The following is a 57,671-nucleotide window of genomic DNA, read 5'->3' as shown; positions in this document are numbered from 1 at the left end:
ATGTAGCGGTAGATCTCCGCACCATTGGCGTTGATCACGCCGATGTCCGCCATGTACTCCTCCTTGGTCGGGATGCGGCCCAGGCGCGAGCAGATCGCCGCCAGTTCCGCCGAACCCAGGTACACGTTGGTGTTGCGGCCCAGGCGGTTCGGGAAGTTGCGGGTCGAGGTCGACATCGCGGTGGAGCCTTCGCGGATCTGCGCCTGGTTGCCCATGCACAGCGAGCAGCCCGGCATTTCCATGCGTGCACCGGTGGCGCCGAAGGTGCCGTACACGCCTTCCTTGGTCAGCTCGGAGGCATCCATCTTGGTCGGCGGGGCCACCCACAGGCGGGTCGGCAGGTCACGCTTGCCTTCCAGCAGCTTGGCAGCGGCACGGAAGTGACCGATGTTGGTCATGCACGAACCGATGAACACTTCGTCGATCTTGGCGCCGGCGACTTCGGACAGGGTCTTCACGTCGTCCGGGTCGTTCGGGCAGGCCACGATCGGCTCGTGGATGTCGGCCAGGTCGATCTCGATGACGGCAGCGTATTCGGCGTCGGCATCCGGCTCCAGCAGCTCCGGGTTGGCCAGCCATGCTTCCATCTTCTCGATACGGCGCTGCAGCGAACGCGGATCCTGGTAACCCTCGGCGATCATCCACTTCAGCAGCGTGATGTTGCTGTTGAGGTACTCGATGATCGGCTCCTTGTTCAGGCGCACCGAGCAACCGGCCGCCGAACGCTCGGCCGACGCATCGGACAGTTCGAAGGCCTGTTCGACCTTCAGTTCCGGCAGGCCTTCGATTTCCAGGATGCGACCGGAGAAGATGTTCTTCTTGCCGGCCTTGGCCACGGTCAGCAGGCCCGACTTGATCGCGTACAGCGGGATCGCGTTGACCAGGTCACGCAGGGTCACGCCCGGCTGCATCTGGCCCTTGAAGCGCACCAGCACCGACTCCGGCATGTCCAGCGGCATCACGCCGGTGGCGGCAGCGAAGGCGACCAGGCCCGAACCGGCCGGGAACGAAATGCCGACCGGGAAACGGGTGTGCGAGTCACCACCGGTACCGACGGTGTCCGGCAGCAGCATGCGGTTGAGCCAGCTGTGGATCACGCCGTCGCCCGGACGCAGCGAGATGCCGCCGCGGGTGGAGATGAACTCCGGCAGGGTGTGGTGGGTCTTGACGTCCACCGGCTTCGGGTACGCGGCGGTGTGGCAGAACGACTGCATCACCAGGTCGGCCGAGAAGCCCAGGCAGGCCAGGTCCTTCAGCTCGTCGCGGGTCATCGGGCCGGTGGTGTCCTGCGAGCCGACCGAGGTCATCTTCGGTTCGCAGTAGGTGCCCGGGCGCATGCCCTGGCCTTCCGGCAGACCGCAGGCGCGGCCGACCATCTTCTGCGCCAGCGAGAAGCCCTTGCCGGTGTCGGCCGGCTGCACCGGCAGGCGGAACAGGGTGGTCGGGGCCAGGCCCAGCGCTTCACGCGCCTTGCCGGTCAGGCCGCGGCCGATGATCAGCGGAATGCGGCCACCAGCGCGCACTTCGTCGAACAGCACTTCCGACTTGACCTGGAATTCGGCGATCACTTCACCGTTCTTCAGCGCCTTGCCGTCGTACGGACGCAGTTCCACCACATCGCCGTGCTCCATCTTCGACACGTCCAGCTCGATCGGCAGTGCACCGGCATCTTCCATGGTGTTGTAGAAGATCGGGGCGATCTTCGAACCCAGGCAGACGCCACCGGCACGCTTGTTCGGGATGAACGGAATGTCATCGCCGGTCCACCACAGCACGCTGTTGGTGGCCGACTTGCGCGAGGAACCGGTGCCGACCACGTCGCCCACGTAGGCGACCAGGTGGCCCTTGTCCTTCAGGTCGAGAATCTGCTGGATCGGGCCGCGCTTGCCGTCTTCTTCCGGGGTGAACGGCGCGTCGTCGCGCTTGTTCTTCAGCATCGCCAGGGCGTGCATCGGGATGTCCGGGCGGGTGGTCGCGTCCGGTGCCGGCGACAGGTCGTCGGTGTTGGTCTCGCCCGGCACCTTGAACACGGTGACGGTCAGGCTCTGCGGCACTTCCGGGTTGCTGGTGAACCACTCGGCGTCGGCCCAGCTCTGCAGCACGGCCTGGGCGTTGGCGTTGCCCGCCTTGGCCTTTTCCTGCACGTCATGGAAGGCATCGAACACCAGCAGGGTCTTCTTCAGCCCGTTGGCGGCGATGGTGCCGACGCTGGCATCGTCCAGCAGCTGCACCAGCGGGGCGACGTTGTAACCGCCGAGCATGGTGCCCAGCAGTTCGGTGGCGCGTTCGCGGCTGATCAGCGGGTTCTGCTCGCTGCCCAGAGCGATCGCCGCCAGGTACGAGGCCTTGACCTTGGCCGCGTCATCGACGCCGGCCGGCACGCGGTGGGTCAGCAGGTCGAGCAGGAACTCGGCCTCGCCCTGCGGCGGATTCTTCAGCAGTTCGATGACATCGGCCGTCTGCTGCGCGCTCAGCGGCAGCGGCGGGATGCCAAGCGCAGCGCGCTCGGCGACGTGGTGGCGGTAGGCTTCCAACATGACAACTCCCGGGTAATGCGTAGGTTGAAAAAAGTGGGCTCAGGCTTGCGGCACGATCAGCTTCAGGCCCTTGAAGTAGTCGCGGTAAAACGTATCGTTCCAGGTGATCAGGCCATCGCACTGCAACAGTGCGTGGGCGCCGACCATGAATTCATCCAGGCTGCGGCGGCTGCCGCTGCGCTGGCGGTGACGGCGGTGCATCTCGCCGGCGCGCAGCGCCGACTTGGCTTCCATCGGGTTGAAGTGCACGCCCATTTCTTCCAGCGCTTCGAGCACCTCGGCGCCGCCGCGCAGCGATGCGCAGACCTCGGCCAGGGTCGCGCCACACACCACCACTCGGCCACCGACCAGGCTCTGCCTGAGGATGGCTTCCACGGCATCGGCCTGCGGACCATTGCTGAGCAGCTCAACCAGCACCGGAGAGTCGACGGCGATCATCACGGCTTATTCCTCGTCACGCACCGCACGTACCGCTGCGTCGGACGATTCGAAGCCGTCCAGCGCGAACTTGCCGCGCGCCCGTGAAATGGCATCGTCAACACTCTTGCGCAGGATGATGCGGCTGCCGTCCAGCTCGACCTTCAACAAGGTGCCCTTGGTCAGCCCCAAGGCATCACGTACCGCCTTGGGCAGGGTGATCTGTCCGCGTTCTGCAACAGTGGCTTCCATCGGTAGACCCTCCAGAGTATGCACAAATTATACATACTTCCCCGGGCATACTTCCACCCTGAACAGGACCGGCACCCCGCCAGCCCTTGCCTCGCAAAGGATCGGCCGCAAACGTGACATACGCCATACACCTTCCCCTGTAGTCTGGAACCGATGCCGCAGGCCGGAACCCGGCCCGGATGAATCCATTCAGCCTGGGGTTCATACTGGGACCACCGGGGCCACCAGGCCCGCGGCGACCGCAAGCAGGCCCGCCCATGCGCGGGCCACTGCAAGCCATCCGCAAGAAGGAGTCATCCCGCATGAGCGATTCGTTCTCCACCCGCAGCCAGCTGAATGTCGGCGGCAAGACCTACGACTACTTCAGCCTGCCCACGCTGGGCCAGCGCTTCGACATCTCCCACCTGCCCTATTCGATGAAGATCCTGCTGGAGAACCTGCTCCGGCATGAGGACGACGGTGTTACCGTCGGCAAGGACCACATCGAAGCCGTGGCCCGCTGGAACCCGTCCGCCGAGCCGGATACCGAAATCGCCTTCATGCCGGCGCGCGTGGTCCTGCAGGACTTCACCGGCGTGCCCTGCGTGGTCGACCTGGCCGCGATGCGCGATGCGGTGGTCAAGCTCGGCGGTTCGCCGGAACAGATCAATCCGCAGATCCCGTCCGAGCTGGTGATCGACCACTCGGTGCAGGTGGACGTGTTCGGCAAGCCCGATGCACTCGACCTCAACGGCAAGATCGAGTTCCAGCGCAACCAGGAACGCTACGGCTTCCTGCGCTGGGGCCAGAAGGCCTTCGACAATTTCAAGGTGGTGCCGCCCAACACCGGCATCGTCCATCAGGTGAACCTGGAGAACCTGGCCCGCGTGGTGATGACGGCGGACAAGGACGGCAAGGCGGTGGCCTACCCCGATACCGTGTTCGGTACCGACAGCCATACCACCATGATCAATGGCATCGGTGTGCTCGGCTGGGGCGTGGGCGGCATTGAAGCCGAGGCGGCCATGCTCGGCCAGCCCTCGTCGATGCTGATTCCGCAGGTGGTCGGCTTCAAGCTGACCGGCCGGCTGCCCGAAGGCGCCACCGCCACCGACCTGGTGCTGACCGTCACCCAGATGCTGCGCAAGGCCGGCGTGGTCGGCAAGTTCGTCGAGTTCTACGGCGACGGCCTGCAGCACCTGCCGCTGGCCGACCGCGCCACCATCGGCAACATGGCGCCCGAGTACGGCGCCACCTGCGGCATCTTCCCCATCGATGCCGAATCGCTGAACTACCTGCGCCTGTCCGGCCGCAGCGAAGAGCAGATCGACCTGGTCGAGGCCTATGCCAAGGCACAGGGCCTGTGGCACGACGCCAACAGCCCGCATGCGCAGTACAGCAGCACGCTGGAACTGGACATGGGCACGGTGAAGCCGTCGCTGGCCGGCCCCAAGCGTCCGCAGGACCGCGTGCTGCTGGAAGACGTGCAGAAGAACTACCGCGAAGCCCTGGTCGGCATGACCGCCAACCGTGACAAGCGCAGCGCCGATGTCTCTACCTTCGTCAACGAAGGCGGCGGTGCCGCGGTGGGCAACGAGCAGCTGGCCCGGGGCTATGCGGATATCGAGATCGCAGGCAGCAAGGTCCGCCTGAAGGATGGCGCGGTCGTCATCGCCGCCATCACCTCATGCACCAACACCTCCAACCCGGCGGTGATGATCGGCGCCGGCCTGCTCGCCCGCAATGCAGCGGCGCGTGGCCTGGACCGCAAGCCGTGGGTGAAGACCTCGCTTGGCCCGGGCTCGCGCGTGGTCACCGATTACCTGGAAAAGGCCGGCGTGCTGAAGGAGCTGGAGAAGATCGGCTTCTACGTGGTCGGCTATGGCTGCACCACCTGCATCGGCAACTCCGGCCCGCTTCCCACCGAAGTCAGCGCCGGCATCGCGAGCGGCGACCTGGTGGTGACCTCGGTCCTTTCCGGCAACCGCAACTTCGAGGGCCGCGTGCACCCCGAAGTGAAGATGAACTATCTGGCCAGCCCGCCACTGGTGGTGGCCTACGCCATCGCCGGCACCACCGACATCGACCTGACCACCGAACCGCTCGGGACCGGCAGCGACGGCCAACCGGTGTACCTGCGCGACATCTGGCCGAGCAACAAGGAAATCGGCGACGTCATCGCCGCCACCATCGGCCCGGAGATGTTCAAGCAGAACTACGCCGATGTGTTCAAGGGTGACACCCGCTGGAACACCATCGCCTCGCCGGATGGCAACCTGTATGAGTGGAGCGACGCCTCCACCTACATCAAGAACCCGCCGTACTTCGATGGCATGACGATGCAGACCGGCAGCATCGACGATGTGCACGGCGCACGCGTGATGGGCCTGTTTGGTGATTCGATCACCACCGACCACATCTCCCCGGCCGGCAACATCAAGAAGGATTCGCCGGCGGGCCGTTTCCTGCAGGAACGCGGCGTGCAGCCGGCCGACTTCAACAGCTACGGCAGCCGCCGCGGCAACGATGACGTCATGGTCCGCGGCACCTTCGCCAACATCCGCATCAAGAACCTGATGTTCGGGGGCGAGGAAGGCGGCAACACCCTGTACTACCCGGCCGGCGGTGGCCAGCCGGAGAAGCTGGCGATCTACGATGCGGCGATGAAGTACAAGGCCGACAAGGTGCCGCTGGTGGTGCTGGCCGGCAAGGAGTACGGCACCGGCTCGTCGCGTGACTGGGCGGCCAAGGGCACCCTGCTGCTGGGGGTGAAGGCGGTCATTGCCGAGAGCTTCGAGCGCATCCACCGCTCCAACCTGGTCGGCATGGGCGTGCTGCCGCTGCAGTTCCGCAACGGCGAGAACGCGCAGTCGCTCGGCCTGGACGGCTCGGAAGTGATCGACATCACCGGCCTGAAGGACGGCGCCAGCAAGCGCGCCACGGTCACCGCGACCAAGGCCGACGGGACCAAGAAGACCTTCGAGGTCTCGGTGATGCTGCTGACCCCGAAGGAAGTCGAATACTTCCGTCACGGTGGCCTGCTGCAGTACGTGCTGCGCCAGCTGGCGGCTTGCTGAACCGTCGCGTGACACCCACGGGCGGACGCCCGGCCCCCGCGCCAGCGCGGGGGTGCCACCGGCGCGTGCGGACCTGCCGCGCCTGAACCCGCAACGCCGGGCCTGCAGGCCCGGCCGCTTCACCTGCAGCTCCCTTGCGGCTCCCTGCGGCGAAATTTTCATATTTTTGCCGATTCATGCAATTTTCCCGGTACAGGCGTAAGGTAGCCAAAAGGTTCCCGGAGCCCGCCGATGCTGCACGCCCCCGTCCGATTCGATCCGATCAACGAGCTGACCCGTACCACTGCGTCCTCGGTGAAGGAACACTGGCGCAAGGTCATGCAGGAAGTCCGCGACCAGCGCATGGTGGTGGTCACCAACCACAATGAACCGCAGGCGGTGATCGTCTCCATCGAGCAGTACCGGGCCCTGCAGGCCAAGGTCGAGACGCTGGAGAAATCACTGCAGGAACTGCGTGGCCAGGCCACCGGCCTGGATGCGCTGCGCAGCGGCTTCGACCAGCGCCTGGCCGTGCTGCAGCAGGCCGGCGCCGGCGATGCCGCGCGCGCCCTGCTGCGCCAGCCAGCGCGATTGCAGGGCCAGGTCAAGGCCGGCAGCGGGCACTGATGCCCCGCCCCTTCCTGTACGTGCTTGCCGGCGTCAACGGCGCTGGCAAGAGTTCGATCGGTGGCCACGTGCTGCGCCAGGCCGGGCTGGACTGGTTCAATCCCGATACCTTCGCCCGCGGCCTGCGCGAGCACGCCGGCCTCCCCCAGGCCGAGGCCAACGCACTGGCCTGGCACGAAGGCGTCGGCCGCCTGCGCAGCGCGCTGGAACACGGCCACAACCACGCCTTCGAGACCACCCTGGGCGGGCAATCGATCACCGCACTGCTGCACCACGCCCGACACAGCCATGACGTGCTGATGTGGTTCTGCGGCCTGTCCAGCCCGGAGCAGCACATTGCCCGGGTGCAGTCGCGGGTCCGCGCCGGCGGGCACCCCATCAACGAGGCCGACATCCGCCGCCGCTGGCCGCTTGCGCAGCAGAACCTGATCGGCCTGATGCCGGTGCTGGCGCAGCTGCAGGTCTATGACAACAGCGTGGATGCGGCCCCCGGCGAGCCGATACCGGACCCGCAGCTGCTGCTGCAGATGGAAGGCGGCCGCCTGCACTGGCCGGCCGCCGATGACCTGGCGCAGCTGCAGCGCACGCCGCGCTGGGCGGCCGCCCTGATGGAAGCGGCCCTGCGCAGCGGCTAGCCGTCGCCGCTACGGCACACGCACCCCGTAGATGCGCCACGGCGAGAACACCGTGCCTGCGTCGTACACCAGACCCGCCAGGCCGTGCTCTATCACCGTTTCGCCATCGAGCGCGCCGGTATTGACCACCGTGACCACCATCTCGAACGCTGCATGCGGCGCCTGGCCGATGCGCGAGCACACCACGCCGCGATCTTCGTAATGCACCCGCGGGGTGAAGCCCTCGGCGCATTCGACGGCGATGAAGCGGTAGCCGCGGTCGATATCGCTGCCCGGCGCCAGCGCATGCGCCGCATACGAGACCCGGCCCTGCCCGCCTGGATAGGCAGGCACCCGCACACGGAACTGGCCGACGTCACCCACCGCCAGCACGGGATGATCCACCTGCTGCAGAGGCGGCGGCAGCGGCGACGCGGCAGCGACCACCGCTGCACTCACCAGCATCAGGCAACACGCAATGCGTACCATCGGAAGACTCCTCATGAGACGCATCGAAGAGTGGGACACAACGCCGCCCGGCGTCTTTAGGAATGCGATGAAACCAGGGCGGCACCCGCTGCGGCGGATCGTCGCAGCGGGCGCGCGTGCCACCGGCTACCGGTGCGGCGCGTCCGGGTCGGTGCGCAATGCCTTCAGCAGGCCCCACATGTAGAACGCCAGCGTGAACGAGAACGGCAGGCCGCACAGCACCACGGCGGTCTGCATCGCACTGAAGTTGCCCGCCAGCAGCAGGCCGACACTGGCCACGGTGATGCCCGCCGCCCAGAACACGCGCAGCCAGATCGGCGCGTCATGCCCATCCTCCACGCCGTCGTCGACGCGCCGCGTGCACAGGTTGGCGATCATCAGCGTGCCCGAGTCGACCGGGGTAAGGAACAGCACGAAACCGATCACCACCGCCGCGCCGGCCACATAGGGCGCGGCGGGCAGGTACTCGAGCAGCTTGAACAGCGTCATCGCCGCATCGTGCCGGGCCACCTCGCCCAACACCGCCTGGCCATGGTTCAGCACCAGGTCGATGGCCGTGTTGCCGAAGATCGACAGCCACGCCAGGGTGAAGCCAAGCGGGATCAGCAGCACGCCCATGATGACTTCACGGATGGTGCGGCCGCGGGAGATGCGCGCCACGAACAGGCCCACGAACGGCGCCCAGGCGATCCACCAGGCCCAGTAGAACAGCGTCCACGAGCCGATCCAGGTGCGGCCCTCGGGATCGTTGAGGTACATGTCGAAGCTCTTGCGCACGAACGCGCCGAGGTAGTCGCCGGTGTTCTGCACCAGGCCATCGAGCAGGTGCAGGGTCGGCCCGGTCACCAGCACGAACAGCAGCAGCAGGCACAGCAGCCGCACGTTGAGGTTGGACAGCCAGGCGATGCCCTTCTCCACACCGGCGACCACACCGACCGTGGCCACCGCCATCATCACCAGCACGATCACCACCAGCACCTGCGGCGTGTCGGGCACATGGAACAGATAGACCAGGCCGGACTGCACCACCAGCGCACCGATGCCGAGGTTGGTGACCATCGAGATCAGCGTAGCGAGGATGCCGAAACCATCCACCATGTCGCCGATGCGGCCGTGGATGCGCTCGCCGAAGATCGGATGCAGCGCCGAGCGCAGCGCCAGCGGCAGGTTGCGCCGGTAGGCGAAGTAGCCCAGCGCCACGCCGACCAGCGCGTACAGCGCCCAGCCATGCAGGCCCCAGTGCAGGAAGGTCAGCACCATTGCCTCGCGCCCGGCCGCGACCGTGCCGCCCGGCTGTCCGGGTGGGTTGAGGAAGTGGTCCAGCGGTTCGTAGGCGCCGTAGTACAGCAGCGCGATGCCGATACCGGCCGAGAACAGCATCGACACCCAGGCCACGTAGCCGAAGGCCGGCGATTCCTCGTTGTGACCCAGCCGGATGCGGCCATATGGCGAGAAGGCCAGCCACAGCACGAAGCCCAGGCACAGCACGATCAGCAGCATGTACCACCAGCCGAACGCGGCGGAAACCTCGGCCTGCGCCCATTGCAGCCAGTGCTCGCTGGCATCGGGGTAGAACACGGTCAGGGCGCCGAGGATGCCGATCGAGATCGACGCGCTGAAGAACACGAAACGGTTCAAGCGCAGGGGCGAGCGCTTGGGATGAGCCAGGGCAGACATGGGGTCGTCTCATCAGTCCAGGGGGGCACATGGGCGGGGCCGGACCGGGAACCGGGCCCATGGCGTGGGGGCGCGACGGGCATCGTAGGGTTTATTGATTGAACGTTCAATCAATAAAAAGTATGATGGGGTCCTGCCCGGTCATTCCGGGCTGCATTCATTGGAGGGACGATGCCGAAGAAAGGCGTGGAACCGGTCCGCCGCGAGCAGCTGATCCGGGCCACTTTCCAGACCATCGACGAGATCGGCATGGCCGATGCCACCGTGGCGACCATCGCCCGCAAGGCCGGCCTGTCCAGCGGCATCGTCGCCCACTATTTCGGTGACAAGGACGGCCTGCTCAATGCCGCGATGCGGCAGATCCTGCGTGAGCTCAAGGTCGCCGTGGCCCGCTATCGCGACGCTGCCGGCGACGATCCGCGCGGCCAGCTGCGTGCCATCGTCGATGGCAACTTCGACGACAGCCAGACCAACGGCACCGCCATGCGCGTCTGGCTGACGTTCTGGGCGGCGAGCATGCACCAGCCGGAGCTGGCGCGGTTGCAGCGCGCCAACGACCAGCGCCTGTTCTCCAATCTGTGCCACCAGTTCAACCGCCTGCTGCCCCACCCGCAGGCCCGCCTGGCCGCACGCGGCCTGGCCGCGATGATCGACGGCCTGTGGCTGCGCGGCAGCCTGGTCGGTGGTGACTTCAACGCCGACAAGGCCCGCCGCATCGCCTACGGCTACATCGACTTCCAGTTGCAGGCCGACGCGCTATAAGCGCTTCAGCACCCCGCCCCCTTCCCAGGAGTACGCCCATGACCGCCCTGCCCGTCCAACAGCTCTACATCCACGGCCGCCGCGTCGATGCCACCAGCGGCAAGACCTTCCAGACCGTCAACCCGGCCACCGGCCAGGTGCTGGCACAGGTGCAGATCGCCAGCCAGGCCGACGTCGAGCGCGCGGTGGAAAGTGCCGCCGAAGGCCAGAGGGTGTGGGCGGCGATGACCGCGATGGAGCGCTCGCGCATCCTGCGCCGTGCGGTCGAGATCCTGCGCGGGCGCAACGATGAACTGGCCCATCTGGAAACCCTGGACACCGGCAAGGCGCTGGCCGAAACCACCACCGTGGACATCGTCACCGGCGCCGACGTGCTGGAGTACTACGCCGGCCTGGCCACCGCCATCGAAGGCATCCAGCTGCCGCTGCGCGAGTCCAGCTTCTTCTATACCCGGCGCGAACCGCTGGGCGTGGTGGCCGGCATCGGTGCCTGGAACTACCCGATCCAGATCGCCATGTGGAAGTCGGCGCCGGCGCTGGCCGCCGGCAACGCGATGGTGTTCAAGCCGTCGGAAGTGACGCCGCTGACCGCGATCAAGCTCGCCGAGATCTACACCGAAGCCGGTGTGCCCGACGGCGTGTTCAACGTGGTGCAGGGCCCCGGCCGCGAGATCGGCAACTGGCTCACCGAGCACCCGGTGATCGAGAAGATCTCCTTCACCGGCGGTGTGGCCACCGGCAAGAAGGTCATGGCCAGCGCGGCGTCTTCGTCGCTGAAGGAAGTGACCATGGAACTGGGCGGCAAGTCGCCGCTGGTGATCTGTGACGATGCCGACCTGGACCGCGCCGCCGACATCGCGGTGATGGCCAACTTCTTCAGTTCCGGCCAGGTCTGCACCAACGGCACCCGCGTGTTCGTCCCGCGCAGCATGCTGGCCGCGTTCGAGGCTGCCGTGGTCGAGCGGGTCAAGCGCATCCGCATCGGCGACCCGATGGCCGCCGACACCAACTTCGGCCCGCTCACCAGCTTCCCGCACATGGAGAACGTGTTGCGCTACATCGAGAGCGGCAAGGCCGAAGGCGCCCGCCTGCTGACCGGCGGCGGCCGCGCCACCGAGGGCGCGCTGGCCAACGGTGCCTACGTGCTGCCGACCGTGTTCTCCGACTGCCGCGACGACATGACCATCGTCCGGGAAGAGATCTTCGGGCCGGTGATGAGCATCCTCGCCTACGACGACGAAGACGAAGTGGTGCGCCGTGCCAACGACACCACCTTCGGCCTGGCCGCCGGCGTGGTCAGCCGTGACATCAGCCGCGCCCATCGCATCATCCACCGCCTGGAGGCCGGCATCTGCTGGATCAACACCTGGGGTGAATCGCCGGCCGAGATGCCGGTGGGTGGCTACAAGCAGTCCGGCGTCGGCCGCGAGAACGGCATTTCCACCCTTGGCCACTACACCCGCATCAAGTCGGTGCAGGTCGAGCTGGGCGACTACGCCAGCGTGTTCTGACCGGCGCGCCCCGAGCACGCCCCATCGTCCGGCCACCGCGCCGATCCGACATTCCGCCGGGACGCCTGCATGCAGTGCGCCCCGGCCTGCAGGAGACACCCATGAGCACCCATAACGAGTACGACTACATCATCATCGGCGCCGGTTCGGCCGGCAACGTGCTGGCCACCCGCCTCACCGAAGATGCCGATGTCAGCGTGCTGCTGCTGGAAGCCGGTGGTCCGGACTACCGGCTCGACTTCCGCACCCAGATGCCGGCCGCACTGGCCTTCCCGCTGCAGGGCAAGCGCTACAACTGGGCGTACAAGACCGATCCCGAGCCCTTCATGAACAACCGCCGGATGGACTGCGGGCGCGGCAAGGGCCTGGGCGGTTCGTCGCTGATCAACGGCATGTGCTACATCCGCGGCAACGCGATGGACTACGACCACTGGGCCAGCATGCCGGGCCTGGAAGACTGGACCTACCTGGACTGCCTGCCGTACTTCCGCAAGGCCGAAACCCGTGACATCGGCCCCAACGACTACCACGGTGGCGACGGCCCGCTGCGGGTGACCACGCCGAAGGCCGGCAACAATGAGCTGTTCGCGGCGATGGTCGAAGCCGGCGTGCAGGCCGGCTACCCGCGTACCGACGACCTCAACGGCTACCAGCAGGAAGGCTTCGGCCCGATGGACCGCACGGTGACCCCGAACGGCCGTCGCTCCAGCACCGCCCGCGGCTACCTGGACCTGGCCAAGCCGCGCCCGAACCTGACCATCGTCACCCACGCGCTGACCGACCGCATCCTGTTCTCGGGCAAGCGCGCGGTGGGCGTGCAGTGGCTGCACAACGAGCAGCCGCAGCGCGCCAGCGCCCGCCGCGAAGTGCTGCTGTGTGGCGGCGCCATCGCCTCGCCGCAGATCCTGCAGCGCTCCGGCGTCGGCCCGGCCGACCTGCTGCGCGGCCTGGACATCGACCTGGTGCACCACCTGCCCGGCGTCGGCGCCAACCTGCAGGACCATCTCGAAATGTACCTGCAGTACGAGTGCAAGAAGCCGGTCTCGCTGGCGCCGGCACTCAAGCTGTACAACCAGCCGGCGATCGGCGCGGAGTGGCTGTTCCTGGGCACCGGCATCGGCGCCAGCAACCAGTTCGAGGCCGGCGGCTTCATCCGCAGCGATGCCGAGTTCGACTGGCCGAACCTGCAGTACCACTTCCTGCCGGTGGCGATCAACTACAACGGCTCCAACCCGATCAAGGCGCACAGCTTCCAGATGCATGTGGGTTCGATGCGCTCGCCGAGCCGCGGCCGCATCCACGTGCGCTCCAAGGACCCGCGCGAACATCCCAGCATCCTGTTCAATTACATGTCGCACGATCAGGACTGGCGCGAATTCCGTTCGGCGATCCGGATCACCCGCGAGATCTTCGCGCAGCCGGCGCTGGCGCCGTACAGCGGCCGCGAGATCTCGCCCGGCAGCGCCCTGCAGACCGATGCGCAGATCGACGCGTTCGTGCGCGAGCATGCCGAGACCGCCTACCACCCGTCCTGCTCGAACAAGATGGGCCATGCCGATGATCCGATGGCGGTGGTCGATGGCCAGGGTCGCGTGCACGGGCTGGAAGGCCTGCGCATCGTCGATGCCTCGATCATGCCGCAGGTGGTGACCGGCAACCTCAACGCGCCGACCATCATGATGGCCGAGAAGCTGGCCGACGTGATCCGCGGCCGCACCCCGCTGGCCCGCAGCACCGCGCCGTACTACAAGGCCAACGGTGCGCCGGTGCGCAACAAGGCATAACCCCTTCCACTGCCTGCAACACCCGCCGGGCATGGCCCGGCGCTGCCCCGGGCGCCCTGCCTTCGGTAGCGCCGGGCCATGCCCGGCGGCTTTTGGCGCATATGCCCTACCCGCTGGGTGAACCCCTCTTCGCGTTTTCCCTACGGGACGGTATGCTGCGGTGAGCGGTTCTGGCGGATACTGTCCGCGCCGCACCCATCATTACGATTCCTGGAGGGGGAATATGAGTCTGGATCGTCCCTGGCTGCAGAGCTATCCGAAAGGCGTTCCCGCTGAAATCGACGTCAACGAATTCCATTCGGTGGTCTCGGTCTTCGACGCGTCCGTCGCGAAATTCCGCGACCGTCCCGCCTACTCCAGCTTCGGCAAGGTGCTGACCTACGGCGAAACCGACGCCCTGGTCGAGCAGTTCGCGGCCTACCTGCTGGGCGAGCTGAAGCTCAAGAAGGGCGACCGCGTCGCCCTGATGATGCCCAACTGCCTGCAGTACCCGGTGGCCACCTTCGGCGTGCTGCGTGCCGGCCTGACCGTGGTCAACGTCAACCCGCTGTACACCGCGCGCGAACTCAAGCACCAGCTGATCGACGCCGGCGTCACCGCCCTGGTGGTGGTGGACAACTTCGGTGACACCGTCGAGCAGGTCATCGCCGATACCCCGGTCAGGCAGGTCATCACCACCGGGCTGGGCGACCTGCTCGGCGCCAAGGGCGCGATCGTCAACTTCGTGCTGAAGTACATCAAGAAGATGGTGCCCAACTACCATCTGAAGGGCGCGATCCGCTTCAAGCAGGCGCTGAAGCTGGGCAGCCGCCACACCCTGCCCGCGGTCGAGATCGACCACGACGACGTGGCATTCCTGCAGTACACCGGCGGCACCACCGGCGTGGCCAAGGGCGCGATGCTGACCAACCGCAACCTGATCGCCAACATGCAGCAGGCCTCGGCCTGGATCAGCGCGTCGGGCATCGAGATGGGCAAGGAATGGATCATCACCGCCCTGCCGCTGTACCACATCTTCGCATTGACCGCGAACGGCCTGGTCTTCATGAAGTTCGGTGGCTGCAACCACCTGATCACCAACCCGCGCGACATGAAGGGCTTCGTCAAGGAGCTCAAGTCGGTGCGTTTCACCGCCATGACCGGCGTCAACACGCTGTTCAACGGCCTGCTCAACACGCCCGGCTTCGACACCGTCGACTTCTCGTCGCTGAAGGTCACCCTGGGCGGCGGCATGGCCGTGCAGCGCGCGGTGGCCGAGCGCTGGAAGAAGGTCACCGGCGTCACCCTGGTCGAGGCCTACGGCCTGACCGAAACCTCGCCGGCAGCCTGCATCAACCCGCTCACCCTGGCCGAGTACAACGGCTCGATCGGTCTGCCGATTCCGTCCACCGATGCCTGCATCAAGGACGACAACGGCAACATCCTGCCTCTCGGCGAGGTGGGCGAACTGTGCATCCGCGGGCCGCAGGTCATGAAGGGCTACTGGCAGCGCCCCGAGGAAACCGCCAAGGCGGTGGACGCCGACAACTGGCTGCACACCGGTGACATGGCGAAGATGGACGAGCACGGCTTCTTCTACATCGTCGACCGCAAGAAGGACATGATCCTGGTGTCCGGCTTCAACGTGTACCCGAACGAAGTCGAGGACGTGATCGCGATGATGCCGGGCGTGCTGGAAGTGGCCGCGGTCGGCGTCCCCGACGAGAAGTCCGGTGAAGTGGTGAAGGTGGTCATCGTCAAGAAGGACCCCAACCTGACCGCGGAGATGGTCAAGGAACACGCCCGGGCCAACCTGACCGGCTACAAGCACCCGCGAATCGTAGAATTCCGAAAAGAGCTGCCGAAGACCAACGTCGGCAAGATCCTCCGTCGCGAGCTCCGTGATACGCCCGCCACGTAAGGGTTTCGGCCAGTTTGAACGCAGTCAGGCCCGGGGTGGGAACACCCCGGGCCTTTTCGCATGCGCGGGCCCGGACCCGGTGTAGCATCGCCGCGTGTGTGGACCGTTCGGCCCGCCGGCCACCACCCTACTCTGCGGGCCGCATCGCCGAGGACCCTTCCATGAGTACCATCGAAAAGCTGCCCAGCAGCGGTTCGCCCTATGCCACCATCCGCACCGAGGACAGCGCCGAAGGCGCCGCCCATTGGCTGTTCATGCACGCCGACGCCGCCACCGGGGTACGCCCCTGCTGCCGCAAGGACATGCTGGACGAGATGTGGAGCTACATGAGTGCCATCACCCGCGGCCCGGCCCAGCGCCACAGCGGGCAGCTGCGCCATTTCGTGCTGGCCTCCGACGCCGCCGCCTACAACCTGGGCGGTGACCTGGACCTGTTCACCCGGCTGATCCGCGAGGGCAACCGCGATCTTCTGCTCAACTACGCCCAGCGCTGCGTGGAGGGCGTGCACCACCTGCACACCGGCTTCGGTGGCGACGTCCGCTCGATCGCGCTGATCCAGGGCGACGCACTGGGCGGTGGCCTGGAAATGGCCCTGGCCTGCCATACCATCGTGGCCGAGGAAGGCTGCGGCATGGGCCTGCCGGAAGTGCTGTTCGGCCTGTTCCCGGGCATGGGTGCCTACTCGTTCCTGTGCCGGCGGGTGTCACCGCAGCTGGCCGAGAAGATCATCCTGGACGGCCGCATCTACAGTGCCGAGGAGATGCACGCGATGGGCGTGGTCGACGTGCTGGTGCGCAAAGGCGAAGGCCGCGCGGCGGTCGACGAGATGATCCGCCAGCAGCAGCGCCTGCCGCAGTCGTATCTGGCCATGAACGCCGCGCGCAACCTGGCCCAGGCGGTCAGCTATGACGAACTGCTGGAGATCACCAAGGTCTGGGTCGATTCCGCCCTGGCCCTGGGTGACCGTTCCCTGCGCACCATGGATCGGCTGATCAAGGCCCAGACCCGTCGTGCAAACCTCGACGTGGCCTGACATTCCCCTCCCCCCAGGGTTCAAGCCCGGCTGGCCACCGGGCTTTTTTTATGGGCCGGACCCGGTGGATCCACCCGGGCAACGGCTCAGCGCATCTCGCCGTCGTCGGCGGTACCCCGGGCCTTGCGCTCGGCGCGCGCGTCCAGCGCCTGCCGGCCTTCCTTGATCGCGCCCTGCAGCACTGCCAGGCGCTGCCGCCACTCGGCCTTGAGCTGCCAGTCGGCCATCCGCATCAGCTCGCCGGCCCGGTTGGAGGCGCGTACCAGACCCAGATTGCTGGCCACGCCCTTGATCGCATGCGACTGCTCGCGGAACGCGCCCCAGCGTGCGGCCTCGCCATCGGCTTCGGCCCTGCGCAGGCAGGATTCGGCATCGTCCAGGCACTGGCGGATGAACTCACGTTCAAAGCCCTCGCCCATGCCCAGCGAGGCCAGCTCGTCCAGCACGCTGGTATCGAGCACCCCATCGAGCTGCGTGCTGGTGCGCACGATCGGCGGCGCACTGACCTTGAGCTGGGCGTTGTTGGCGATCTCGGCCAGGGTATCGAGCAGGCGCACGGCGACCACCGGCTTGGCCAGGAACGCATGGGCGCCGGCCTGGGTGCAGCGCTGGATCGCTTCGGGGGTGACATCGGCGCTGAGCACCAGCACCGGCGTGCGCGGACCGCCACCGGCCTGCATCACCCGCAGTTCCTTCAGCATGTCCAGGCCACTCATGCCCGGCATGTGCAGGTCGACGATGGCGTCATCGAACTCGCTCTCGGCCAGGGCATCGAGCACCGCTTCGCCACCATCGACGCACAGCACCTTGTGGCCGGCCTTCTGCAGCAGGCGCTGCAGCACCATGCGGTTGGCCTCGTGGTCGTCGGCCACCAGGATCTGCATGCTGCGCACCCGCGCGCGATGGCGCAGGAACGGATCGGCGAAGGCGATGACGTTGCCGCCGGCGCTGGCCTCCTCGCCCGCGGCCAGGGTCGGCACCGCTCCAGGCACCACCGGCTGCGGCGGCGCGAATGGCAACTCCACCCAGAAGTGGCTGCCCTGCGGCGGGTTGTCCAGGTAACCGATCTCGCCGTCCATCGCCTCGACCAGGCCCTTGGCGATGGTGGTGCCCAGGCCGGTACCTTCATGGCGGCGGGCCATGCTCACGTCGGCCTGCTCGAAGGCCTCGAACAGGCGCGGGCGCATCGCCGCCGGAACGCCGATGCCGGTATCGAGAATGTCAAAGCGCAGGCGCACGCCCCCCTGGGTATCGGCGTGGACCACACCGACGCGGATCTCGACGCGGCCGTGGTCGGTGAACTTGACCGCATTGCCGGCCAGGTTCAGCAGGATCTGGCGCAGGTGGCCCACGTCGCCACGCAGCGTGTGCGGCACGGTCTCGGCCACCTTCACCCGGTAATCCAACCGCTTGGCCTTGGCCTGCGGCAACAGGATCAGGCCGATCGCCTGGATCACCTCGGACACCACGAAATCCTCGGCGACCACGCGCAGCTTGCCGGCTTCGATCGCCGAGATGTCCAGCACCTCCTCGACCAGCGCCAGCAGGCTGCGCGAGGACGCCTGGATGGTATTCACGCACTCGCGCTGCTCGTCATCGAGCCGCGTGGTGGCCAGAACTTCTGTCATGCCATTCAATCCATTGAGTGGGGTGCGGAATTCATGGCTCATGTTGGCCAGGAATCGGCTCTTGGCTTCACTGGCGCGCCGCGCCTCGGCCATTGCTTCGGTCAACTGCCGCAGCAGTGTGGAAAAATACAGGGGTACGGCCGCCAGGCCAAGCCACAGGCCGATCGCCAACCGCGCGTTCTGCTGCCAGTACGGCGTCAGCAGTGCGGTAGTGCCGAAGCTGACCATCGCCATCGCCACCGCGACATACAGGTAGTGGTTGCCGAAGCGCATGCCGTTGCCGACGGTCACCCACATGACCACGATATAGACCCACGACAGCGGCTCGCCCATCTGGATCATGCCGGCCGCGATCAGGCCGTAGTCGGCCAGCATGCCCAGCACGCGCCGGGGATCGGAGCGGCCGGGCCGCCACAGCAGCCAGCCGAACAGCAGCAGCGACAGGCTCAGTCCGGTCAGCACGATCGCCAGCACGCCCACGTACTGCGTGTGCGGCAGATCGTGGCGTGCCGACGGCAGCAGCACGTAGCCCAGGATCAGGCTGATCAGGACGATGCGGACGATCTGCTGGCCATGCTCGCTGTCCTGGCGCTGGGACAGGCGCAGTCGCAGGCGCGACAACAGGCGTTTCACGCGCCCAGCCCCGGCCGCGCCGATGCAGTGGAGTGCTCGGCGCAGATCTGTTCCAGCGACTCGCGTCCACGCAGCAGTGCGTCCACGCAGCGCGGATCGAACAGGCGCCCGCGCTGTGCATACAGATAGGCCAGGGTGGCTTCCATCGTCCACGCTTCCTTGTACGGCCGTGGCGAGATCAACGCATCGAAGACGTCGGCGACCGCCACGATCCGGGCTTCCAGCGGAATGGCGTCGCCCACCAGGCCATCGGGATAGCCACTGCCGTCATAGCGCTCATGGTGACGCAGGGCGATCAGCGCACCGACCTGGATGAACCGGTTCTGGCTGCCACTGAGCAGCTCATGGCCGATCCGCGGATGGCGGCGCATGATCGCCAGCTCTTCGTCGTTGAGCTTGCCCTGCTTGAGCAGCACGGCGTCGGGAATGGCGATCTTGCCCATGTCATGCAGGGGCGCGGCCATCTCGATCAGCTTGACGTCCTCTTCCGGCAGTCCCAGCTGCTCGGCGATCAGCCCGGCCACCCGCGCCATGCGTTCCAGGTAGGCGCTGGTGCCGGCATCACGGAACTCGATTGCCCGGGCCAGCCGCGAAAGCGTTTCGCGTTCGCGCTCTTCCACTTCGTGCATGCTGGCCAGCAGCCGCTGCTCCAGCGACAGCGCACGCTGCTTCACGTTCTCGGTCTGCTGGCGCAGCTGCAGCAGGTTGTAGCAGCGCGCACGCAGTTCGCGCGGACGGATCGGCTTGACCAGGAAATCGATCACGCCCGCTTCCAGCGCGGCCTGGCGGATCGGTTCATCCCCGACCACGGTGATCAGGATCACCGGAATGTCGCGATGCTTGGGCAGCCGGCGGAAGCGGCGGGCGAATTCCAGCCCGTCCATCTCCGGCATGCGGTAATCGAGCAGCAGCAGATCGACCGGATAGGACTCGCACCATGCCAGTGCGGTCAACGGGTCACCGAAGTCACGCACGCTCAGTTCCGGCGCGATGTCTTCAATGACGTGGCGCAGCATCGTTCGTGCGGATGTCTGGTCATCGACGATGACGATGTTCAAGGCGCTCTCTGCCTGGTTTCTCGACCACGCTGGACTCTCAGCCGGCGAGGATACCCCGCCGCTGTGCACGCTGGCACCCTGCATAGGCTCGACTCCCGTCACTCGCTCCCCGGTTCATGATCGTCGTCACAATGTGAAGCGGGTTCTCCACATCGCCGCCCTCCCCTGAACCGATGAAGCCATAGCCGGTGTCAAGACAGTGCAATCACGATACGCCGAGTGCTGGAGGCGTCAATCACGCCGTCTCAATCCGAGACGGCGCGCACATTACGGGGCGAAAGCGCCCGGTTACTGCTCCGGGCGCATGTACGGGAACAGCAGCACATCGCGGATCGAGCTGCTGCCGGTCAGCAGCATCACCAGGCGGTCCACGCCGATGCCGAGGCCGCCGGTCGGTGCCATGCCGTACTCCAGCGCACGGATATAGTCGGCGTCGTAGTGCATGGCCTCGTCGTCGCCGCCTTCCTTCGCCGCCACCTGGGCCTGGAAGCGCTGCGCCTGGTCTTCCGGGTCGTTCAACTCGGAGAAGCCATTGGCCAGTTCCTTGCCGTTGATGAACAGCTCGAAGCGGTCGGTGTAACCCGGATCGTTGTCGTTGGCGCGGGCCAGTGGCGAGACCTCCACCGGATGGTCGGTGATGAAGGTCGGCTGGATCAGGGTGTGCTCGACGGTGGCTTCGAAGATCTCCAGCAGCAGCTTGCCCCAGCCGTAGGACGGCTTGACGCGGATCTTCAGGCGCTCGCAATGGCGCAGCAGCGCCTCGCGGTCGGTGCAGTCGGCCGCGGAGATCTCCGGGTTGTGGTGGCGCACGGCCTCGTCCATGCGCCAGCGGCGGAACGCCGGGCCCAGGTCGATCTTCGCGCCGTCCCACTCCACTTCGGTGCCGCCGTTGACGGTCTGCGCGACATCGCGGATCACGCCTTCGGTCAGGTCCATGATCTCGTTGTACGTGGCATAGGCCTCGTACAGCTCCATCATGGTGAACTCCGGATTGTGGCGGGTGCTGACGCCTTCGTTGCGGAAGTTGCGGTTGATCTCGTAGACGCGCTCCAGGCCACCCACGGTCAGGCGCTTGAGGTACAGCTCCGGCGCCACGCGCAGGTACAGGTCCAGATCCAGCGCATTGTGGTGGGTGGTGAACGGCTTGGCCGCCGCACCGCCGGGGATGTAATGCATCATCGGCGTTTCGACTTCGAGGAAGTCGCGGTTGTCCAGCCACGCACGCATCGCACGGATGATCTTGGAGCGCTTGATGAAGACCGCGCGCGATTCCGGGGTCACGATCAGGTCGACGTAACGCTGGCGGTACCGCTGCTCGACATCGGCCAGGCCATGCCACTTGTCCGGCAGCGGGCGCAGCGACTTGGTCAGCAGGCGGATCGACTCGGCCTTGACCGACAGTTCGCCGGTCTTGGTACGGGTCAGGCCGCCTTCCACGGCGATGATGTCGCCCACGTCCCAGCCCTTGAAGGCGGCGTAGGCATCACCCAGCGCGGTGCCCTGCAGGAACAGCTGGATGCGGCCCGATTCGTCCTGGATCTGGGCGAAGCTGGCCTTGCCCATGATGCGCTTGGCCATCAGCCGGCCGGCCATCTTCACCCGGCGTCCGTTGCCTTCCAGGGCCTCGGCGGTCCAGGTTTCAGCGTCGGCGAATTCTTCCTGCAGGCGGCCGGCGAAGTCCTCGCGACGGAAGTCGTTCGGATACGCGATCCCCTGCCCGCGCAGCGCTTTGAGTTTTTCGCGGCGCTCGGCGATCAACTTGTTCTCGTCGACGGGGGGGGTATCGGTAGCTTCGCTCATGGATCTGCGGGAATCGTGTAGTGAGGGGGAGTCGTGCGCCCGGCGCAGCCGGTTGCCCAGCATACCAAAACCACCCTGCCCCGGCCCCGGCAGCACCGGTAGCGCCGGGCCACGCCCGGCGGTCGGTCTATCCATTCCCGGTGTCCACACGCACCACCGGTAGCGCCGGGCCATGCCCGGCGAAGGTCTATCCGTTCCCGATGGCCACACGCCCCACCGGTAGCGCCGGGCCATGCCCGGCGGTCGGTCGCTATCCGTTCCCGGGGAATGCCTGGCGCAGTTCGTCCACCAGCACCCGCTGGTTCTCCGAATAGTCGATCGGCACCGACACCAGATGCACCCCGCCCTCGCTGAAGGCCGCGTCCAGGGTCGGGATGAACTGCTCGATGGCGGTCACTTCATGGCCCCTGCAGCCATAGGCCTCGGCATACTTCACGAAATCCGGATTGCTGAAGGTCATGCCGTAGTCGGCGAAGCCATCCACCGCCTGCTTCCAGCGGATCATGCCGTAGGCGCCGTCATTGAGGATCAGCACCACCAGGTTCAGGCCCAGGCGCCGCGCGGTCTCCAGCTCCTGGCTGTTCATCATGAAGCCACCATCGCCGCACACTGCCAGCACCCGCCGCTGCGGGTACAGGATCGAGGCCATGATCGCCGATGGCAGGCCCGCGCCCATCGTCGCCAGCGCGTTGTCCAGCAGCAGGGTGTTGGCCACCTGGGTGCGGTAGTTGCGCGCGAACCAGATCTTGTACATGCCGTTGTCCAGCGCCACGATGCCGTCCGGGGGCATCACCTGGCGCACGTCGTGCACCAGCCGCTGCGGCGTGAATGCCGCCTCTTCGGCGCGTGCGCCGATGTGGTCGAGGATGGTCGCGCGCAGCGGCAGCAGCGCATCGGCATGGGCCACCCTGCCCTCGATGCGATCGCCGAGCAGGGTCAGTGACCGGCCGATATCGCCGATCACTTCCACCTGCGGGAAGTACACCTGCTCCACCGCCGCCTGCGAGTAGCCGATATGGATGACGGTGCGGCCGCCCGGGCGCATCACGAACGGCGGCTTCTCGGTCACTTCGTGGCCGATGGTCACGATCACGTCGGCCTGGTCGATGGCCATGTGCACGTAGTCGCGCTCGCTCAACGCCGCCGTGCCCATGTACAGGCCCGAGCCACCGGCCACGGCACCCTTGCCCATCTGCGTGGTGACGAACGGAATGCCGGCGCGCAGCACGAAGGCCGACAGCGCCTCGCTGGACTGCGGCCGCGAGGCGGCCGAGGCGATCACCAGCAACGGCCGCTCGGCCGCGCGGATGATCTCTGCGGCACGGTCCAGCGCTTCCGGACTGGCGATCGGCCGATCCACCGGGTGCGGCGGAATCAATGCTGCGCCTTCGACCTCCATCGCTGCGATGTCCTCCGGCAGCTCCAGCAGCACCGGGCCGGGACGCTCTTCCAGCGCGGTGCGGAAGGCCTCGCGGACCATGGTCGGAATGGTCCGCGCCGAAACGATCTGCCGCGCCGACTTGGTCAACGGTTTCATGGTGCTGACGATGTCGACGATCTGGAACCGGGCCTGCTTGCTGGCCACGATGCCCTTCTGCCCGGTGATCATGATCACCGGCCACGCCCCCAGCAGCGCGTACGCCGCGCCGGTGGTGAAGTTGAGCGCGCCCGGGCCAAGCGTGGCCAGGCACACCCCCGGCCTGCCGGTCAGACGACCATAGGTGGCGGCCATGAACACCGCTGCCTGTTCGTGGCGGGTGATGACAAGTTCGATGCTCGAATGGCGGAGCGACTCGACGACGTCGAGGTTCTCCTCACCGGGGATGCCGAAAATACGCTCGACACCTTCGTTCTCAAGTGCGGCGACGAGCAGGTCTGAACCCTTGGACATGGGAATGCCGTCCTTTTTCGCTGGACTGATGATGGATCGTTGCAGGAAGGATGAGAGCCGCGCGTCAACGCTTGTCGAACCACACGGTCTGCGCGTTGACGAATTCACGGATGCCGAAGTGCGAAAGCTCACGGCCGAAGCCGCTCTTCTTCACCCCGCCGATCGGCACGCGCGGATCGGAGGCGGAGAAACCGTTGACGAACACGCCGCCGGTCTGCAGGCGCCGCGCCAGCACCTTCGCGCGGTCAGCGTCGGCACTCCACAGGTTGCCACTGAGCCCGAACTCGCTCTGGTTGGCCAGTTCCACCGCGTGGTCGGCATCGCGGGCGCGGCTGATCGACGCCACCGGGCCGAAGGTCTCGGTATCGAACGCCTGCATGCCCGGCTCCACGTCGGCCAGCACGGTAGGCGCGTAGAACGCGCCCGGGCGGTCCAGCTGATGACCGCCGACCAGCAGCTGCGCACCCGCGTCGACCGAGGCGCGTACCTGCGCATCCAGCTGCTCCAGCAGGTCCTGGCGCGCCATCGGGCCGATCCGGTTGCCCGCTTCGCGGCCATCACCCACGGTCAGCGCCTGCACCTTCTGGCAGAACTGCGCCACGAAGCGGTCGTACACCGCGTCCTCGACGATGATGCGCTTGCCGGCGATGCAGACCTGCCCGGTGTTCTGGAAGCGCGAGGCCACGGCCGCATCGACGGCGGCGTCCAGGTCGGCATCGGCCAGCACGATGAACGGATCCGAGCCGCCCAGTTCCAGCACCACCTTCTTCAGTGCCTGCCCGGCCTGGGCGGCGATGCTGCGGCCGGCCGCCACGCTGCCGGTCAGGGTCACCGCCGCGATGCGGTCATCGGCGATGGCCGCGCCGGTGCCTTCACGGCTGATGTTGGCAGCGATGAACGTGCCTTCCGGCAGCCCGGCATCGCGCCAGGCCGCATCGAGCAGCTGCGCGGTGCCGACGATGTTCTCGGCCGGCTTCAACAGGAAGCCGTTGCCACCCATCAGGATCGGCACCGCCGCGCGCATCACCTGCCAGTAGGGGAAATTCCACGGCATGATGCCCAGCACCACGCCCAGCGGCAGGTAGGACACGTAGGCCTTGCTGTCGGGCACCTGGGTCGGCTCGTCGCGCAGGAACTGCGCACCGTTGTCGGCGTACCAGTCGCACAGGACGGCGCATTTCTCGATTTCGGCCAGGGATTCGGCCTGGACCTTGCCCATCTCAGCGGTGGCCATCGCCGCCAGGGGCTCGCGGTCGCGGCGCAGCACCGCGGCCATCGCACGCAGTACGTCCGCACGCTGCTCCAGGCTGCTGGCACTCCAGGCAGCAAAGCCGGCCTGGCCGCGGGCCAGGATGGCGTCCAGGTCGGCGGCGCTGGCGAAAGGATGGCTGGCGATCTGCTCGCCGGTGGCCGGATTGCGGGAAATGGCGGTGGTGGGGGCAGCGGACATGCAGGTCTCCTGGTGTCTCGACAACGGGCGGGGGCCCGTGTCCTGCACAGGAATGTGGACCTGTTCGATGGCAGCAACAAGGCGTCTGCTTATCCTGTGACCTGCACTTACCTGCCTGAATGGGGTTATCAGCGGGGCTGCGCCCTGGGTACGCGCCAGCTCCCGGACCCCCGCCGCTTCGCGGCCGCCCCCTGACTCAGGGGGCTCTGCCCCAGACGCACGTCGGTCGCCACAACGGACTTGCGGCGTCCCCGCACTCCGACACCGCCCCGCCAAGCTACGGATAGCTCGCTGTTGCTGTTGCTGTTGCCGTTGCTTCGGCTTGAAGCAGCTGCAGGGCTGCAAGCCCTGCCGGACACCCTCTACTTCCGCGGCAGGTAGGTCACCAGGGAAAGATCGTGCCGGCTCTCCGGGACCAGCGCCACATACTGCAGGTCCAGCAACCCGCGCGTGGGATGGTTCAGCTTCTTCGCGCCCTCGTCGAAACGGCGCACGTCGTGCTCCGGCCACCACCGCCGGAACTCCTCGCTGTGCGCCGAAATATCCTCGGCCAGCGCCAGGAACGGCGTCTTGTCCGGCGCCTGCGCCATCGCCGCGCGGAAGCCGGCCAGCAGGCCGCGGGTCATTTCTTCCCAGTTGAGGATCAGGGTGCGATACGGCGGGTACAGGAACATCAACCGCAGCGTGTTGCGCTCATGCGGGGCCAGCTGGCGGTAGTCCACGAACAGCTCGGCAATGGCCGGGTTCCAGGCCAGGATGTCGTAGCGGGTATTGCGCACGTACGCCGGGATCGGCTGCATCGCGTCGACCAGCTGGCGCAACCCCTCGGTGACCGTCTCGTCGGGAGACTCCAGCGGCACCCCGTAGCCGGACAACGCGAACGCATACGCGCGCTCGTCGTCGCTCATGCGCAGCACCTGCGCCAGGCGCTCCAGCACTTCGGGCGAGGCGCGCACTTCGCGGCCCTGCTCGATCCAGGTATACCAGCTGACGCTGACCCCGATCGCCAGCGCGACTTCTTCCCGCTTCAGGCCCGGGGTACGCCGGCGCCCGGCCGGAAGGCCGAGCGTTGCAGGGTCGACACGGGCGCGGCAGGCTTTCAGGAAGCCGCCCAGTTCCTTGCGTTCACTTTCGCTGCGCATCATCGATACCGCCGTACCCGTCGTAGCGTCGAGCCATGCTCGACGCATCTGCTACCGCGCGAACAGCAGCCGAGCATGGCTATTTCCGGTCGTCCTGACCGGCACCCTGCGGGCCGTCGCGGGCGACGTTGGCAGCGGCTCCTGCCGCTGCCTTCGGCTCTACAGAAAGCCGGTTCAGCCACCCTCGGCGTTACGCACGAGGGCGATGATATCCGCGCAGGCGCGCCGATCAGGCATCGATGCGCTTGGAGCCCACGGCCAGGCCGGCCTTCAGGCTGGCCTCGACGAACTCGTCCAGGTCGCCGTCGAGCACCTTCTGCGTATCCGAACGCTCGATGCCGGTACGCAGGTCCTTGATACGGCTCTGGTCCAGCACGTAGTTGCGGATCTGGCTGCCCCAGCCGATGTCGGACTTGGTGGCTTCCACGGCGTCCTTCTCGGCGTTGCGCTTCTGGATCTCCAGCTCGTACAGCTTGGCGGCCAGCATCTTCATCGCGTTGTCGCGGTTCTGGTGCTGGCTGCGGCCGGTCTGGCACGCCACCACGATGTTGGTCGGGATGTGGGTGATGCGCACCGCCGACTCGGTCTTGTTGACGTGCTGGCCACCGGCACCGGACGAACGGTACACGTCGGTACGCAGGTCGGCCGGATTGATGGTGATGTCGATGTTGTCATCGATCTCCGGCGACACGAACACCGAGGTGAAGCTGGTGTGGCGGCGGTTGTCCGAGTCGAACGGCGACTTGCGCACCAGGCGGTGCACGCCGGTCTCGGTCTTCAGCCAGCCGTAGGCATAGTCGCCTTCCACGCGCAGCGTGGCCGACTTGATGCCGGCGACGTCGCCTCCGGAGACTTCCATCAGCTCGGTCTTCCAGCCGCGCGATTCGCACCAGCGCAGGTACATGCGCAGCAGGATCTCGGCCCAGTCCTGGGCCTCGGTGCCACCGGCGCCGGCCTGGATGTCGACGAACGCCGCGGCATTGTCCATCTCACCGGAGAACATGCGCTGGAACTCCAGCTTCTCCACATGCGCCTGGTGCTTGTCGAGGTCGGCGACCACGGCCAGCGCGGTGTCCTCGTCCTGTTCGGACTCGGCCAGTTCCAGCAGTTCGGTCGCGTCGTTCAGGCCATCGAGCACCGAGGCGATGCCGCCCACGGTCTTTTCCAGGCTGGAACGCTCGCGGCCCAGGTTCTGCGCGTACTCGGCGTTGTTCCAGACGTCGGGGCTTTCCAGCTCCCGCGTTACTTCTTCAAGACGCTCTTTCTTGGCGTCGTAGTCAAAGATACCCCCGAAGCGACAGCACGCGATCGGTCAGATCGGTGATGCGCTGGCGGACAGGATTCAGTTCGATCATGTCGGCGGTTATGCATTCAAAAGATGACTGCCAATGATAGCGCAGGCCGGCGGGGCCCGGAATGAGGGGCGTTCAGGGCCCCGCACCCAGTGCCTGCCGCAGCAACGGCAGCTGGCGCCGGCTGCAGGGCACCTTCGCCCCGTCGGCCATGTGCAGCAGGGCCTCGCCGCCGTCCAGCGGCTCGATCGAGCGCAACTGGCTGCGATTGATCAGCCAGCTGCGGTGCGGGCGCAGGAATTGGCCCGGGTCCAGCCGCTGCTCGAGCACGGCCATGGTGATCCGCAGCGGATAGTCATGTCCGCGTACCCGCAGGTTCACGTAGTTGCCCGCCGCCTGGGCGTACTCCACGTCCGCGGTGGCGACCAGGAACTCCTTGCCCAGCTTGCGCACCAGGAAGTGCTGGGGGCGCTCGACCGGCTCCACCGGCGGACCGATATCGGGCTCGGCCAGCAGGCTTGCCTCACCCTGCCTGCGCCGGCCGAACCAGCTGGCGAAATGCTCCAGTGCGACGAACATCGCGAAGGTGCGCACATCCTTCAGGTACTCGTAGGCCAAGCGCTCGATCCAGCCGGCATCGTCCTGGTACCGGTAGCCCAGCGACGCATAGGCCAGATGCCGCACCAGCATCATGCCCACCACATGCAGCAGCGACCAGCCCACGCTGGCCAGCAGGTACAGCGGCAACCGCCGCTTCCAGGTATCGGCATGCAGCGGCCAGCGCTCGCAGCCCCACCACAGCAGCGGCAGGGTCAACACGATCAGGCTGAGGCTGCTGAACTCCCAGATCATCGGCTCCCACAGGCCGAGATCGGCGCCGCGGCGACTGGCATCCATCACCTCGACCAACGCGTTGGTCACGGCCGAGGCCGACAGGATCGCCGTCCATACCAACAGCCGGGTCGAGGTACGCCAGCGCGGCGGGCGGCCCTGGGTCATTGCGGCATCCATCTCGTTGCGGTGCTCCAGCCTGCCTCAAGCTGCCGAGCGTAGCCGCTCCATTGGTCCCACCACGCCCGCCATTGGTCACCCGGTGGTTTCCGGCCGGCCCCTGGCGGTCGCCGCACGGGCCGGGCCGCGCCACGGTGCAGCGACTTTCCGGCACACCACGACCATGACCCGACGCCATGACATCGATGCCCTGCGGGTACTCGCCTTCGCCCTTCTGATCCTCTACCACGCCGCCATGGCCTACGTGGACGACTGGGGCTTCCACCTCAAGAGCGTGCACACCGCCGAATGGCTGCAGTGGCCGATGGTGTTCGTCAATCGCTGGCGGATGTCGCTGCTGTTCCTGATCTCAGGCATCGCCATCGCGCTGATGCGGCCGGAAGGCAGGCTGCTGCGCTTCGCCGGCCTGCGCACGTGGCGGCTGCTGCTGCCGCTGCTGTTCGGCATGTTCGTGATCGTGCCGATCCAGCCGTACTGCGAAGGGGTGGCCAACGGCCACGTGGCACCGGGCTTCGGCCATTTCCTGCTGCGCTACTGGCAGCTGCGGCCATGGCCGGAGGGCAGCTTCGCCGGCTGGCAGTACGGCATCACCTGGAACCACCTGTGGTACCTGGCCTATCTCTGGACCTACACGCTGGCACTGGCCCTGCTGCTGCCGGTGCTGGGAGCGGCAATGGTGCGCCGCGCGATGGCTCGCGTTGCCGCATCGACAGCTCTGCTGATCGGCGTTCCTTTCGCGCTGCTGCTGGCCTGGGTGATCTGGCTGGAGCCGATCCATCCCTCCACCAATGCCCTGCTCGGCGACTGGTACCAGCATGCGAAGTACGCCACGGTTTTCCTCGCCGGCTACCTGCTCGGGCGCGAGCCCGTGTTCTGGGAACGGCTGGTGGCCCTGCGCCGCATCACGCTGTGGCTGGCCCTGGCTGCGGTCGGCTGGTACATGGGCCTGCGCATCCTCGGCCAGGTGCTGCCGGCCGATTCCGCGCTGCGGCAATGGCCCGAACCGTTCTGGGACCTGCAGGTCCGGACCAGCCAGTCGCTGTACGTCTGGACCGCGCTGCTGGCCATCCTGGGTTGGGGCAGGGTCTTCCTCGACCGCCCGTTCCGCTGGCTGCCGTACTGCACCGAAGCGATCTATCCCTGGTACATGCTGCACCAGAGCCTGATCATCGCCCTGCTGTTCTGGCTCAAGCCGCTGCAGCTGGGGCCGTGGGCCGAACCGGCCCTGCTGCTGGGCGGGACTGTCGGCGGCTGCCTGCTGATCCACGAGCTGCTGATCCGGCGCGTGCGCTGGCTGCGCCCCCTGTTCGGGCTGAGGGCCGATCCGCAACGGCGCGGTGAGCGTCACGCTGATCCTGCCATGCGCCGGGCATGGGCGCGGCTCTAGGGGATCACGGCGGCGGCCGCCGGGCATGGCCCGGCGCTACCGGACCTCGAATTCGCCGACCAGCACCGTCTCGGCGCGGTCCTTCAGCCGCATCGTGACCATCTGGTCTTTCTGCCTGGCCGTGCCCCAGTGGGTGGTCAGCCGCAGCATCAGCGTCGTCGCACCGGTAACCAGCTGTTGGCGGCTGCCGAAGTAGTTCGCCTCCACCTTGTACTTGCCCGGCTTGGCGTTGCGCAGCGAAAACTGCTCGGGGCCATAGCCGCCGGTGAAGTCCTGCGACATCTGCCCGCCCTGGTAGGTCAGGCGGTTGCCGTAGTAGGCGCGCTCGCCATTCGGGTCGGTCACCCACAGGTCCATGTCGCTGTTGTCGGCATCCCAGGCCAGCACCACGCGCAGGTCCAGCGGCATCGCCTGCAGCAGGCGCGGGTCGATGCCGGTGGTATCCAGGCGCGACGTGCTGCCGGCAACCAGGTTGGTCAGCTCATCCAGCGCGATCAGGGCAATGCCATCGAAGCGGCTGTCCCACGGCCGCACCACCACCTGATACAGCGGCGCCAGCGCCTGCTGCGGCTTGCCGGCCGCTGCCAGTGCCAGGCCCAGATCGCGGAAGCTCTGCGGTTCCTCCTGGCCCATCGCCAGCACCTGCTCGAACACCGGCACCGCCAGTGCCGGGGCGTCGGCCTGCATCAGCCGGTAGCCGAGCACGCGCAGCAGGTGGCGGTTGTCCAGGTCCATCTCGGCCAGGTTCGACAGCACCCGCAGCGCCAGTTCACGCTGGCCCTGCTCCAACAGCAGGTCGGCCACGTCGAGGAAGAAGGCGCTGCTGTCGGCGTGGGCATCGCGTTCGGCCAGGTAGCGGTCATACAGGTGCGACGCCGGGCCTTGGCGCAGGCGCCGGGCGACGGCCGAATCCGGCTGCCACGCCGCCAGCTGGATGCCGAGCTGGCCTGTGTTGGCGGCCGCTGCCGGGGACGCGGTCGCTTCGATGGAGAGCGCATCCAGCGCCGCCTCCTGCGCCGCCGGCGCCTGCCGCGGTGGCGATCGCCGCGCGCGCGCCGCGCTGGCGTCGGCCCGCTGCTCGGCAGCCATTGCCATCGGTGCCGGCGGCGGTGCCGGTGCGGCGAGCATCGCCATCGGTGCTGCGGCATCGCCTTCCGCGCTGGCGACCTGCAGTGCCTTTGCCTTCACCGGCATGCCCTTGGGCCAGCTGCGGCTCCACCACTGCTGGCGTTGTTGCCACTGCGACACGACCTGGTCCAGCCGTCGGCGGTCGGCCGCATCGCGGTCCGCCACGTCCCGCGCGAAGCGTGCGTCGTACTCGGCGCGCAGCGCGCCGGCCGGCCGGATCGCGTAGCGCAGGTAGTCGTCCAGGGATTCCAGCACGATCAACGAGGTATCCGGGCCGACCAGCCCGAACTGCTGCGACAGCCGTTGCATCGCCTCGCGGTTGCCGCGACGGTCGGCGCCGAGCTGCTGCAGACGCGCCTGCGCCCACAAGCCGGCCAACAGTTCACCATCGTCGCTGTTCTGCGTGGCGGGCAGCGCCTGCCATTCGCCGCCGCCGACGCGCACCCGCATCGGCACCCCGTCCGCCGCCAGGCGAGCGTGCAGCCACAGCCAGCCTTCGGCCTCGCTGCGACGATCGATCACCAGCTCCTGCACACCACGGCCCGCATCGACCTGCACGTCCAGCGGCGACGACAGCAGCTCACGCGCAGCGGCGTCGATGTCGCGGCCGAGCGCCACGAAGCGCCCGCCATGCGCTTCGCTCCAGCCGCGCAGGCGCACCGCATCGGTCCGCGCACCGGCACTGCTGATCGCGAACAGGCGTTGCTCCGGCGACAGTGCCGGCAGCTGTTCCGGCCCATAGGTCAGCAGGCCATCACTGACCAGCAGGTATTCCTTCACGCCTGCGTGCGGCTGCCAGTGCGCCAGCGCGCTGGCACCGTCCGGGCGCACGGCCTGCAGCGCTGCGCGCAGCTCGCTCCAGTTGCCTGCGCGGATGCGGAATCGACGCACCGGTTCGGCGCGATCGCGCAGCACGGTCAATGCCACCGTGCCGTTACCCATCGCGGCGAAATAGCGATCCAACAGCGCGAACTCGCGTGCCCGGTCGCGCTGACCGGAGGACCCGGAGCCATCCCACAGCAGGCCGATGTCGCTGGGAAGCGTGCGCGGCGTGCGGCTGACTGCCACCGGCAGCTGCGCCAACAGGTAGTGCCCATCCTGCCAGGGTGCCACCTGGACCTGCGCCTGACGTGCTGCGGGCAGGCTCCACTGCAGCTGCTTCGGCAGCTGCGCACCCTTGCCCTGCCACTGCAGCTGGCCCGCGCTGATGCGGAATGGCGCACTGCCCGCTGTGGTCGCGCCCGGTGCCCGCAGCTTCAGCTCAACCGAAGCCGCCCCCGCGGCAAACTGCAGCGGCAGTGTCCACTGCCAGCCTTGGCCGGCGTAGGCCAACGGCTCGCGGATCAGCAGCTGTACGCGGCGGCTGCCAGCGGCCGGGAGCGGGTAGATGCGCAGGCGGAACTGGTTGCCGGCGGTCTGCTCGAGCAGGCCCGGGTCGACGCCGCGGCGGGCGATCTCCTCGAACACCTGGCGGCCGCGGTCCTTCGGCACCGGCACCGCTTCGCGCAGCTCTCCATCGATGTCCAGGGCGAATCCGCTGATCTGCTGGCCATCGGCCAGCGGGAACTGCAGCTCACCCTCCAGCACGCGCCGGTTCGGGTTGTGGAACTCCAGGGTGATGCGGGTCTGGGCGATGCCGGCCTGCACCTCGCCTTCGATGCGGGCACGCTGCAGCTGGACCGGCTGTTCGGCGGCGGGCGCGATCAGCAGCGGCGTGCTGGCCTGCGGCCGGGAGATCGGCGGCACCTGCGCGCCAGCGGACCAGGCCACAACGGCCAGCAGCAACACAGTGCAGCAACGGGCGAAGACCATGACCGGACTCCAGTGGGATCGTGGACCGTTGAACGCACAGACAACCGGAACGGGGTTACAGCTCCCCCACTGCAGCACTCCGCCGGGCATGGCCCGGCGCTGCCGCAGTGTCCGGGCTCCTCTCCTAGGCGGGGAGGCAGTGCTCGACGATCAGCTGGATCGCGGTGCCGCCACGGTAGTCATCGCAGGCCAGGCGATAGGCCAGGTGCACGTGCCGGCCCGGCGCATTGCCGTGCCAGCCGCCGAAATGGATCGCGTTGATCGTGCCGGGTACGCCGGGCAGGCGCAGTTCCAGCTTCAGGTGGCGCTCCTTCAGCACGCGCCAGTTGGCCACTTCGAAGTGGCCGTCGAACAGTGGTTCGGGGAAGCCCTGGCCCCACGGCCCGGCCAGGCGCAGGGCATCGGCGTGGCGATGATCCAGCTCGTCGGCGGCCAGTTCGCCGTCGCTGAGGACCTGCTGCTGCAGTGCCGCCGGGTCGAGCAATTCCAGCACCACGGCAACGAAGGCGGCCTTGAAGTCATCAATGTGATCAAGGCGCAGGCTCAGGCCCGCGGCCATGGCGTGGCCACCGAAGCGTTCGATCAGTCCCGGGTGGCGCGCATCGACCAGCGCCAGTGCGTCACGGATGTGCAGGCCGGGAATCGAACGCGCCGAGCCACGCAGCGTGTCGGCGCCGGGTTCGGCCGGGGCGAAGGCGATCACCGGGCGATGCAGGCGATCCTTCATCTTCGACGCGACCAGGCCGACCACCCCCGGGTGCCAGTCGGCGTCGAACAGGCAGGCGGCCACCGGTCGCTGGCCGGCCATGTCCAGCACCACGCGGGTCAACGCCTGCTCGGCGTCGTCGGTCATCGACTGCTGCACGGCGCGGCGTTCCGAATTGATCTGCTCCAGGGTCTGGGCGATGTCGCGGGCCTGGCGCGGGTCTTCGGTCAGCAACAGGGCGATGCCCAGCGCCATGTCCTCCAGCCGACCCGCAGCGTTCAGGCGCGGCCCGAGTGCGAAGCCGATGTCGGTGGCGGTCAGCCGTGCAGCATCACGTCCGCTGGCTTCGATCAGCGCCTTCAATCCCACGCAGCCCTGCCCTGCACGCAGCCGGCGCAGGCCCGCGCTGACCAGCGCACGGTTGTTCGCATCCAGCGCCACCAGATCGGCCACGGTGCCCACCGCCACCAGGTCCAGCAGGGTGGTCAGGTCCGGGCCCTTGCCATCGGCGAACACGCCCGCCTCGCGCATGCGCCGGCGCAGCGCCATCAGCACATAGAAGATGACCCCGACCCCGGCCAGCGATTTGCTGGGGAAATCGTCACCTTCCAGGTTGGGATCGACGATGACATCGGCCGGCGGCAACTGCGGGCCGGGCAGGTGGTGGTCGGTGACCAGCACCTGCCAGCCACGCGCCTTGGCGGCGTTGACGCCAGCGTGGCAGGCGATGCCGTGGTCGACGGTCACCAGCAGGTCGGGCTGCAGCGCGGCCAGTTCCTCCACCAGCGACGGCGACAGGCCGTAGCCGTGCACCATGCGGTTGGGCACGGCGTGGAAGACGTGCTGCGCGCCGAGCATGCGCAGGCCGCGCACGCCGACCGCGCAGGCGGTGGCGCCATCGCAGTCGAAATCGCCGACGACCAGGATGCGCTTGTCATTGGCGATGGCTTCGATCAACAGGTCGACGGCCGCGTCGATGCCAGTCAACAGATCCGGTGCGTGCAGGTTGCCCAGACGCGGCAATGCCAGTTCCGGCGTGCCCGCGCCGCGGCTGGCATACAGGCGGGCCAGCAGCGGCAGCGTGCCATCCGGCCACGGCCCGGGCTGCACCGGCTCGCGGCGGCGGATCATCGGGCTGTTGGACACGGGCGACGCAGCATCGGCGGCAAGGGACATCGGCATCGCCGGGTTGCGGAAGACGCGGCCATGATAGCGCGACCCCATCGGGGCATTTGGAATTCACCGCCACATCTACCATGCTTGCCAGCCCCGAAATGGATGTCTCCGCATGCGCCGCACCTTGATCCTGGCCCTCGCCCTGGCCCCGGCCGCCCATGCCGCCACGCCCGAACCGAAGGCCGGCGTGGCGTTCCAGCACAACGACTGGACCCTGGCCTGCGACAACACCCGCACCTGCCGCGCCGCCGGTTACAGCCCGGAAAGCCTGGGCAACCTGCTCAGCCTGATGCTGGAACGCGCAGGTGGCCCGGGCACGAAGGTGCTCGTGCGGCTGCGCAATGGCGAGGACGGTGAAAGCCCGATGCCGACCGGAGCACTGCGCCTGCGCTTGAATGGCAAGGATCTGGGCCCGGTGCGCGACACCGGCGACGGGGACAAAGAGTTGTTGCAGCAGGCGCAGACCAACGCCCTGCTCGCCGCCCTGCCCCGCCGGGCACGGATCCAGATCGTTGATGGCAAGGGCACGGCCTGGCCGATCTCCGACAGCGGCGCCACGGCGGTACTGCTGAAGATGGACGAGGCGCAGGGCCGGCTGGGCACGCCCGGCGCGCTGGTGCGGCGCGGCGACAAGGCCGAGGCGAGCGTGCCGGCGGCGCTGCCGGTGCCGGTGATCGTGCGCGGCAGACTGGCGGCACCGCGCGCTGCTGATGAGGCCTTGGCCAAGGTGCTGGCGCTGCGCAAGGCGATGATCGCCAGCCTGCCGAACGCCGACGAGTGCACGCGCCTGAGCGAGGGCGAGCAGGATGAGATCGAGATCCAGCGGCTGGATGCCGGGCACGTGCTGGCCAGCACCCGCTGCTTCATGGGTGCCTACAATTTCAGCAGCGGCTACTGGGTGGTGCAGGACAAGGCGCCGTACCAAGCGCAGTTCGTGACCTCCGACGCGGAGGACTTCGACCGCGATGACGCCACGCTGCGTGGGCGCTTCCGTGGGCGCGGCATCGGCGACTGCTTTTCCGGCCACGACTGGGCCTGGGATGGCACGCGTTTCGTGAAGAGCAGCGAATTCACCACGGGTCAGTGCCGCGGCGTGGCGGGCGGCCATTGGCAGCTGCCGACGGTGGTCAGCACGGTGAAATGAAATGAGCCGAGCATGGCTCGGCTCTACAGCAGATCCACGCCATGCGTGGATGGCTCCAGTAGATCCACGCCATGCGTGGATCGGACCCCGCTCAGTCGTGAAGCTGGCGCGGCTTCTTCCAGAACTGCCAGCGCTGGCCGCGGTCCAGCTGGAACTGCAGGCCGTCCTCGAAATCCAGCACCAGCCGCTGCAGCTCGCCACGCTTCAGCGCGGCCAGCAGCGGCCGGATCGCATCGTTGCCGAGCTGCTGCAGCGAACGCAGCTGGCGCAGATCAACCAGTGCGTCCACCGCCTGCTCGCCATCCACGGCAACACCGGCGGCCTGCGCCAGTCCCTGCAGCAGCGCGTCGCGGCTGCGCACCTGCGCGTGCGGCGTACTGACCGAGACCGGCATCACGCCGCCACCCCAGAACCACAGCGAATTGATCGGCTGCTGGCCCTGTGCGGCACGCTGCTGGTTCCAGGAATGGTTGTGCAGCAGCACCTGCGCTTCGGTCATCAGCGCCCGCCAGCGGCGACCGCCCTCGCCTTCCGGCAGGTGCGCGAACAGGTCATCGCCCAGCACCTCGTCCGGACTGTCGAAGTCCGGCAGGGCCAGGTCGATCGGAAGCCGCAGATACCAGCGCGCAGGATCCGGTGCGTCGAGCACGAACCCGGCATCGGCAAACAACGGCTGCAACGCCGGCAGCAGCGCCAGCGTATCGGCCAGCGTGGGCCGCAGGGTTTCGCCGTACCCCATCATCCGCGCACCGTGCATGTCCGGCACCATGCAGGCCGGATCGGCGCGCAGCCAGCAGGCGCCGGCAGCGTCGCCGGCATCGCGCTGGCGGGTCAGTGCGGCCACCGGCCACTGCGCCGCGGCCACGGTGAAGTGGCGCTGCAGCTGCGCGCGTTCGCCCGCTGCGACCTGCACCGCCGCAGCGCGGCCCAGGGCCCGTGCCACGTCATCAGGCAGCGCAGCCGCCGCGAAGCGGCTGCGTGCCGGCAACAGCAGGGTCGCCGTGGCCACCCAGTCAGTCCAGGTAGCTGACGCTGACGATCTCGTACTCGCGCTGGCCGGCCGGGGCGTCGATCACGATCGAATCGCCTTCCAGCTTGCCGATCATCGCGCGCGCCACCGGCGAGGAAATCGCGATCAGGCCCTGCTTGATGTCCGCTTCCAGGTCACCCACGATCTGGTACTTCTTCTCTTCGTCGGTTTCCACGTCGGCCAGGGTCACGCTGGCGCCGAACACCACCTTCGAGCCGGCATTGAGCTTGCTCACGTCGATGATCTCGGCGTGCGACAGCTCACCTTCCAGCTGCTTGATGCGGCCTTCGATGAAGCCCTGTTCCTCGCGCGCGGCGTGGTACTCGGCGTTCTCCTTCAGGTCGCCATGCTCACGTGCTTCGGCGATCGCGGCGATCACCTTCGGGCGCTTGACCGACTTCAGGTGGTCCAGTTCGTCGCGCAGCTTCTGCGCGCCCTTCATCGTGATGGGGGCTCTCATGCATTCAACTCCTTGTGCAGTTCCTGCAGCGACCAGACGGGGCCGGTGCCACGGAATTCCAGTGAATCCACCAGCGCCTTGGCGCCGGCAATGGTGGTCGAGTAGGTGACGCGATGCTGCAGCGCTTCGCGACGGATCGAGAACGAGTCGTTGATCGCCGAACGACCTTCGGTCGTGTTGACGATGTAGACGATCTCGCCGTTCTTGATCGAATCGACGATGTGCGGGCGGCCTTCGACCACCTTGTTGATGATCTCGCAGTCCATGCCGTGCTGCTGCAGCCACGCCGCGGTGCCACGGGTGGCGACCAGGCTGTAGCCACGCGCGAGCAGCGCCTTGGCCACCGGCAGCACGCGCTTCTTGTCCGGATCACGCACCGAAACGAAGGCCTTGCCGACCGGCGGCGCCTTGATGCCACCGGCCTCCTGCGCACGCGCGAAGGCGGCGTTGAAGGTGCGGCCCACGCCCATCACTTCACCGGTGGAGCGCATCTCCGGCCCGAGGATCGGATCGACGCCCTGGAACTTGGCGAACGGGAAGATCGCTTCCTTCACCGAGTAGTAGTCCGGCACGATTTCCTTGGTCGCGCCCTGCTCGGCCAGGGTCTTGCCGGCCATGCAGCGGGCGGCGATCTTGGCCAGCGCCATGCCGGTGGCCTTGGACACGAACGGCACCGTGCGCGAGGCGCGCGGGTTCACTTCCAGCAGGTAGATGGTGTCATCGCCCTCTTCGCTGGTCTGGATGGCGAACTGGGTGTTCATCAGGCCGACCACGTTCAAGGCTTTGGCCAGCTCCACCACCTGACGGCGCAGTTCGGCCTGGGTCCTGGCCGACAGCGAGTACGGCGGCAGCGAGCAGGACGAGTCACCCGAGTGCACGCCGGCTTCTTCGATGTGCTCCATCACGCCACCGATCAGGACGTTGCCATCCTTGTCGGCGATGATGTCCACGTCGCACTCGACGGCGTTGTCGAGGAAGCGGTCCAGCAGCACCGGCGAATCGTTGGACACCTTCACCGCATCGCGCACGTAGCGCGCCAGGTCCGATTCGCCATAAACGATTTCCATCGCACGGCCGCCCAGCACGTAGCTCGGGCGCACCACCAGCGGGTAGCCGATCTCGCGGGCCAGCAGCAGGGCTTCCTGGTCGTTGCGGGCGATGCGGTTCGGCGGCTGCTTCAGGCCGAGCTTGTCGACCAGCTGCTGGAAGCGCTCGCGGTCCTCGGCCAGGTCGATCGAGTCCGGGCTGGTGCCGATCACCGGCACGCCGTTAGCTTCCAGCGCGCGCGCCAGCTTCAGCGGGGTCTGGCCGCCGTACTGCACGATCACGCCCTTGGGCTGTTCCAGTTCGACGATTTCCAGCACGTCTTCCAGGGTCAGCGGCTCGAAGTACAGGCGGTCGGAGGTGTCGTAGTCGGTCGACACGGTTTCCGGGTTGCAGTTGACCATGATGGTTTCATAGCCATCCTCGCGCAGCGCCAGTGCCGCGTGCACGCAGCAGTAGTCGAACTCGATGCCCTGGCCGATGCGGTTCGGGCCACCGCCGAGGATCATGATCTTGTCGCGGTTGCTCGGTGCGGCCTCGCACTCGTCCTCGTAGGTCGAGTACAGGTACGCGGTGCCGGTGGAGAATTCACCGGCGCAGGAGTCCACGCGCTTGTAGACCGGGCGCACCTTGTGCGCACGACGCAGCGCGCGGATGGCCGCTTCGTTGGTGCCGGTCAGCTGCGCCAGGCGGGCATCGGAGAAGCCAGCGCGCTTCAGCCTGCGCAGGCGTGCAGCGTCCAGCGCATCGATGCCACCGGCAGCGACGTCCGCTTCGGCCGCGATGATTTCCTCGATCTGGTCCAGGAACCAGTGATCGATGAACGACAGCGCGTAGATCTCTTCCACGCTCATGCCGGCGCGGAACGCATCGGCGACGAAGAACAGGCGCTCCGGGCCCGGCGCCTTCAGCTCGCGACGCAGGGTCTGCAGGTCTTCTTCGTTGGCCAGGTCCAGGCCGGTCGGGTCGAAACCGACCTTGCCGGTTTCCAGGCCGCGCAGGGCCTTCTGCACCGATTCCTGGAAGGTGCGGCCCATCGCCATCACCTCGCCCACCGACTTCATCTGCGTGGTCAGGCGCGCATCGGCGGCCGGGAACTTCTCGAAGGCGAAGCGCGGGATCTTGGTGACCACGTAATCGATGGACGGCTCGAAGGAGGCCGGGGTCAGGCCGCCGGTGATCTCGTTCTTCAGTTCGTCCAGGGTGTAGCCCACGGCCAGCTTGGCCGCGACCTTGGCGATCGGGAAGCCGGTGGCCTTGGAGGCCAGCGCGGAGGAACGCGACACGCGCGGGTTCATCTCGATGACGACCACGCGGCCGGTCTTCGGATTGATGCCGAACTGCACGTTCGAGCCACCGGTGTCCACGCCGATCTTGCGCAGCACGGCGATGGAGGCATCGCGCAGGCGCTGGTATTCCTTGTCGGTCAGGGTCTGCGCCGGCGCCACGGTGATCGAGTCACCGGTGTGCACGCCCATCGGGTCCAGGTTTTCGATCGAGCAGACGATGATGCAGTTGTCCGCGGTATCGCGGACCACTTCCATCTCGAATTCCTTCCAGCCCAGCACCGACTCTTCCACCAGCACTTCGGTGGTCGGCGACAGTTCCAGGCCGCGGCTGACGATCTCGACCAGCTCTTCGCGGTTGTAGGCGATGCCACCACCGCTGCCGCCCAGGGTGAAGCTGGGGCGGATGATGGTCGGGTAGCCGACGCGGGTCTGGATCTCCAGCGCTTCGTCCAGGGTGTGGGCCACGGCGGCGGTCGGGCATTCCAGGCCGATCTCACCCATGGCCACGCGGAACAGCTCGCGGTCTTCGGCCATGCGGATCGCTTCGCGCTTGGCGCCGATCAGCTCGACGTTGTACTTCTCCAGCACGCCGTTGTCGGCCAGGTCGAGCGCGCAGTTCAGCGCGGTCTGGCCACCCATGGTCGGCAGCAGTGCATCGGGCTTTTCCTTGGCGATGATCTTCTCGACCGTCTGCCAGTTGATCGGCTCGATGTAGACGGCGTCGGCCATCTCCGGGTCGGTCATGATCGTGGCCGGGTTGCTGTTGACCAGCACCACGCGGTAACCCTCGTCACGCAGGGCCTTGCAGGCCTGGGCGCCGGAGTAGTCGAACTCGCAGGCCTGGCCGATGACGATCGGGCCGGCACCGATGATGAGGATGGTCTTGAGGTCAGTGCGCTTGGGCATTTTCTTCTCTAGGTCAGTACAGCGTGACAAGGGGGAGTGATCGCACGCTGTCGATCAGGAATCTTGATCCGCAGCGCCGCGCCAGGGGCAGCAGCGATGCGGGGTTTACGGTCCATCGCGACGCCACCGGGGGCCCGGTGGCGTACTGATCACGCCTTGGCCTGCTCCATCAGCACCACGAAGCGGTCGAACAGCGGACCGACATCGGTCGGGCCCGGCGACGCTTCCGGATGGCCCTGGAACGAGAACGCCGGCACGTCGGTGCGGGCCACGCCCTGGTTGGTGCCGTCGAACAGCGAGCGGTGGGTCACGCGCAGGGTCGGCGGCAGGGTCGCTTCATCGATCGCGAAGCCGTGGTTCTGCGAGGTGATCATCACCCGGCCGCTGTCCAGGTCCTGCACCGGGTGGTTGGCACCATGGTGGCCGTGACCCATCTTCATGGTCTGCGCGCCCGAGGCCAGGCCCAGCAGCTGGTGGCCCAGGCAGATGCCGAAGGTCGGGATCTTCACGTCGATGAAGGTCTTGATCGCGTCGATGGCGTAGTCGCACGGTTCCGGGTCACCCGGGCCGTTGGACAGGAACACGCCATCCGGCTTCAGCGCCAGCACCTCGGCGGCCGGGGTCTGCGCCGGCACCACGGTCACTTCGCAGCCGCGCTCGGCCAGCATGCGCAGGATGTTGGTCTTCACGCCGAAGTCGTAGGCCACGACCTTGAACCTGGCCGGCACGCTGACGAAGGCATTGGCATCCAGGTCCAGCTGGCCCTCGGTCCAGGTGTAGGTCTTCTCGGTAGTGACGACCTTGGCCAGATCCATGCCCTTCAGCCCCGGGAACTTGCGGGCGGCTTCCAGTGCCTTTTCCACGTCGATGTCGCCGGCCATCAGCGCACCGTTCTGCGCGCCCTTCTCGCGCAGGATGCGGGTCAGCTTGCGGGTATCGATACCGGCGATGGCGACCACGCCGCGCTGGATCAGCCAGTCCTGCAGCGACACCTGGCTGCGCCAGTTGCTGGGACGGCGCGGGACATCGCGCACGATCAGGCCGGCCGACCACACCTTGGACGCTTCATTGTCCTGGTCGGTCATGCCGGTGTTGCCGATGTGCGGATAGGTCAGCGTGACCATCTGCCGGGCGTAGGACGGGTCGGTCAACACTTCCTGGTAGCCGGTCATGGCGGTGTTGAACACCACCTCACCGACGGACAGGCCGGGCGCGCCTACGGATTCGCCCTCGAATACGGTGCCGTCTTCGAGGACGAGGATTGCGGCTTGGGTCACGGGAATCTCACTTTGGCTACCGAGGGGGCTGCCGAAGTCACGCCTGCGCTTCACGGAAATCCGGTTGCAAAAAAGCGCGGACGTGCGGTCTGGGACCGGTCCGGCTTTCGTGATTCGGCGAGTGCGAATTGTAGCGCCGCCGGGGCGCTGGCGCCAGCGGTTATATCGCTTTGTGAACGGGCGATTGCGTATTCATTTCAATCCGGCAGCGTATGCGGGCCATCGACGGTAGCGCCGGGCCATGCCCGGCGGAACCGGCGCCGCCGCCGGGCATGGCCCGGCGCTACCGGTTAGCGGGGTCCGTCCAGCAGGTCCCGCACCCGGTAGCTGCCCGGCGCGCGGCCGTGCAACTGGCGGGCCGCGAACAGCGCGCCACGGGCGAAGATGTCGCGGTTGGTGGCCCGGTGCACCAGCTCGATGCGCTCGCCCGGCCCGGTGAACTGCACCAGGTGCTCACCGACGATGTCGCCGGCACGCAGGCTGGCGTAGTGCGGCTCGGCGCCACCCCGCTGCGCGGCGGCACCCAGGGTCAGCGCGGTACCCGACGGCGCATCCTTCTTCTGGGTGTGGTGCGACTCGACGATGTCGCAGTCCCAGCCGGCCAGCGCCTGCGCGGCGCGCTCGACCAGCTCGTCCAGCACCGCCACGCCCAGGCTGAAGTTCGAGGCCCAGACCAGCGGAACTGCACCGGCGGCCGCATCCAGTGCCTGGCGCTGCGTGCTGGAGAGACCGGTGGTGCCCGACACCAGGCCGGCGCCCCGCTCCACGCACAGCGCCAGCAGCGGGTCGAAGCCCTCCGGCAGGCTGAAGTCGATCGCCACGTCGAACGCGGGGGCGCCGGACAGTTCGCTGGCGGCGAAGAACGGTACGCCGTCGACCACGCGCTGCGCCGGCGCGCGGCCGGTCACGGCAGCCACGATCTGCAGCGTTTCAGGGTGTTCGGCAGCCAGGCGCAGCAGGGCCTGGCCCATGCGCCCGGAAGCGCCGTGAATGAGCAATCGCAGGGGAGTCTGGTTCATGCATGCAGGCTAGCGGCAGCGCGCATGTCCGGGCAAGCGTCGTCACCGCTGCACGCCGTCCCATCGGCAACACCGGCCACCGGCGCCACGCCCCGCTGCCGGCTCAATGCTGCTTCGGCGGCGTCGGCCCGCAGCTGTCGCAGCCACCGCACGCGCCCGCACTGCCACTGGCCGGCGGCGCGATCTTCCGCCCCAGCGCCTGCAGCCAGGCCGCCCGGCCCGGCTTCAACAGGGCAAGAGCCAGCGCACCGCGCAGCCTGCGCGCGGTGCCCGGGGCCTGCTTCTTCAGCACCACCCACGCGCTGACCAGCACGGCCACCGCGATGATCAGGTACTGCACCAGCAGCCCCGCGTCCATCAGCCGCCTCCCAGCGCCACGGTCACCTGGTAGGTGATCAGGGCTGCCACGTAGGCCGCGGCGAACAGGTACAACGCCGAGAAGCCCATCGTCTTCCACGAGTTGGTCTCGCGCTTGATGGTGGCCAGCGTGGAAATGCACATCGGCGCGTAGATGAACCACACCAGCAGGGCCAGGCCGGTGGCCAGCGACCAGCCATCGGCCACCACCGGCGACAGCGCGGTGATCGCCGCATCATCGTCGGCCGCCGACAGCGCATACACCGTGGCCAGCGAAGACACCGCCACCTCGCGCGCGGCCAGGCCCGGGATCAGCGCGATGCAGATCTGCCAGTTGAAGCCCAGCGGGGCGAAGATCGCGGTCATCGCATGGCCGATCTGGCCGGCATAGCTGTAGTCGATGGCCGGCATCGTGGCATCGGCCGGTGCACCCGGGAAGGTCAGCAGGAACCACAGCAGGATGGTCAGCGCCAGGATGATGCCGCCCACGCGCTTGAGGAAGATCATGCCGCGCTCGTACAGGCCCACCGCCAGGTCGCGCGGGTGCGGAATGCGGTACGACGGCAGTTCCAGCATCAGCGGATGCTCGCTCCTGTCGCGGCGCCACTTCTTCATCACCCACGACATCAGCAGCGCACTGAGGATGCCGGCCACGTACAGGCCGAACAGCACCAGGCCCTGCTGGTTGAAGATGCCGACCTTGCCGGCCGGAATGAACGCACCGATCAGCAGCGCATACACCGGCAGGCGCGCCGAACAGGTCATCAGCGGCGCGACCAGGATGGTGGCCAGGCGGTCACGCGGATCCTGGATGCTGCGGGTCGCCATGATGCCGGGCACCGCGCAGGCGAAGCTGGACAGCAGCGGGATGAACGAACGCCCGGACAGGCCCGCCGCCGCCATCATGCGGTCGAGCAGGAACGCCGCACGCGGCAGGTAGCCCGACTCCTCCAGCGCCAGGATGAAGGCGAACAGGATCAGGATCTGCGGCAGGAACACCACCACGCCACCGAGGCCGGCGATGATGCCGTCGGTCAGCAGGCTGGTCAGCGGCCCGGCCGGCAGCACGCTGGCGGCCAGTTCACCCAGCCAGGCGAAGGCGGCCTCGATACCGTCCATCAGCGGCGTGGCCCAGGCGAACACCGCCTGGAAGATCAGGAACATCACCACCACGAGCGTCATCAGGCCGAACACCGGATGCAGCAGCCAGCGGTCCAGGGTGTCATCGATCTTCGCGGTCCGTGCCGGCATGCGCACGGCCGCGGCCAGGATGCTGCGCACCTGCGCGTGGTAGTCGCCGCCTTTCTCAATTCCGGCCAGCGGTGCGTCCAGGTGCGGCACCATGGCGTCCAGGCGCTCGACCAGGGCCTTCGCACCCTGCTTGCGCACCGCCACGGTTTCCACCACCGGCACGCCGATCTCGCGCTCCAGTGCAGCCACGTCGATCTGGATGCCGCGGCGCTGCGCGGCGTCGACCATGTTCAGCGCGATGATCATCGGCTTGCCCAGCTCGCGCAGTTCCAGCGCGAAGCGCAGGTGCAGGCGCAGGTTGGTGGCATCGATCACGCACAGCAGCACGTCCGGCGCGGCCTCGCCCGGGTAGAAACCCCGGCACAGATCGCGGGTGATCGCCTCGTCCAGGCTGGCCGGCTGCAGGCTGTAGGCACCGGGCAGGTCGAGCACGGCGAATTCGCGGCCGGACGGCGCGCGCAGACGGCCTTCCTTGCGCTCGACGGTCACGCCGGTGTAGTTGGCCACTTTCTGCCGGCTGCCGGTGAGCTGGTTGAACAGCGCGGTCTTGCCACTGTTCGGATTGCCGACCAGGGCAATGCGCAGCGGTGCGGTGCTGGCGCTCATGCGCGTCCCTCCTGGCTGGCCGGATCGATCAGCACGCGCCGGGCTTCACTGATGCGCAGCGCGAAGCGGGTGAACCCGACCTGCACCAGCAACGGTTCGCCGCCCACCGGACCCTTGGCCACCAGTCGCACCTGCTCGCCCTTGACGAAGCCCAGCTCACGCAGACGGCGGGCGATGGCATCGTTGGCATGCAGGTCCTGCACGGAATCGACCAGGGCCGAGGCGTGCATCGGCAGTTCGGACAGCGTCATCTAGCGCATTCTCTGCTGGATGTAAATGGTTCTCGATTCTAACATTCCCGCGTCGCGTCATGGCCCATGACCAATGGCCCGCTATGATCCATACAGGTATGGAGTGACCCTGGAATCCCATGAACGATGCTTTGCAGATCGAGCGCTCCGGCGCCGTCCTGACCCTCTGGCTGAACCGGCCGGAGCTGCACAACGCCTTCGACGCCGGCCTGATCGCCCGGCTGACCGCGGCCCTGGAGGCGGCGGGCCGCGATGCGTCGGTGCGCACGGTGGTGGTGGCCGGCCACGGCGCCTCCTTCTCGGCCGGCGCGGACATGCAGTGGATGCGCGGCATGGCCTCGGCCAGCGAAGCCGACAACCGGGAAGACGCACTGGCCCTGGCGCGGCTCATGCGCACCCTGGACGAGCTGCCCAAGCCGACCCTGGCCCGCGTCCACGGCGCCGCCTTCGGCGGCGGCGTCGGGCTGGTCGCCTGCTGCGATATCGCCATCGCCACCAGCGCGGCCCGTTTCGGCCTTACCGAGAGCCGCCTGGGGCTGCTCCCCGCGGTGATCTCGCCCTACGTGATCGAAGCGATCGGCAGCCGCCAGGCCCGGCGCTGGTTCGCCACCGGCGAGCATTTCGATGCCGATACCGCCCTGCGCATCGGCCTGGTCCACCAGCTGGTGGAACCGGAACGGCTGGATGAGGCCGTGCAGCGGCAACTGGCACTGCTCGACAAGGCCGGCCCGATCGCTGCGGCATCGGCCAAGCAGCTGGTCCGGCAGGTGCGCGACAGCCGCGACCGCGATGCCCTGGACCGTGACAATGCTGCCCTGATCGCACGCCTGCGGGTCTCGGCGGAAGGCCAGGAAGGGCTTGGTGCATTCCTGGACAAGCGCGCCCCGCACTGGGTGACCGAGGCCTGAGATGCCCGACCCCGTCAACATCAAGGCGGTCTGCCACCCTCCACGCTGAGCCTTGCCGCATCCTGCGCAGCGTGGCCGCTCCGCCGACCCGTCTGCGTATCCCAGTTGGCAGCCCGGTGAAGACCGGGCCGCCCCCGTATTCCAGGAACTGCCGTGACCCCATCCACCCTCGCCCGCTCCGCCGTTGCCGCCCCGCCCGCCGTGGGGGTGCCGCAATGAGCGATTTCGTCCGCATCGTCGAGGTCGGTCCGCGCGACGGCCTGCAGAACGAAAAGCAGGCGGTCGCCACCGCCGACAAGATCGCACTGATCGATCGCCTGTCCGCCACCGGCCTGCGCACCATTGAGGCCACCAGCTTCGTCAGCCCGCGCTGGGTGCCGCAGCTGGCCGACGCCGCCGAGGTCTACGCCGGCATCCAGCGCCGCCCCGGCATCGCCTACCCGGTACTGGTACCCAACGAACAGGGCTATGACCGCGCGCGCGCGGTCGGCGTGCAGGAGGTGGCGGTGTTCACCGCCGCCTCGGAGGCGTTCAACCGCACCAACACCAACGCCGGCATTGATGAATCCCTGGCCCGCTTCGAGCCGATCCTGCGCCGGGCGGCGGCCGATGGCGTGCGCGTGCGTGGCTATGTCTCCACGGTGCTCGGCTGCCCCTACCAGGGCGAGGTGCCACTGGCCGACGTGGTGCGCGTGGCGCGTGCGCTGCACGGCATGGGCTGTTACGAAATCTCGCTGGGCGACACCATCGGTGTCGGCACGCCACGCAAGGCGCGGGCGATGGTGCAGGCGGTAGCAGCCGAGATTCCGATCAGCGCGCTGGCGGTGCACTTCCACGACACCTACGGCCAGGCCGTGGCCAACATCGCCAACTGCCTGGAAGAAGGCGTGCGCGTGGTCGACAGTGCGGTCTCCGGCGCGGGCGGCTGCCCGTATGCGAAGGGCGCCAGCGGCAACGTGGCCAGCGAAGACGTGGTCTATCTGCTGCAGGGCCTGGGCCTGGACTGCGGGGTCGACCTGCCGTCGCTGGCCGAGACCGGCCGCTGGCTGGCCGGACTGCTCGGCCGCGCCACCGCCAGCCGCGTCGGGCAGGCGCTGGCGGCGACATGAACGACAGCGGCCCGCGCGACCGTCCGGCCCTCGGCGAGTTGTCCGCCGGAACCGACGTTGCGCTGGCCGCACTCGACGCCGCACTGGCGGCATCGCCGCCACCGGCGCAGGCGCAGCTGCTGCGCCAGGCCCGGCAGGCGCTGGCCGACGCCCAGCAATGCGCGCTGGATACGCAGGCGCGCTATGCCGCGCTGTTCGATGCGGTACCCGACCCGGTCAGCATCCTCAGCGCCGAAGGCGTGGTACTGGACGTCAACCGCGCCGGCATCCTGGCCTACGACCGTCCCCGCGAAGACATCGTCGGCCAGCCGATCGAGCTGCTCAACCCGGACCTGCCCAGCGACCACCTGCAACCGGTGTGGGAAGCGCTGAACCGCGGCGACACCTACGTCATCGAAGTGACCAACATGCGCGGCGACGGCAGCCGCTTCCCGGTGGAGGTGCACTCGGCCGGATTCCAGGACCGTGGCCAGCCCTGCATCGTGGCCGTGGCGCGCGACCTGAGCGGCCGCTGGCGTGCCGAATCGCGCTACCGCCTGCTGATGGAATCGATCGACAAGGGCGTGATGCTGTTCGACCGCGACCTGCGCGTGCTGTCGGCCAACCCGGCCGCGCACCGCATCCTTGGCCTGACCGGGGGCGGCGTGGGCCTGAACGCCCTGCTTGATCCGGATGCCTGGATCGTGGTCGACGAACATGGCCACCCGCTCACCCAGGCGCAATGGCCGACCAACCGCTGCTTCCAGGCCGGGCGGATGATCCGCAGCACCATCATCGGCCTGTACCACCGCCCACGCGGGCGCATGCTCTGGCTTTCAACCACCAACGTGCCGGTGTTCGGCAGCGGCTGCGACCAGGCCGACCACGTGTATGCGATGTTCAGCGACATCACCGAGCTGAAGCGCAACAACACGCTGTTCGCCCGCGCGCAGTCGCTGGCACACATCGGCGGCTGGGAATGGGATCGCGGCCTGCAGCGGCTGTACCTGACCGATGAAGCGCGGCGCATCGTGGGCCAGCCGGTCGACCTGGAGGACATGCCCGACCTGCTCGACTGCCTGCGCAGCGACGACCGCGCCGCCCTGCAGCAGGCGCTGGCCGAGACCATCGAACACCGCAGCAGCTTCGGCCTGGAACTGCAGGGCCAGCGCCGCGACGGGCATTCGTTCTGGATCCGGATGATCGGCGAGGTCTCCGCCGGCGACGTCGATGCCGCCCGCCTCACCGGCACCGTGCAGGACATCACCGAGCGCAAGCAGGCCGAGGAAACCCTGCGCGTGCAGGCGCGCACCGATCCCTTGACCGGCATCATGAACCGCGACGCGGTGCTCAGTGACCTGGGCGTGCGCATGGCCAGCCCCAGTCACGACCGGGTGGCGGTGCTGTACATCGACCTGGACCGCTTCAAGGTGGTCAACGACCTGCTCGGCCACAATGCCGGCGACGAGCTGCTGATCGAAGCGACCCGGCGCATCGCCACCGCGATCGGCACCGAAGGCCTGGTGGCACGCTTCGGCGGTGACGAGTTCCTGGTGATCTGCGACCTGCGCGACCAGCCGGACCAGGCCGAGCAGCTGGCCGAGCGCATCACCTCGGCGTTCTCGGCCCCGTTCCAGCTGGGCAGTGACGAATTCCCGGTGACCGCCAGCATCGGCATCGCCCGTGCACCGCGCGACGGCACCCGCCCGCAGCAGCTGATCCAGAACGCCGACACCGCGATGTACGAGTGCAAGCGCCGCACCCGCAACGGCTGGCAGGTGTTCTCGCCGGAGCTGGCCCAGCGCCAGCATGACCGGCTGCAGATCGAAAGCCGCCTGCACAAAGCGCTGGACGGGGATGAGTTCCACCTGGTCTACCAGCCGCAGGTCAACCTGCGCAGCGGCGCGACCATCGCCTGCGAAGCGCTGATGCGCTGGCACAACAGCCAGCTCGGGCAGATGCGGCCGGACCTGTTCATCCGCCATGCCGAGCACACCGGAGACATCGTGCGCATCGGGCAGTGGGCGCTGCGCGAGGCCTGCCGGCAGGTGCGGCAATGGCAGGACGACGGCCTGGGCCTGGTGCGGGTGGCGGTCAACGTGTCCTGGCGGCAGTTCGTCGGCGAGGACCTGGCCCGCTGGGTGCGCCAGGTGCTGGACGAATTCGGCCTGCCCGGCAGCGTGCTGGAACTGGAATTCACCGAACGGGTGCTGATCGAGGATGCGCCGGACACCCTGCGTACCTTCGCCCGCCTGCGCGAGATGGGGGTGATGCTGACCATCGACGATTTCGGCGAAGGCTACAGTGCGCTGAACTACCTGCGCCGCCTTCCGATCCACGGGCTCAAGCTCAGCCAGTTGTTCGTCGAGGGCATTCCCCGCAACCGTTCGGACGTGGCGGTCTGCGAAGCGGTCTGCGCCATTGCCCGCAGCCTGGGCCTGGGCGTGGTGGCCGAGGGGGTGGAGACCGAACCGCAGCGCCAGTGCCTGCTGGACCTGGGGGTCACTGTCGGCCAGGGCTTCCTGTTCGCTCACGGCCTGGCCGCCGCCGAGTTCGAGCGCCGCCTGCGCCGCGCCCGCCAGCTGGGCTGAGGCGCGCAGCGCAGTGCACAACGGCGGCCGCCCCGGCATCCGTTAGAATCGGCGGTTCTCGAACCTGCAGGACCGTGCAATGCAGCTGTCTTCCGTACGTGCCGTGATCACCGGCGGCGTCTCCGGCCTCGGCCTGGCCGTGGCCCAGCATCTGGTCGCCCAGGGCGGCAAGGTGGCCCTGTTCGACCTCAACGATGACAAGGGCGCGGCGGCCGTGGCCGAGCTGGGCGCCGGGCACGCCCGCTACTTCAACGTCAATGTCAGCGATGAAGCGGCGGTGGCCGTGGCCATCGATCAGGCGCATGCGTTCCTCGGCGGCCTCAATGTGGCGATGAACTGCGCCGGCATCCTCGGCGCCGGCCGCGTGCTGGGCAAGGACGGCCCGATGCCGCTGGCAGGCTTCCAGGGCACGGTGATGGTCAACCTGGTCGGCAGCTTCAACGTCGCCAAGGCCGCGGCCAACCGCATGCAGCACAACGAGGCCGGCGTCGACGGCGAGCGCGGCGTGATCATCAACACCGCCAGCATCGCGGCCTACGAAGGCCAGATCGGCCAGGCCGCGTACGCCGCCAGCAAGGGCGGCGTGGTCTCGATGACGCTGCCGATGGCCCGCGAACTGTCGCGCTTCGGCATCCGCGTCAACACGATTGCGCCAGGCGTGTTCTGGACGCCGATGGTGGATGGCATGCCCGAAGCGGTGCAGCAGTCGCTGGCCGCCTCGATCCCGTTCCCGTCGCGCCTGGGCAAGCCGGAAGACTTCGCCAGCCTGGTCGGCCACATCCTCGGCAACACCTACATCAACGGCGAGACCATCCGCCTGGACGGCGCTACCCGCCTCGCTCCGAAGTGATTCCCCCCGGGCGCCGGGACGGCGCCCTCCCCCAACGACCAACAACATCATGAAAGCCAACGACATCAAGAAGGGCAACGTCGTCGAGTACAACAACGGCGTCTACCAGATCCGCGACATCGAGCGCAGCTCGCCGCAGGGTCGCGGCGGCAACGTCCGCTTCCGCTTCATCATGTACAGCGTGCCGGGCGGCAACAAGCTCGATGCCAGCTTCGATGCCGACGACAACCTGGTCGAAGTGGAACTGCTGCGCCGCCAGTCCACCTATTCCTACAAGGATGGCGATGCCTTCGTGTTCCTCGATGACGAGGACTACACCCCCTACACCCTCGATGCGGACGTGATCGGCGATGACGCCGGCTACATCACCGACGGCCTGACCGGCATCTACGTGCAGGTGATCGACGAGCAGCCGGTGGCCATCCAGCTGCCGGCCTCGGTGGTGCTGGAAGTGATCGAGACGCCGCCGGAACTGAAGGGTGGCACCGCCACCAAGCGTCCGAAGCCGGCCAAGCTCAACACCGGTATCGAGATCATGGTGCCCGAATACATCGTCAACGGCGAACGCGTGCTGGTGAACACCGCCACCGGTGAATTCGCCGGCCGTGCCGACTAAGCACCTCGCGCTGCTGGTCGGCCTGTCCCTGCTTGCGGCCTGTTCGCCGCAGGCAGCGGACAGCGCTGCCGGCGCAGCAACGCAGAATGCACCGGCGGCCGCGGTCCCACCGCCCGCTGCCGGGCATTCCGCCGCCGCGCTGCCATCGGGCGACCCGGAACTGGAACAGGCACGCGCATCCGCCGGCTGTGCGGTGCCGGCCGACGTGTACGACGTCGAGGACGTGCGCATCTATTGCCGGATGCCTGCCGACGTACAGGCCTTCCTCGCCCGCGAGAACACCTGCCAGCATTTCGCCGGCGAAGAGCCCTACGACGACGAGCGCCGCCGCGAACTCGAGGATGCCAACGCGCGGTACTGCGAGGGCCGCAGGACCCTCTTCGATGGCCTGGTGGCCCGCCACCGCGACGACTGTTCGATCCGCCAGGCGCTGATCGCGATCAACGGCCGCTACGACCTGGCGTTCGATCTGGACCTGATGCCCTGCGCGGGCTGATCGATGCGCGCCGGGCATGGCCCGGCACCACCGATCCGCGCAGGCCGCTTACTTGGTGCCGAAACTGCCGCAGCCGTGGTACTGGCGGGTGCCCACGGTCAGCATCGCCTTGGCCTCGAATGACTGCCCACTCATGTCGTCCTGGCAGGTCGTGCGCTGGAAACTCAGCTTGATGTCGGTCCCGTCGGCGGCCTTGCCGACCCAGCCATCGGCCCCCGCAGTGGGCGCGGCGACCGCGAAGCGGCGCTCGCCATAATCCACCTCCACCTGCAGGCCCGGCGCATCACCGTCCACGATGGCCAGCCAGCCCGGTTCATTGCCGGTGGCACGGAATGCGGCATTGCCGGCGCTGGCATCGCCTTCGGTCGCCTCCAGCGCCCGGCACTCACGGTCGGCCTCGCCCTTCAGCCCCAGCAATGCCTCCTCGCTGCCATGGCTCCAGAAGCTGTTGCCCTGGGCGTCGGCATATTTCGCACCCGATGCGGCGCGCTCGGCGGTCATCACCAGCGTACGGTCGCCGATCACCACGGTCGCGGCATCCTCGCCGCTGAAGGTGGCCCGCACCTGCAGGTCACCACAGCGATACGCGGTCGTGCTGGCCGCTGCGGCATCGGCCGTCGGCGGCGGTGCGGCGGCTTCGCCGGCCGCGGCCGCAGGTGCGGGCGGCGGCGCCGGCTGGCAGGCGGCCAGCACGAGCCCGAGGGAGGCAGCCAACAGACTGGGAACTACACGCATGGCTCGACTCCTTGTCGACACTACAGAGGTCTTGGAACGTACCACCTGTGCGCAACCGGGGCCTGAAAGGCACCTGACCGCGTTCAGCCGGCCAGCACCGCCATCGACAGCAACTGTGCGCCGCTGGCGGTGGAGCAGCGGGTCCAGACCCGCAGCAGCCGCAGCCGTTGAACGTGCCTGCGCCCCTGCCACCGCACCTGCAGCTGCACGTCGCTGGACAGCAGGGCCAGGCGGCCGCACAGCAGGGTTTCCACCGCCTGCAGCTGCAGGGCTTCGACCTGCAGGTGCCCGGCCAGCCAGTCGCCCAGCCACGGCAGGTCGAGCATGCGCCCGCCCTGCCCGTCCATCATGAACAGTACCGGCGACAGCAGCGCCGCCACGCTTTCGCGGTCACCGTCCAGCAATGCCTGCCGCAGCTGCTGTTCCAGCAGCCGGAGCTGTGCCTCGTACAGGTCGTCAATGCTCCCGTTCACGACGTGCAACGCCTCCCTCTGCAATGCCGGCCGGGGGCGGCCGGCGGCGGCGCAGACGCTGTGCCAGCCAGCGCTGCGCGCCCTGCACCACCACGTAGAACACCGGCACGAAGAACACCGCCAGCACCGTTGCGCTGACCATGCCACCGAACACACCGGTACCGATCGCCTGCTGGGTCTCCCGGGAGGCGCCCTGCGCCAGCATCAACGGCACCACGCCCAGTGCGAAGGCCAACGAGGTCATCACGATCGGGCGCAGGCGCAGGCGTGCCGCCTCCACGGCCGCGTCCACCAGTCCGCGCCCCTGCCGCTGCAGCTGACGTGCGAACTCGACGATCAGGATCGCGTTCTTCGCCGACAGCCCGATCACCGTGATCATGCCGACCTTGAAGAACACATCGTTGGGCATGCCACGCAGCAGCACCGCGGCAACCGCACCCAGCAGCCCCAGCGGCACCACCAGCATCACCGCCAGCGGGATCGACCAGCTCTCGTACAGCGCGGCGAGCACCAGGAACACCACCAGCATCGACAGCAACAGCAGCCACGGCGCCTGGGCCCCGGATTCGCGCTCCTGCAGCGACTGGCTGGTCCACTGCAGTGCGAACCCGGCCGGCAACTGCCGCGCCAGGCGCTCCATCTCATCCATGGCCTGGCCGGTGGACACGCCAGCGGCCGGCGCACCGGACACGTTCAACGCCGGGAAGCCGAGATAGCGCTGCAGCTGCAGCGGGGCCTCGGTCCACTGCGCGTTCACCAGTTCGGACAGCGCGACCATGCCGCCCTCACTGTTGCGCACGTACAGCTTCAGCACATCCTCCAGCGCCATGCGGTGCGCGGCCTCGGCCTGCAGGATCACCTGCTGCATGCGTCCGCGGTTGGGGAAATCATTGACGTACTGTGACCCCATGGCCGTGGACAGCGTGCCGCTGATGTCGGTGAAGGACACGCCCATGGCCTCCGCCTTGGCGCGATCGATGTCCAGCCGCACCGTACTGCCGGCCGGCAGGCCATCGGCATGCACCTCGGCCAGCAGCGGACTGGCCTGTGCCAGCGCCAACAGCTGCTGCAGGGCGGCGCGCAGTTCGGCCGGGTCCTGGCCGGCGCGCGCCTGCAGCGCCAGCGAGAAGCCCGACGAACGGCCCAGGCTGTCGATGGCGGGCGGCATCACGCTCATCACCTCGCCTTCGGGCAGCGCCGCCATCGCCTGCTGCACCGCCGCCACTTCCGCTGCTGCGCTGCTGCCGCCCCGCGCATCCCAATCCTTCAGCATGGTGTAGTTCATTGCTGCGCTGGGACCGGACCCGGAGAAGCTGTAGCCGAGGATGGCCTGGTTGGAGGCGATCGCCGGCCGCGCCGCCACGTGCCGCTCATAGGCTTCGACCACGGCCAGCGTCCGCTCGGCCGTTGCTTCGGCCGGCAGCTGGATCGAGGTCATGAAGTAGCCCTGGTCCTCTTCCGGCAGGAACGCGCCGGGCAACCAGTGCAGCCCGACCAGCAGCGCTACCACCAAGGCCGCGAACAGGCCCATGACCCGGCCGCTGCGCCGCAGTACCGCGGCGACGCCATGCTGGTAGCGCGATGTCATCCGCTCGAAGCCGCGGTTGAATGCACCGAACAGGCCGCCGCGGCCATGATGGCCGCGCGTGCCCTGGCGCAGCAGCGTCGCGCACAGGGCCGGGGTCAGGCTCAATGCCAGCAGTGCGGAGAACAGGATCGACACCGCCATCGCCACGGTGAACTGGCGATAGATCGCACCCACCGAACCACTGGCCAGGGCCATCGGAATGAACACTGCGGTCAGCACCAGGGTGATGCCGATCACCGCACCGGTGAGCTCGCGCATCGCCTTGACCGTGGCTTCGCGGGGCGGCAGCCCCTCTTCGGCCATGATCCGCTCCACGCCCTCCACCACCACGATGGCATCGTCGACGATGATGCCGATCGCCAGCACCATGCCGAACATGGTCAGCACGTTGATCGAGAAGCCCAGCGCCAGCATCACCGCAAACGTGCCCAGCAGCGCGATCGGCGCCACCAGCGCGGGGATCAGCGTGTAGCGCCAGTTCTGCAGGAACAGGTACATCACCGCGAACACCAGCAGCATCGCCTCGACCAGGGTCTGCAGCACCTTCTGGATCGAGATCCGCACGAACGGCGCGGTATCGAACGGGATGCTCGATGCCACGCCGGGGGGCAGCAGCGGCTGCAGCTCGGCCATGCGTTCGCGCACGGCGCCGGCGGTGCGTACCGCGTTGGCGCCGGGGCGCAGCTGCACGCCTGCGGCGGTGGCCGGGTAGCCATCCTCGCGGGTGCCCCAGGCATAGCTCTGCGCGCCCAGTTCCACCCGCGCCACGTCGCCCAGCAGTACCCGCGACCCGTCCGCACCGGCCCGCAGCACGATGGCCGCGAACTGCGCCGGCGTGGACAGCTGGCCGTCCGCGGTGAGCGGCACCGTGATGCGCTGCCCCGGGATTCCCGGCGAATCGCCGATGCGGCCCGGCGAGATCTCCAGGTTCTGCTGTTCGATGGCCGTGGCCACGTCGCCCATGGTCAGCCCGTAACCGGTCAGGCGGGTCGGGTCCAGCCAGATCCGCATCGCCTGTTCGGCGCCGAACAGCTGCACGCGGCCGACCCCGTCCACCCGGCGCAATTCCTCGATGATGTTGCGCGCCATGAAGTCGCCCAGTGCCGCCTCGCCAACGCTTCCGTCAGGCGAACGCAGGCCGACCAGCATCAGGAAGCCCGAGTCGGCCGCTTCCACGAACAGCCCGTTCTGGCGCACGGCACGCGGCAAGCGCGGCTCGATCGCCTTGATCCGGTTCTGCACGTCCACCTGCGCCAGTTCCGGATCGGTACCCGGCTTGAACGTGGCGGTGATCGAGGCTTCGCCCGAGGTATCGACCGACGATTCGAAGTACAGCAGGTGCTTGACGCTGGACAGCTCGCGCTCGATCAGACCGACCACGGCATCGTTGAGGGTCTGCGGGCTGGCGCCGGGATAGCTCGCATAGATGCTGACGCTGGGCGGCGCAACGGCCGGATAGCGTTCGACGGCGAGCCGCGGAATGGCCAGCACGCCGGCCAGGATGATGAAGATCGCCAGCACCCAGGCGAATACCGGGCGATCGATGAAGAAACGGGCCATGTCGGATCGTCCTGGGAGGGCTCAGCCCTGATCGCCGGAGGGCGCCGCAACGGCGGCACCCGCGACCGGCACCTGCCACGCGCGCGGATCGACCTGGACACCTTCCTGCAGGCGTTCCTGGCCTTCCACCACCACCTTCTCGCCGGCCTTCAGGCCGTGCCGCACCAGCCATTGCCGGTTGACGCCGCCCTCCACCTCCAGGGTACGGATCACCGCCCTGCCGTCGCCGCCGATCACCCAGGCGTAGGCCTGCCCGCCCGCGCTGCGCAGCACCGCCTGCTGCGGCAGCAGCAGCGCACTGTGCGGCGCGCCACGCGGAACCCGCGCCCGCACATACATGCCTGGCAGCAGCTGCCGCGCGTGATTGTCGACCAGGATGCGGAGGATCACGTCGCCCGTACGTGCGTCGACGTTGACCCCGGAGAACAGCAGCCGACCGCGCTCGGGCAGCGCTGCGCCAGCCGAGCCGATGATGGTCACCGGCAGTTCGCCATCGACCGCGCTGCGCTGCAGCCACTGCAGTTGCGAAGCCGGCTGGCGCACGTCCACGTAGACCTGGTCGATCTGCTGCACCACGGCCATCGGCTCGGCGTCGGCGACACCGACCAGCGCCCCCTCGGTCACCAGCGCCTGGTCGATGCGGCCATCGATCGGCGCACTGACCGTGGCATAGCGCAGGTCCAGCTGGCGGCGCGCCAGGATGGCGCGTGCCTCGTTGACCGCCGCCCGCGCCTGCTCGTACTCCGCGCTCGCATCGTCGCGGTGCTGCTGGCTGACCGCCTGCGCGGCGGCCAGTGCCTGCAGCCGCTGCGACTGCACGCGGCTGCGGCCGAGCGCGGCTTCGCTGCGCTGCAGGGCCGCCAGTGCCGAATCGACATCGGCACGGAACGCCGCCGGGTCGATCTGGAACAGCGGCTGGCCGGCCTGCACTTCCGCGCCCTGCTCGAACATCCGGCGCTGCACGATGCCGCCCACCTGTGCGCGGATCTGCGCGGTGCGCACCGCCGCCACGCGGCCGGGCAGTTCGTCATCGCGCTGCACCACCTGCGGGCCGACGGTCACCACGCTCACGCGCGGCGCGGGATCCACACTGGGTTCGGGGCGGGAACAGGCCGTCATGGCCAGGGCGAGGGACGCGACCAGCGCGACCGGAGTCCTGAAGGTTCTCATTGCTGTGCACAATGCCGCTGGCGCGGCTGACAAATCATGAAGCGCGCAGTGTGCGTGGCGATGATGGGGTTTCGATGGAGGAAGTGTGGAGATACGATGGAGGCAAGCACCTTCCGGCATCGCCCCGCCATGCACGCCTCTCCCGCCCTCGCGGCCCTGGTCCTGATCGTCGAGGACGAAGCCGAGATCGCCGACATCCTCACCGCCTA

The 57,671-nt window shown here is 67.9% G+C and carries 44 protein-coding genes (2 of these 44 only partly in view); 17 read left to right on the top strand and 27 right to left on the bottom strand.

Going from position 1 to position 57,671, the window contains the following annotated elements:
• The 3 genes in view from acnB to Q5Z10_RS10595 are tightly spaced (at most 39 nt apart) and all read right to left on the bottom strand, a layout consistent with a single transcriptional unit that may run on beyond the window.
• Positions 1–2,537 carry the 5' portion of a bifunctional aconitate hydratase 2/2-methylisocitrate dehydratase gene (acnB, locus tag Q5Z10_RS10605; RefSeq protein WP_303639039.1) on the bottom strand. Its footprint begins 55 nt before the window's first position, so the window shows 2,537 of its 2,592 coding nt (coding positions 1–2,537); it begins with the start codon at positions 2,535–2,537; its stop codon lies beyond the left edge, outside the window.
• Between the two features lie 39 nt (positions 2,538–2,576).
• The gene (locus Q5Z10_RS10600) at positions 2,577–2,975 is read right to left on the bottom strand and encodes a type II toxin-antitoxin system VapC family toxin (protein ID WP_008267153.1); all 399 of its coding nucleotides are present in this window, start codon (positions 2,973–2,975) and stop codon (positions 2,577–2,579) included.
• Positions 2,976–2,981: 6 nt separating this feature from the next.
• Positions 2,982–3,206, bottom strand: a complete 225-nt coding sequence (locus Q5Z10_RS10595) for an AbrB/MazE/SpoVT family DNA-binding domain-containing protein (RefSeq protein WP_005409505.1) — start codon at positions 3,204–3,206, stop codon at positions 2,982–2,984.
• A gap of 302 nt (positions 3,207–3,508) precedes the next feature.
• Between Q5Z10_RS10595 and acnA the strand changes: the two genes are divergently transcribed.
• The 3 genes from acnA to Q5Z10_RS10580 all read left to right on the top strand — a co-directional run bounded on the left by acnA (position 3,509) and on the right by Q5Z10_RS10580 (position 7,503).
• On the top strand, positions 3,509–6,262 hold the full coding sequence (gene acnA, locus Q5Z10_RS10590) for an aconitate hydratase AcnA (protein ID WP_303639038.1): 2,754 nt from the start codon (positions 3,509–3,511) through the stop codon (positions 6,260–6,262).
• A gap of 231 nt (positions 6,263–6,493) precedes the next feature.
• Complete coding sequence (locus Q5Z10_RS10585; RefSeq protein ID WP_303639037.1) at positions 6,494–6,868, top strand: type II toxin-antitoxin system Phd/YefM family antitoxin; 375 nt, start codon at positions 6,494–6,496, stop codon at positions 6,866–6,868.
• Positions 6,868–7,503: an ATPase gene (locus tag Q5Z10_RS10580; RefSeq protein ID WP_303639036.1), complete on the top strand. Its 636-nt coding sequence runs from the start codon at positions 6,868–6,870 to the stop codon at positions 7,501–7,503. The genes Q5Z10_RS10585 and Q5Z10_RS10580 overlap by 1 nt, the downstream gene beginning before the upstream one ends.
• 9 nt (positions 7,504–7,512) lie before the next feature.
• Here the strand turns inward: Q5Z10_RS10580 and Q5Z10_RS10575 are convergent, their stop codons facing one another.
• A complete protein-coding gene (locus Q5Z10_RS10575) occupies positions 7,513–7,971 on the bottom strand; it encodes a hypothetical protein (RefSeq protein WP_303639035.1) in 459 nt (152 codons plus the stop codon).
• 126 nt (positions 7,972–8,097) lie between these two features.
• Positions 8,098–9,648, bottom strand: a complete 1,551-nt coding sequence (locus Q5Z10_RS10570) for a BCCT family transporter (RefSeq protein WP_303639034.1) — start codon at positions 9,646–9,648, stop codon at positions 8,098–8,100.
• Positions 9,649–9,819: 171 nt separating this feature from the next.
• Between Q5Z10_RS10570 and betI the strand changes: the two genes are divergently transcribed.
• The 5 genes from betI (at position 9,820) to Q5Z10_RS10545 (ending at position 16,639) form a co-directional block, all read left to right on the top strand.
• The gene (gene betI, locus Q5Z10_RS10565; protein WP_303639033.1) at positions 9,820–10,410 is read left to right on the top strand and encodes a transcriptional regulator BetI; all 591 of its coding nucleotides are present in this window, start codon (positions 9,820–9,822) and stop codon (positions 10,408–10,410) included.
• 38 nt (positions 10,411–10,448) lie between these two features.
• Positions 10,449–11,921, top strand: coding sequence for a betaine-aldehyde dehydrogenase (gene betB / locus Q5Z10_RS10560; protein WP_303639032.1), 1,473 nt, complete (start codon positions 10,449–10,451; stop codon positions 11,919–11,921).
• A gap of 101 nt (positions 11,922–12,022) precedes the next feature.
• Entirely contained in the window at positions 12,023–13,705 is a 1,683-nt protein-coding gene (betA, locus tag Q5Z10_RS10555) for a choline dehydrogenase (RefSeq protein WP_303639031.1), read from the top strand.
• A gap of 223 nt (positions 13,706–13,928) precedes the next feature.
• Positions 13,929–15,605: a long-chain fatty acid--CoA ligase gene (locus Q5Z10_RS10550; RefSeq protein ID WP_303639030.1), complete on the top strand. Its 1,677-nt coding sequence runs from the start codon at positions 13,929–13,931 to the stop codon at positions 15,603–15,605.
• 161 nt (positions 15,606–15,766) lie between these two features.
• A complete protein-coding gene (locus tag Q5Z10_RS10545) occupies positions 15,767–16,639 on the top strand; it encodes a crotonase/enoyl-CoA hydratase family protein (RefSeq protein ID WP_303639029.1) in 873 nt (290 codons plus the stop codon).
• Between the two features lie 86 nt (positions 16,640–16,725).
• On the opposite strand, the gene Q5Z10_RS10540 is transcribed toward Q5Z10_RS10545, so the two are convergent.
• The 8 genes from Q5Z10_RS10540 to Q5Z10_RS10505 form a co-directional block, all read right to left on the bottom strand.
• Positions 16,726–18,900, bottom strand: coding sequence for a response regulator (locus Q5Z10_RS10540; protein ID WP_303639028.1), 2,175 nt, complete (start codon positions 18,898–18,900; stop codon positions 16,726–16,728).
• Positions 18,897–20,042, bottom strand: coding sequence for a cyclic di-GMP phosphodiesterase response regulator RpfG (gene rpfG, locus Q5Z10_RS10535; protein WP_303639027.1), 1,146 nt, complete (start codon positions 20,040–20,042; stop codon positions 18,897–18,899). The genes Q5Z10_RS10540 and rpfG overlap by 4 nt, the downstream gene beginning before the upstream one ends.
• Before the next feature lie 204 nt (positions 20,043–20,246).
• A complete protein-coding gene (gene lysS / locus Q5Z10_RS10530; RefSeq protein WP_303639026.1) occupies positions 20,247–21,758 on the bottom strand; it encodes a lysine--tRNA ligase in 1,512 nt (503 codons plus the stop codon).
• A gap of 250 nt (positions 21,759–22,008) precedes the next feature.
• Positions 22,009–23,649, bottom strand: a complete 1,641-nt coding sequence (locus Q5Z10_RS10525; protein ID WP_303639025.1) for an acetolactate synthase large subunit — start codon at positions 23,647–23,649, stop codon at positions 22,009–22,011.
• Between the two features lie 64 nt (positions 23,650–23,713).
• A complete protein-coding gene (locus Q5Z10_RS10520; RefSeq protein ID WP_303639024.1) occupies positions 23,714–25,099 on the bottom strand; it encodes an NAD-dependent succinate-semialdehyde dehydrogenase in 1,386 nt (461 codons plus the stop codon).
• A 362-nt stretch (positions 25,100–25,461) separates the two neighbouring features.
• Positions 25,462–26,244, bottom strand: coding sequence for a helix-turn-helix transcriptional regulator (locus Q5Z10_RS10515; protein WP_303639023.1), 783 nt, complete (start codon positions 26,242–26,244; stop codon positions 25,462–25,464).
• 226 nt (positions 26,245–26,470) lie between these two features.
• Positions 26,471–27,596 (bottom strand): peptide chain release factor 2 gene (prfB, locus tag Q5Z10_RS10510; protein WP_303639022.1). Its coding sequence is split into 2 segments (ribosomal slippage): positions 26,471–27,520 and positions 27,522–27,596, totalling 1,125 coding nucleotides; the frame shifts between segments, so codons are not numbered across the junction.
• Between the two features lie 72 nt (positions 27,597–27,668).
• The gene (locus tag Q5Z10_RS10505; RefSeq protein WP_303639021.1) at positions 27,669–28,532 is read right to left on the bottom strand and encodes a LytTR family DNA-binding domain-containing protein; all 864 of its coding nucleotides are present in this window, start codon (positions 28,530–28,532) and stop codon (positions 27,669–27,671) included.
• A gap of 175 nt (positions 28,533–28,707) precedes the next feature.
• Between Q5Z10_RS10505 and Q5Z10_RS10500 the strand changes: the two genes are divergently transcribed.
• Complete coding sequence (locus tag Q5Z10_RS10500; protein WP_303639020.1) at positions 28,708–29,931, top strand: acyltransferase family protein; 1,224 nt, start codon at positions 28,708–28,710, stop codon at positions 29,929–29,931.
• 36 nt (positions 29,932–29,967) lie between these two features.
• Here the strand turns inward: Q5Z10_RS10500 and Q5Z10_RS10495 are convergent, their stop codons facing one another.
• Both Q5Z10_RS10495 and recJ read right to left on the bottom strand, forming a co-directional pair.
• Positions 29,968–32,871, bottom strand: a complete 2,904-nt coding sequence (locus Q5Z10_RS10495; RefSeq protein ID WP_303639019.1) for a DUF2135 domain-containing protein — start codon at positions 32,869–32,871, stop codon at positions 29,968–29,970.
• A 124-nt stretch (positions 32,872–32,995) separates the two neighbouring features.
• Positions 32,996–34,753: a single-stranded-DNA-specific exonuclease RecJ gene (recJ, locus tag Q5Z10_RS10490; protein WP_303639168.1), complete on the bottom strand. Its 1,758-nt coding sequence runs from the start codon at positions 34,751–34,753 to the stop codon at positions 32,996–32,998.
• A gap of 112 nt (positions 34,754–34,865) precedes the next feature.
• Between recJ and Q5Z10_RS10485 the strand changes: the two genes are divergently transcribed.
• Positions 34,866–35,897 (top strand): DUF1176 domain-containing protein, encoded by a 1,032-nt coding sequence (locus tag Q5Z10_RS10485; protein ID WP_303639018.1) that lies wholly within the window; start codon positions 34,866–34,868, stop codon positions 35,895–35,897.
• Between the two features lie 91 nt (positions 35,898–35,988).
• Here Q5Z10_RS10485 and Q5Z10_RS10480 read toward each other — a convergent pair whose 3' ends face one another.
• The 8 genes from Q5Z10_RS10480 to Q5Z10_RS10445 all read right to left on the bottom strand — a co-directional run bounded on the left by Q5Z10_RS10480 (position 35,989) and on the right by Q5Z10_RS10445 (position 45,387).
• Positions 35,989–36,906, bottom strand: coding sequence for a phosphoglycerate mutase (locus Q5Z10_RS10480; RefSeq protein WP_303639017.1), 918 nt, complete (start codon positions 36,904–36,906; stop codon positions 35,989–35,991).
• A 4-nt stretch (positions 36,907–36,910) separates the two neighbouring features.
• A complete protein-coding gene (gene greA / locus Q5Z10_RS10475; RefSeq protein ID WP_303639167.1) occupies positions 36,911–37,375 on the bottom strand; it encodes a transcription elongation factor GreA in 465 nt (154 codons plus the stop codon).
• 8 nt (positions 37,376–37,383) lie between these two features.
• The gene (carB, locus tag Q5Z10_RS10470) at positions 37,384–40,626 is read right to left on the bottom strand and encodes a carbamoyl-phosphate synthase large subunit (RefSeq protein WP_303639016.1); all 3,243 of its coding nucleotides are present in this window, start codon (positions 40,624–40,626) and stop codon (positions 37,384–37,386) included.
• A gap of 149 nt (positions 40,627–40,775) precedes the next feature.
• Complete coding sequence (gene carA, locus Q5Z10_RS10465; protein ID WP_303639015.1) at positions 40,776–41,903, bottom strand: glutamine-hydrolyzing carbamoyl-phosphate synthase small subunit; 1,128 nt, start codon at positions 41,901–41,903, stop codon at positions 40,776–40,778.
• A gap of 290 nt (positions 41,904–42,193) precedes the next feature.
• Positions 42,194–42,874 (bottom strand): 4-hydroxy-tetrahydrodipicolinate reductase, encoded by a 681-nt coding sequence (locus Q5Z10_RS10460; protein ID WP_369038721.1) that lies wholly within the window; start codon positions 42,872–42,874, stop codon positions 42,194–42,196.
• Positions 42,875–43,025: 151 nt separating this feature from the next.
• Positions 43,026–43,280: a DUF6587 family protein gene (locus Q5Z10_RS10455; protein WP_303639013.1), complete on the bottom strand. Its 255-nt coding sequence runs from the start codon at positions 43,278–43,280 to the stop codon at positions 43,026–43,028.
• The gene (gene feoB / locus Q5Z10_RS10450) at positions 43,280–45,136 is read right to left on the bottom strand and encodes a ferrous iron transport protein B (RefSeq protein ID WP_303639012.1); all 1,857 of its coding nucleotides are present in this window, start codon (positions 45,134–45,136) and stop codon (positions 43,280–43,282) included. Before feoB ends, Q5Z10_RS10455 begins: the two co-directional genes overlap by 1 nt.
• Positions 45,133–45,387: a FeoA family protein gene (locus tag Q5Z10_RS10445; RefSeq protein ID WP_303639011.1), complete on the bottom strand. Its 255-nt coding sequence runs from the start codon at positions 45,385–45,387 to the stop codon at positions 45,133–45,135. The genes feoB and Q5Z10_RS10445 overlap by 4 nt, the downstream gene beginning before the upstream one ends.
• Before the next feature lie 119 nt (positions 45,388–45,506).
• Between Q5Z10_RS10445 and Q5Z10_RS10440 the strand changes: the two genes are divergently transcribed.
• From Q5Z10_RS10440 to Q5Z10_RS10415, 6 genes are all read left to right on the top strand, one after another.
• The gene (locus tag Q5Z10_RS10440) at positions 45,507–46,295 is read left to right on the top strand and encodes an enoyl-CoA hydratase-related protein (RefSeq protein WP_303639010.1); all 789 of its coding nucleotides are present in this window, start codon (positions 45,507–45,509) and stop codon (positions 46,293–46,295) included.
• 215 nt (positions 46,296–46,510) lie between these two features.
• Entirely contained in the window at positions 46,511–47,404 is an 894-nt protein-coding gene (locus tag Q5Z10_RS10435; protein ID WP_303639009.1) for a hydroxymethylglutaryl-CoA lyase, read from the top strand.
• On the top strand, positions 47,401–49,974 hold the full coding sequence (locus Q5Z10_RS10430; RefSeq protein ID WP_303639008.1) for a sensor domain-containing protein: 2,574 nt from the start codon (positions 47,401–47,403) through the stop codon (positions 49,972–49,974). Before Q5Z10_RS10435 ends, Q5Z10_RS10430 begins: the two co-directional genes overlap by 4 nt.
• A gap of 79 nt (positions 49,975–50,053) precedes the next feature.
• Entirely contained in the window at positions 50,054–50,824 is a 771-nt protein-coding gene (locus Q5Z10_RS10425; RefSeq protein WP_303639007.1) for an SDR family oxidoreductase, read from the top strand.
• 49 nt (positions 50,825–50,873) lie between these two features.
• Entirely contained in the window at positions 50,874–51,440 is a 567-nt protein-coding gene (gene yeiP, locus Q5Z10_RS10420; RefSeq protein WP_005409468.1) for an elongation factor P-like protein YeiP, read from the top strand.
• A complete protein-coding gene (locus Q5Z10_RS10415; protein ID WP_303639006.1) occupies positions 51,430–51,936 on the top strand; it encodes a hypothetical protein in 507 nt (168 codons plus the stop codon). Before yeiP ends, Q5Z10_RS10415 begins: the two co-directional genes overlap by 11 nt.
• 48 nt (positions 51,937–51,984) lie before the next feature.
• Here the strand turns inward: Q5Z10_RS10415 and Q5Z10_RS10410 are convergent, their stop codons facing one another.
• The 4 genes from Q5Z10_RS10410 to Q5Z10_RS10395 all read right to left on the bottom strand — a co-directional run bounded on the left by Q5Z10_RS10410 (position 51,985) and on the right by Q5Z10_RS10395 (position 57,462).
• Positions 51,985–52,671 carry a COG3650 family protein gene (locus Q5Z10_RS10410; RefSeq protein WP_303639005.1) on the bottom strand — a complete coding sequence of 229 codons (687 nt, stop codon included), beginning with the start codon at positions 52,669–52,671 and terminating at the stop codon, positions 51,985–51,987.
• Positions 52,672–52,754: 83 nt separating this feature from the next.
• On the bottom strand, positions 52,755–53,144 hold the full coding sequence (locus tag Q5Z10_RS10405) for a nuclear transport factor 2 family protein (protein WP_303639004.1): 390 nt from the start codon (positions 53,142–53,144) through the stop codon (positions 52,755–52,757).
• Complete coding sequence (locus Q5Z10_RS10400; protein WP_303639003.1) at positions 53,128–56,292, bottom strand: multidrug efflux RND transporter permease subunit; 3,165 nt, start codon at positions 56,290–56,292, stop codon at positions 53,128–53,130. The genes Q5Z10_RS10405 and Q5Z10_RS10400 overlap by 17 nt, the downstream gene beginning before the upstream one ends.
• Positions 56,293–56,313: 21 nt before the next feature.
• Entirely contained in the window at positions 56,314–57,462 is a 1,149-nt protein-coding gene (locus Q5Z10_RS10395) for an efflux RND transporter periplasmic adaptor subunit (RefSeq protein WP_303639002.1), read from the bottom strand.
• Between the two features lie 129 nt (positions 57,463–57,591).
• Between Q5Z10_RS10395 and Q5Z10_RS10390 the strand changes: the two genes are divergently transcribed.
• On the top strand, positions 57,592–57,671 hold the 5' portion of the coding sequence (locus Q5Z10_RS10390) for a response regulator (protein ID WP_303639001.1). It continues 637 nt past the right edge of the window; 80 of the gene's 717 nt are visible here — the first part of the coding sequence; its start codon is at positions 57,592–57,594; its stop codon lies off the right edge, out of view.

Origin of the sequence: Stenotrophomonas sp. 704A1 (genome assembly GCF_030549525.1) — a bacterium.
GTDB lineage: Bacteria > Pseudomonadota > Gammaproteobacteria > Xanthomonadales > Xanthomonadaceae > Stenotrophomonas > Stenotrophomonas tuberculopleuritidis.
The sequence above is the reverse complement of the archived record's forward strand: the minus strand, read 5'-3'. Positions and strand labels throughout refer to the sequence as shown.

Coding starts and splice junctions, on each gene's coding strand:
- Q5Z10_RS10430 (WP_303639008.1), top strand. CDS start 47,401: ATGAACGACAGCGGCCCGCGCGACCGTCCGGCCCTCGGCGAGTTGTCC.
- Q5Z10_RS10525 (WP_303639025.1), bottom strand. CDS start 23,649: ATGTCCAAGGGTTCAGACCTGCTCGTCGCCGCACTTGAGAACGAAGGT.
- Q5Z10_RS10495 (WP_303639019.1), bottom strand. CDS start 32,871: ATGGTCTTCGCCCGTTGCTGCACTGTGTTGCTGCTGGCCGTTGTGGCC.
- Q5Z10_RS10435 (WP_303639009.1), top strand. CDS start 46,511: ATGAGCGATTTCGTCCGCATCGTCGAGGTCGGTCCGCGCGACGGCCTG.
- Q5Z10_RS10550 (WP_303639030.1), top strand. CDS start 13,929: ATGAGTCTGGATCGTCCCTGGCTGCAGAGCTATCCGAAAGGCGTTCCC.
- Q5Z10_RS10395 (WP_303639002.1), bottom strand. CDS start 57,462: ATGAGAACCTTCAGGACTCCGGTCGCGCTGGTCGCGTCCCTCGCCCTG.
- Q5Z10_RS10410 (WP_303639005.1), bottom strand. CDS start 52,671: ATGCGTGTAGTTCCCAGTCTGTTGGCTGCCTCCCTCGGGCTCGTGCTG.
- Q5Z10_RS10500 (WP_303639020.1), top strand. CDS start 28,708: ATGACCCGACGCCATGACATCGATGCCCTGCGGGTACTCGCCTTCGCC.
- Q5Z10_RS10545 (WP_303639029.1), top strand. CDS start 15,767: ATGAGTACCATCGAAAAGCTGCCCAGCAGCGGTTCGCCCTATGCCACC.
- Q5Z10_RS10485 (WP_303639018.1), top strand. CDS start 34,866: ATGCGCCGCACCTTGATCCTGGCCCTCGCCCTGGCCCCGGCCGCCCAT.
- Q5Z10_RS10455 (WP_303639013.1), bottom strand. CDS start 43,280: ATGGACGCGGGGCTGCTGGTGCAGTACCTGATCATCGCGGTGGCCGTG.
- Q5Z10_RS10585 (WP_303639037.1), top strand. CDS start 6,494: ATGCTGCACGCCCCCGTCCGATTCGATCCGATCAACGAGCTGACCCGT.
- Q5Z10_RS10600 (WP_008267153.1), bottom strand. CDS start 2,975: ATGATCGCCGTCGACTCTCCGGTGCTGGTTGAGCTGCTCAGCAATGGT.
- Q5Z10_RS10595 (WP_005409505.1), bottom strand. CDS start 3,206: ATGGAAGCCACTGTTGCAGAACGCGGACAGATCACCCTGCCCAAGGCG.
- betI (WP_303639033.1), top strand. CDS start 9,820: ATGCCGAAGAAAGGCGTGGAACCGGTCCGCCGCGAGCAGCTGATCCGG.
- Q5Z10_RS10570 (WP_303639034.1), bottom strand. CDS start 9,648: ATGTCTGCCCTGGCTCATCCCAAGCGCTCGCCCCTGCGCTTGAACCGT.
- recJ (WP_303639168.1), bottom strand. CDS start 34,753: ATGTCCCTTGCCGCCGATGCTGCGTCGCCCGTGTCCAACAGCCCGATG.
- Q5Z10_RS10400 (WP_303639003.1), bottom strand. CDS start 56,292: ATGGCCCGTTTCTTCATCGATCGCCCGGTATTCGCCTGGGTGCTGGCG.
- betB (WP_303639032.1), top strand. CDS start 10,449: ATGACCGCCCTGCCCGTCCAACAGCTCTACATCCACGGCCGCCGCGTC.
- carB (WP_303639016.1), bottom strand. CDS start 40,626: ATGCCCAAGCGCACTGACCTCAAGACCATCCTCATCATCGGTGCCGGC.
- Q5Z10_RS10575 (WP_303639035.1), bottom strand. CDS start 7,971: ATGGTACGCATTGCGTGTTGCCTGATGCTGGTGAGTGCAGCGGTGGTC.
- Q5Z10_RS10445 (WP_303639011.1), bottom strand. CDS start 45,387: ATGACGCTGTCCGAACTGCCGATGCACGCCTCGGCCCTGGTCGATTCC.
- acnA (WP_303639038.1), top strand. CDS start 3,509: ATGAGCGATTCGTTCTCCACCCGCAGCCAGCTGAATGTCGGCGGCAAG.
- lysS (WP_303639026.1), bottom strand. CDS start 21,758: ATGAGCGAAGCTACCGATACCCCCCCCGTCGACGAGAACAAGTTGATC.
- yeiP (WP_005409468.1), top strand. CDS start 50,874: ATGAAAGCCAACGACATCAAGAAGGGCAACGTCGTCGAGTACAACAAC.
- Q5Z10_RS10580 (WP_303639036.1), top strand. CDS start 6,868: ATGCCCCGCCCCTTCCTGTACGTGCTTGCCGGCGTCAACGGCGCTGGC.
- Q5Z10_RS10460 (WP_369038721.1), bottom strand. CDS start 42,874: ATGGGCCAGGCCCTGCTGCGCCTGGCTGCCGAACACCCTGAAACGCTG.
- betA (WP_303639031.1), top strand. CDS start 12,023: ATGAGCACCCATAACGAGTACGACTACATCATCATCGGCGCCGGTTCG.
- rpfG (WP_303639027.1), bottom strand. CDS start 20,042: ATGCAGGGTGCCAGCGTGCACAGCGGCGGGGTATCCTCGCCGGCTGAG.
- feoB (WP_303639012.1), bottom strand. CDS start 45,136: ATGAGCGCCAGCACCGCACCGCTGCGCATTGCCCTGGTCGGCAATCCG.
- Q5Z10_RS10440 (WP_303639010.1), top strand. CDS start 45,507: ATGAACGATGCTTTGCAGATCGAGCGCTCCGGCGCCGTCCTGACCCTC.
- Q5Z10_RS10505 (WP_303639021.1), bottom strand. CDS start 28,532: ATGACCCAGGGCCGCCCGCCGCGCTGGCGTACCTCGACCCGGCTGTTG.
- Q5Z10_RS10425 (WP_303639007.1), top strand. CDS start 50,054: ATGCAGCTGTCTTCCGTACGTGCCGTGATCACCGGCGGCGTCTCCGGC.
- Q5Z10_RS10520 (WP_303639024.1), bottom strand. CDS start 25,099: ATGTCCGCTGCCCCCACCACCGCCATTTCCCGCAATCCGGCCACCGGC.
- Q5Z10_RS10515 (WP_303639023.1), bottom strand. CDS start 26,244: ATGATGCGCAGCGAAAGTGAACGCAAGGAACTGGGCGGCTTCCTGAAA.